Origin of the sequence: Nonomuraea sp. NPDC049784 (genome assembly GCF_040659615.1) — a bacterium.
Taxonomy (GTDB): Bacteria; Actinomycetota; Actinomycetes; order Streptosporangiales; family Streptosporangiaceae; genus Nonomuraea.
In genome coordinates, this window is record NZ_JBFAMX010000007.1 from 1 (window position 1) to 57,516 (window position 57,516).

57 protein-coding genes (1 of these 57 only partly in view) are annotated in these 57,516 nt (G+C 68.3%); 31 read left to right on the forward strand and 26 right to left on the reverse strand.

Annotation, left to right across the window (positions count from 1 at the left end; genetic code table 11):
* Positions 1-386, forward strand: a 386-nt coding sequence (locus AB0J09_RS03395; protein WP_360684375.1) for an MFS transporter, incomplete at its 5' end; no start/stop codon positions are given.
* Positions 387-398: 12 nt separating this feature from the next.
* The gene (locus AB0J09_RS03400; RefSeq protein ID WP_360684378.1) at positions 399-1,046 is read left to right on the forward strand and encodes a nitroreductase family protein; all 648 of its coding nucleotides are present in this window, start codon (positions 399-401) and stop codon (positions 1,044-1,046) included.
* Between the two features lie 75 nt (positions 1,047-1,121).
* On the opposite strand, the gene AB0J09_RS03405 is transcribed toward AB0J09_RS03400, so the two are convergent.
* A complete protein-coding gene (locus AB0J09_RS03405) occupies positions 1,122-1,994 on the reverse strand; it encodes a LysR family transcriptional regulator (protein ID WP_360684381.1) in 873 nt (290 codons plus the stop codon).
* Between the two features lie 167 nt (positions 1,995-2,161).
* On the opposite strand from AB0J09_RS03405, the gene AB0J09_RS03410 reads away from it, so the two are divergent.
* From AB0J09_RS03410 to AB0J09_RS03430, 5 genes are read left to right on the forward strand one after another with little or no spacing between them, the layout of a single operon-like run.
* Entirely contained in the window at positions 2,162-3,013 is an 852-nt protein-coding gene (locus AB0J09_RS03410) for a sugar phosphate isomerase/epimerase family protein (protein WP_360684384.1), read from the forward strand.
* A complete protein-coding gene (locus AB0J09_RS03415) occupies positions 3,010-3,768 on the forward strand; it encodes an SDR family NAD(P)-dependent oxidoreductase (protein ID WP_360684387.1) in 759 nt (252 codons plus the stop codon). Before AB0J09_RS03410 ends, AB0J09_RS03415 begins: the two co-directional genes overlap by 4 nt.
* Complete coding sequence (locus AB0J09_RS03420) at positions 3,735-4,610, forward strand: alpha/beta hydrolase (protein WP_360684390.1); 876 nt, start codon at positions 3,735-3,737, stop codon at positions 4,608-4,610. The genes AB0J09_RS03415 and AB0J09_RS03420 overlap by 34 nt, the downstream gene beginning before the upstream one ends.
* 34 nt (positions 4,611-4,644) lie before the next feature.
* Positions 4,645-5,970: an MFS transporter gene (locus AB0J09_RS03425; RefSeq protein WP_360684393.1), complete on the forward strand. Its 1,326-nt coding sequence runs from the start codon at positions 4,645-4,647 to the stop codon at positions 5,968-5,970.
* Entirely contained in the window at positions 5,957-6,634 is a 678-nt protein-coding gene (locus AB0J09_RS03430; protein WP_360684396.1) for a nitroreductase family protein, read from the forward strand. Before AB0J09_RS03425 ends, AB0J09_RS03430 begins: the two co-directional genes overlap by 14 nt.
* Positions 6,635-7,120: 486 nt before the next feature.
* On the opposite strand, the gene dnaB is transcribed toward AB0J09_RS03430, so the two are convergent.
* The gene (gene dnaB / locus AB0J09_RS03435) at positions 7,121-8,476 is read right to left on the reverse strand and encodes a replicative DNA helicase (RefSeq protein ID WP_360684399.1); all 1,356 of its coding nucleotides are present in this window, start codon (positions 8,474-8,476) and stop codon (positions 7,121-7,123) included.
* A gap of 283 nt (positions 8,477-8,759) precedes the next feature.
* On the opposite strand from dnaB, the gene AB0J09_RS03440 reads away from it, so the two are divergent.
* Positions 8,760-10,061, forward strand: coding sequence for an MATE family efflux transporter (locus tag AB0J09_RS03440; protein WP_360684402.1), 1,302 nt, complete (start codon positions 8,760-8,762; stop codon positions 10,059-10,061).
* A 109-nt stretch (positions 10,062-10,170) separates the two neighbouring features.
* On the forward strand, positions 10,171-11,643 hold the full coding sequence (locus AB0J09_RS03445) for an amino acid permease (protein WP_360684405.1): 1,473 nt from the start codon (positions 10,171-10,173) through the stop codon (positions 11,641-11,643).
* Positions 11,644-11,651: 8 nt separating this feature from the next.
* On the opposite strand, the gene AB0J09_RS03450 is transcribed toward AB0J09_RS03445, so the two are convergent.
* From AB0J09_RS03450 to rpsF, 7 genes are all read right to left on the reverse strand, one after another.
* On the reverse strand, positions 11,652-12,416 hold the full coding sequence (locus AB0J09_RS03450) for an amino acid ABC transporter ATP-binding protein (RefSeq protein ID WP_360684408.1): 765 nt from the start codon (positions 12,414-12,416) through the stop codon (positions 11,652-11,654).
* The gene (locus tag AB0J09_RS03455; protein ID WP_360684411.1) at positions 12,413-13,276 is read right to left on the reverse strand and encodes an amino acid ABC transporter permease; all 864 of its coding nucleotides are present in this window, start codon (positions 13,274-13,276) and stop codon (positions 12,413-12,415) included. Before AB0J09_RS03455 ends, AB0J09_RS03450 begins: the two co-directional genes overlap by 4 nt.
* Positions 13,277-13,286: 10 nt before the next feature.
* A complete protein-coding gene (locus AB0J09_RS03460; RefSeq protein WP_360684414.1) occupies positions 13,287-14,138 on the reverse strand; it encodes an ABC transporter substrate-binding protein in 852 nt (283 codons plus the stop codon).
* A 296-nt stretch (positions 14,139-14,434) separates the two neighbouring features.
* Complete coding sequence (rplI, locus tag AB0J09_RS03465) at positions 14,435-14,881, reverse strand: 50S ribosomal protein L9 (protein ID WP_360684417.1); 447 nt, start codon at positions 14,879-14,881, stop codon at positions 14,435-14,437.
* Positions 14,882-14,896: 15 nt separating this feature from the next.
* A complete protein-coding gene (rpsR, locus tag AB0J09_RS03470; protein WP_020543048.1) occupies positions 14,897-15,133 on the reverse strand; it encodes a 30S ribosomal protein S18 in 237 nt (78 codons plus the stop codon).
* A 63-nt stretch (positions 15,134-15,196) separates the two neighbouring features.
* Positions 15,197-15,757: a single-stranded DNA-binding protein gene (locus AB0J09_RS03475; protein WP_360684421.1), complete on the reverse strand. Its 561-nt coding sequence runs from the start codon at positions 15,755-15,757 to the stop codon at positions 15,197-15,199.
* Positions 15,758-15,836: 79 nt separating this feature from the next.
* On the reverse strand, positions 15,837-16,127 hold the full coding sequence (gene rpsF / locus AB0J09_RS03480; RefSeq protein ID WP_026214314.1) for a 30S ribosomal protein S6: 291 nt from the start codon (positions 16,125-16,127) through the stop codon (positions 15,837-15,839).
* Between the two features lie 283 nt (positions 16,128-16,410).
* Between rpsF and AB0J09_RS03485 the strand changes: the two genes are divergently transcribed.
* Complete coding sequence (locus tag AB0J09_RS03485) at positions 16,411-16,635, forward strand: hypothetical protein (RefSeq protein WP_360684424.1); 225 nt, start codon at positions 16,411-16,413, stop codon at positions 16,633-16,635.
* Positions 16,636-16,679: 44 nt separating this feature from the next.
* On the opposite strand, the gene AB0J09_RS03490 is transcribed toward AB0J09_RS03485, so the two are convergent.
* Positions 16,680-16,859, reverse strand: coding sequence for a hypothetical protein (locus AB0J09_RS03490; protein WP_360684427.1), 180 nt, complete (start codon positions 16,857-16,859; stop codon positions 16,680-16,682).
* A gap of 97 nt (positions 16,860-16,956) precedes the next feature.
* On the opposite strand from AB0J09_RS03490, the gene AB0J09_RS03495 reads away from it, so the two are divergent.
* Positions 16,957-17,703 carry a deoxyribonuclease IV gene (locus AB0J09_RS03495; protein ID WP_360684430.1) on the forward strand — a complete coding sequence of 249 codons (747 nt, stop codon included), beginning with the start codon at positions 16,957-16,959 and terminating at the stop codon, positions 17,701-17,703.
* A 60-nt stretch (positions 17,704-17,763) separates the two neighbouring features.
* Here AB0J09_RS03495 and AB0J09_RS03500 read toward each other — a convergent pair whose 3' ends face one another.
* From AB0J09_RS03500 to AB0J09_RS03515, 4 genes are all read right to left on the reverse strand, one after another.
* Entirely contained in the window at positions 17,764-18,828 is a 1,065-nt protein-coding gene (locus AB0J09_RS03500; RefSeq protein WP_360684433.1) for a mannosyltransferase family protein, read from the reverse strand.
* The gene (locus AB0J09_RS03505) at positions 18,825-20,147 is read right to left on the reverse strand and encodes a glycosyltransferase 87 family protein (protein ID WP_360684436.1); all 1,323 of its coding nucleotides are present in this window, start codon (positions 20,145-20,147) and stop codon (positions 18,825-18,827) included. The genes AB0J09_RS03500 and AB0J09_RS03505 overlap by 4 nt, the downstream gene beginning before the upstream one ends.
* Positions 20,144-22,717 (reverse strand): transglycosylase domain-containing protein, encoded by a 2,574-nt coding sequence (locus tag AB0J09_RS03510; protein ID WP_360684439.1) that lies wholly within the window; start codon positions 22,715-22,717, stop codon positions 20,144-20,146. The genes AB0J09_RS03505 and AB0J09_RS03510 overlap by 4 nt, the downstream gene beginning before the upstream one ends.
* Before the next feature lie 135 nt (positions 22,718-22,852).
* Positions 22,853-23,293, reverse strand: a complete 441-nt coding sequence (locus tag AB0J09_RS03515) for a DUF5318 family protein (RefSeq protein WP_360684442.1) — start codon at positions 23,291-23,293, stop codon at positions 22,853-22,855.
* Between the two features lie 80 nt (positions 23,294-23,373).
* Between AB0J09_RS03515 and AB0J09_RS03520 the strand changes: the two genes are divergently transcribed.
* Complete coding sequence (locus tag AB0J09_RS03520) at positions 23,374-23,964, forward strand: PadR family transcriptional regulator (protein WP_360684445.1); 591 nt, start codon at positions 23,374-23,376, stop codon at positions 23,962-23,964.
* Between the two features lie 13 nt (positions 23,965-23,977).
* Complete coding sequence (locus AB0J09_RS03525; protein ID WP_360684448.1) at positions 23,978-25,057, forward strand: inositol-3-phosphate synthase; 1,080 nt, start codon at positions 23,978-23,980, stop codon at positions 25,055-25,057.
* Between the two features lie 60 nt (positions 25,058-25,117).
* On the opposite strand, the gene idi is transcribed toward AB0J09_RS03525, so the two are convergent.
* Complete coding sequence (gene idi / locus AB0J09_RS03530; RefSeq protein ID WP_360684451.1) at positions 25,118-25,702, reverse strand: isopentenyl-diphosphate Delta-isomerase; 585 nt, start codon at positions 25,700-25,702, stop codon at positions 25,118-25,120.
* A gap of 105 nt (positions 25,703-25,807) precedes the next feature.
* Between idi and AB0J09_RS03535 the strand changes: the two genes are divergently transcribed.
* A complete protein-coding gene (locus AB0J09_RS03535) occupies positions 25,808-27,112 on the forward strand; it encodes an MFS transporter (protein WP_360684453.1) in 1,305 nt (434 codons plus the stop codon).
* Here AB0J09_RS03535 and AB0J09_RS03540 read toward each other — a convergent pair.
* Positions 27,063-28,463 carry a CCA tRNA nucleotidyltransferase gene (locus AB0J09_RS03540; RefSeq protein WP_360684619.1) on the reverse strand — a complete coding sequence of 467 codons (1,401 nt, stop codon included), beginning with the start codon at positions 28,461-28,463 and terminating at the stop codon, positions 27,063-27,065. The two genes, AB0J09_RS03535 and AB0J09_RS03540, sit on opposite strands and share 50 nt — an antisense overlap.
* A gap of 151 nt (positions 28,464-28,614) precedes the next feature.
* Here AB0J09_RS03540 and AB0J09_RS03545 point away from each other — a divergent pair, with 151 nt between their 5' ends.
* From AB0J09_RS03545 to trxA, 8 genes are all read left to right on the forward strand, one after another.
* Positions 28,615-29,130, forward strand: a complete 516-nt coding sequence (locus AB0J09_RS03545; RefSeq protein ID WP_360684457.1) for a YbaK/EbsC family protein — start codon at positions 28,615-28,617, stop codon at positions 29,128-29,130.
* Positions 29,131-29,180: 50 nt separating this feature from the next.
* Positions 29,181-31,289: a DUF6049 family protein gene (locus tag AB0J09_RS03550; RefSeq protein ID WP_360684460.1), complete on the forward strand. Its 2,109-nt coding sequence runs from the start codon at positions 29,181-29,183 to the stop codon at positions 31,287-31,289.
* Positions 31,286-32,890, forward strand: a complete 1,605-nt coding sequence (murJ, locus tag AB0J09_RS03555) for a murein biosynthesis integral membrane protein MurJ (RefSeq protein WP_360684463.1) — start codon at positions 31,286-31,288, stop codon at positions 32,888-32,890. The genes AB0J09_RS03550 and murJ overlap by 4 nt, the downstream gene beginning before the upstream one ends.
* Before the next feature lie 166 nt (positions 32,891-33,056).
* Complete coding sequence (locus AB0J09_RS03560) at positions 33,057-34,568, forward strand: protein kinase family protein (protein ID WP_360684466.1); 1,512 nt, start codon at positions 33,057-33,059, stop codon at positions 34,566-34,568.
* 15 nt (positions 34,569-34,583) lie between these two features.
* Positions 34,584-35,219: an RNA polymerase sigma factor SigM gene (gene sigM / locus AB0J09_RS03565; protein ID WP_360684469.1), complete on the forward strand. Its 636-nt coding sequence runs from the start codon at positions 34,584-34,586 to the stop codon at positions 35,217-35,219.
* Complete coding sequence (locus tag AB0J09_RS03570; protein WP_360684472.1) at positions 35,209-36,114, forward strand: zf-HC2 domain-containing protein; 906 nt, start codon at positions 35,209-35,211, stop codon at positions 36,112-36,114. Before sigM ends, AB0J09_RS03570 begins: the two co-directional genes overlap by 11 nt.
* Before the next feature lie 133 nt (positions 36,115-36,247).
* Positions 36,248-37,180, forward strand: coding sequence for a thioredoxin-disulfide reductase (gene trxB, locus AB0J09_RS03575; RefSeq protein ID WP_360684475.1), 933 nt, complete (start codon positions 36,248-36,250; stop codon positions 37,178-37,180).
* A gap of 10 nt (positions 37,181-37,190) precedes the next feature.
* Complete coding sequence (gene trxA, locus AB0J09_RS03580; protein ID WP_360684478.1) at positions 37,191-37,505, forward strand: thioredoxin; 315 nt, start codon at positions 37,191-37,193, stop codon at positions 37,503-37,505.
* A gap of 75 nt (positions 37,506-37,580) precedes the next feature.
* Here the strand turns inward: trxA and AB0J09_RS03585 are convergent, their stop codons facing one another.
* Entirely contained in the window at positions 37,581-38,198 is a 618-nt protein-coding gene (locus AB0J09_RS03585) for a GNAT family N-acetyltransferase (protein WP_360684481.1), read from the reverse strand.
* A 269-nt stretch (positions 38,199-38,467) separates the two neighbouring features.
* Between AB0J09_RS03585 and AB0J09_RS03590 the strand changes: the two genes are divergently transcribed.
* From AB0J09_RS03590 to AB0J09_RS03600, 3 genes are all read left to right on the forward strand, one after another.
* Complete coding sequence (locus AB0J09_RS03590; RefSeq protein WP_360684622.1) at positions 38,468-39,700, forward strand: PLP-dependent aminotransferase family protein; 1,233 nt, start codon at positions 38,468-38,470, stop codon at positions 39,698-39,700.
* 173 nt (positions 39,701-39,873) lie between these two features.
* Entirely contained in the window at positions 39,874-40,830 is a 957-nt protein-coding gene (locus AB0J09_RS03595) for a D-alanine--D-alanine ligase (RefSeq protein WP_360684484.1), read from the forward strand.
* Between the two features lie 719 nt (positions 40,831-41,549).
* Complete coding sequence (locus AB0J09_RS03600; protein WP_360684487.1) at positions 41,550-42,596, forward strand: beta-eliminating lyase-related protein; 1,047 nt, start codon at positions 41,550-41,552, stop codon at positions 42,594-42,596.
* Here AB0J09_RS03600 and AB0J09_RS03605 read toward each other — a convergent pair.
* The 9 genes from AB0J09_RS03605 to rpmH form a co-directional block, all read right to left on the reverse strand.
* Positions 42,589-42,819 carry a hypothetical protein gene (locus tag AB0J09_RS03605; protein WP_360684490.1) on the reverse strand — a complete coding sequence of 77 codons (231 nt, stop codon included), beginning with the start codon at positions 42,817-42,819 and terminating at the stop codon, positions 42,589-42,591. The two genes, AB0J09_RS03600 and AB0J09_RS03605, sit on opposite strands and share 8 nt — an antisense overlap.
* Before the next feature lie 492 nt (positions 42,820-43,311).
* Positions 43,312-44,274 (reverse strand): ParB/RepB/Spo0J family partition protein, encoded by a 963-nt coding sequence (locus tag AB0J09_RS03610; RefSeq protein WP_360684493.1) that lies wholly within the window; start codon positions 44,272-44,274, stop codon positions 43,312-43,314.
* A gap of 1,040 nt (positions 44,275-45,314) precedes the next feature.
* Entirely contained in the window at positions 45,315-46,232 is a 918-nt protein-coding gene (locus AB0J09_RS03615) for a ParA family protein (RefSeq protein WP_360684496.1), read from the reverse strand.
* Between the two features lie 146 nt (positions 46,233-46,378).
* Positions 46,379-47,050, reverse strand: a complete 672-nt coding sequence (gene rsmG, locus AB0J09_RS03620; protein WP_360684499.1) for a 16S rRNA (guanine(527)-N(7))-methyltransferase RsmG — start codon at positions 47,048-47,050, stop codon at positions 46,379-46,381.
* Between the two features lie 315 nt (positions 47,051-47,365).
* Positions 47,366-47,854, reverse strand: coding sequence for a R3H domain-containing nucleic acid-binding protein (locus tag AB0J09_RS03625; protein ID WP_344999698.1), 489 nt, complete (start codon positions 47,852-47,854; stop codon positions 47,366-47,368).
* Between the two features lie 20 nt (positions 47,855-47,874).
* The gene (gene yidC / locus AB0J09_RS03630; RefSeq protein WP_360684502.1) at positions 47,875-48,801 is read right to left on the reverse strand and encodes a membrane protein insertase YidC; all 927 of its coding nucleotides are present in this window, start codon (positions 48,799-48,801) and stop codon (positions 47,875-47,877) included.
* Positions 48,802-48,805: 4 nt separating this feature from the next.
* Entirely contained in the window at positions 48,806-49,087 is a 282-nt protein-coding gene (gene yidD, locus AB0J09_RS03635; RefSeq protein ID WP_360684505.1) for a membrane protein insertion efficiency factor YidD, read from the reverse strand.
* Complete coding sequence (rnpA, locus tag AB0J09_RS03640; protein WP_360684508.1) at positions 49,084-49,446, reverse strand: ribonuclease P protein component; 363 nt, start codon at positions 49,444-49,446, stop codon at positions 49,084-49,086. Before rnpA ends, yidD begins: the two co-directional genes overlap by 4 nt.
* A 60-nt stretch (positions 49,447-49,506) precedes the next feature.
* Positions 49,507-49,644, reverse strand: a complete 138-nt coding sequence (rpmH, locus tag AB0J09_RS03645; protein WP_360652485.1) for a 50S ribosomal protein L34 — start codon at positions 49,642-49,644, stop codon at positions 49,507-49,509.
* Positions 49,645-50,090: 446 nt separating this feature from the next.
* Between rpmH and dnaA the strand changes: the two genes are divergently transcribed.
* From dnaA to gyrB, 6 genes are all read left to right on the forward strand, one after another.
* A complete protein-coding gene (gene dnaA, locus AB0J09_RS03650) occupies positions 50,091-51,668 on the forward strand; it encodes a chromosomal replication initiator protein DnaA (protein WP_360684511.1) in 1,578 nt (525 codons plus the stop codon).
* Between the two features lie 522 nt (positions 51,669-52,190).
* Positions 52,191-53,330 (forward strand): DNA polymerase III subunit beta, encoded by a 1,140-nt coding sequence (dnaN, locus tag AB0J09_RS03655; RefSeq protein ID WP_360684514.1) that lies wholly within the window; start codon positions 52,191-52,193, stop codon positions 53,328-53,330.
* A gap of 44 nt (positions 53,331-53,374) precedes the next feature.
* Positions 53,375-54,322 (forward strand): phosphogluconate dehydrogenase (NAD(+)-dependent, decarboxylating), encoded by a 948-nt coding sequence (gene gnd, locus AB0J09_RS03660; RefSeq protein ID WP_360684517.1) that lies wholly within the window; start codon positions 53,375-53,377, stop codon positions 54,320-54,322.
* 35 nt (positions 54,323-54,357) lie between these two features.
* Positions 54,358-55,602, forward strand: a complete 1,245-nt coding sequence (gene recF / locus AB0J09_RS03665) for a DNA replication/repair protein RecF (RefSeq protein WP_360684520.1) — start codon at positions 54,358-54,360, stop codon at positions 55,600-55,602.
* On the forward strand, positions 55,592-56,089 hold the full coding sequence (locus tag AB0J09_RS03670; protein WP_360684522.1) for a DciA family protein: 498 nt from the start codon (positions 55,592-55,594) through the stop codon (positions 56,087-56,089). The genes recF and AB0J09_RS03670 overlap by 11 nt, the downstream gene beginning before the upstream one ends.
* A 345-nt stretch (positions 56,090-56,434) precedes the next feature.
* On the forward strand, positions 56,435-57,516 hold the 5' portion of the coding sequence (gene gyrB / locus AB0J09_RS03675) for a DNA topoisomerase (ATP-hydrolyzing) subunit B (RefSeq protein WP_360684626.1). 841 nt of this gene lie beyond the right edge of the window; the window shows 1,082 of its 1,923 coding nt (coding positions 1-1,082); the start codon lies at positions 56,435-56,437; its stop codon lies off the right edge, out of view.

Here is a 57,516-nt window from a genome sequence, read left to right on the forward strand (position 1 = left end):
CCGCCGCCGGAATGCTGGTCCAAGGCGCGGGCATCCTGCTGTTCCTGCGGGCCGGGGCCACCGGCGACTACCTCACAGTGCTGCTGCCCGCGCTGGTCGTCCACGGCATCGGCAACGGGCTGTCCTTCCCCAGCCTCAACATCGCCGCCGTCGCCGGCCTGTCGGATGAGCGGCAGGGCCTGGCCTCGGGGCTGGTCACCTCCGCCGTCCAGATCGGCGCCGGGATCGGCGTGGCGGTGCTGGCCGCGGTGATGACGCTGGGTGGCTCCACGCTGGGCGGATACCGAATCGCGTTCTTCACGGCGGGCGCCTTCTCCCTGTTGGGTGCCCTCATCGCCGCTTACGGCCTGCGCTCGCGCCGCCTCGCACCCCTACCCACCGCCTGAAGGAGACCCATCGTGACGCTGGACCTCACCCCCGACGAGTTGCTGAGCACCACCCGCGCCGTCCGCAAGCGCCTGGACTTCACCCGCCCGGTGCCCCGCGAGCTGATCGAGGAGTGCGTGGACCTGGCCGTGCAGGCGCCCACCGGGCGCAACCGGCAGCGCTGGCACTTCCTCGTCGTCACCGAGCCCCAGCAGCGCCGGGCCGTGGCCGACATCTTCCTGCGCGCCCTGGCCGTAGCCGGCGGCCAGCCGCTGACCGAACGCGACGTTTGGCGCATGAACTACCACTCCGGCTCCACCGAACGGGTCTTCGACGGCCTGCGCCACCTGGCCGCCAACATCCACCAGGTGCCCGCCTTCGTCATCCCCGGCGTCGAGGGACGCACCGACCATGCGCCGGTGGCCGTGCAGGCGGGAGCGTGGGGATCGATCCTGCCCGCCGTATGGAGCTTCATGCTGGCCGCCCGGGCGCGCGGTCTGGGCACGGTGTGGACCACCGCGCAGGGACCGCTCGAACGCGAGCTGGCCCAGGTGCTCGGCGTGCCGTACAACGAGATCATGCTGGCGGCCTTCATCCCGCTGGCCTTCACCATCGGCACCGACTTCAAACCCGCTCCCCGTATCCCACGGGAGGAGGTCCTGCACTGGGACCGTTGGTGAGCGGGCCGCCCAGGCCGCCCTGACCCAGGTGCGGCCTGGTAAGCCTCACCGAAGCACAGGCACGATCACGTCTGGTCAGGCCGGCACGGACCGCACGACGCCGGCCACCTCGTCCACCACAGCCCGCGTGGGCCGCTGGCACACCAGCCACGTCGTCATCACGGCCTGGGGCAGCTCCTGGACGGGCCGCCAGCGCCAGCCGGGCAGCCTCAGCGCGGCGACGTGCGAGGCGACCAGCGCGGCATCGGACCGCGTCGCCTGCGCGCAGGCCAGGACGTGCTCGGTGAACTGAGCGAACTGCCAGTACGGCCGGACGCCGGCGGCCAGCACGGTCGCCGTGACACTCTCACGGGCGGGCTCGCGTTCACGGGCGTGCACGAGCACCCGCAGAGCGTGCAGATCGCCGATCCGATAGCCAGGTTCGCCGACCAGAGGATGACCGGGCCGCACCGCCAGCCCGAGGATCTCCCGGCGCAACAACCATGAGGCGTAGTGGCCGGGCGGCTGCTGATGGACCAGGCACAGATCAAGCCTGCCCTCGTGGAGCAGGCGCAGTTGGTCGAAGCTTGTGGCCTCCACGTAGTTCAGCTCGGCGTGGGGCAGCGCCGTGTCCACCGCCTCGACGACGGAGGACAACCAGGGTCCGGGCGTGGCGGGAGGCACGCCGATGGAGACGACCTGCCGTGCCCGGGCCGCTTCCGAGACGATCTCCTGAGTGGTCGCGGCGAGGCCGAGGATCTGCCGGGCGTGCTGCAGCAGCGCCTCTCCGCTCGGCGTCAGCCGCACCCCCCGGGATGTGCGCTCGAACAGCCGCTGGCCGAGCCGCCGTTCCAGATCCATGATCTGCCGGCTCAGCGATGGTTGCGAGACCAGCAAACGCTGAGCGGCCTGATAGAACGAGCCCTCCTCCGCCACCGCGGCGAAGTATCGCAGGTGCCGAAGTTCCACGGTCCCTCCTACCCGGCGGCTGGGCTATGCCTGCGGAACATAATAGGCGTGCCTAGAAGGACTTGGACTGCGAGGTGTGTCCGGCCCTGTACTGATGTCGACGGCCATCACCGATGGTGACGCGGATCGGTGAGCAGCTCTCCATACTGCGTTCTTCGAGGAGCAAGATGAGGCTTGGCGTGTGTTCGGCCTGCCTGCCGGAGCTGACGCCGCACCAGGCGACCGAGGCGGCGGCCGCGGCCGGGTATGCCGGAATCGAATGGCGCGTTGCCACCGAGGCCGGCTCGCCAGGACCGGCGCACTTCCTGCGCAACAACCGCTGCACCCTGCGCCCGGAACGAGACGACATCCGCCACGTGCGCAAGCTCTGTGACCGGGAGGGCCTGGCCGTCATCGGGCTGAGCGGCTACGTCCAGGCCGGCGACCTGCGGGGAGTCGAGCAGTTGATGAGCCTGGCGGCCGAGGCAGGCGCGCCGCGCATACGCCTGTGGGCGCCGTCCACGACTGACGGCGGGTTCCACCAGGCACTCGGCCAGGGCATCGAGTTCTTCGGCGAGGTCGCGGCGCTGGCCGGCCGCTTCGGCGTGCAGGCGCTGCTGGAGATGCACCAGCGGACGATCTGCCCCAGTGCCGCGCTGGCCAAACAGGTCGTGGGACAACTACCCCCGCACCTGGTAGGAGTGATCTACGACCCCGGCAACACCGTGGTGGAGGGCTCGGAGGATCCCCGGCTGGCCCTGCAGATCCTCGGCGAGCACCTGGCTCACGTACACCTCAAGAACGCCGCCTACGAACGTGCCGAGGACGGCGGCCCGTGGCGGCACCGATGGACAACGATGGACGACGGCGTGCTCGACGTGCCCGCGATCCTGCGGCTGCTCGAAAGCTCCGGTTACCGCGGATGGGTGTCGGTGGAGGACTTCAGCACCGATCGGCCACCGCGCGAGGCCCTCGCCTTCAACGCCGCCTATCTGCGCGGCCACGCCACGTTCGAGTCGGCGGCGGGAGGGCGAGCGTGAGCGCGAAAGGGGCGATCGTCACCGGAGGGGCGGGCGTCCTCGGCCAGGCCATCGCCGCCCAACTGGCCGCTGACGGATTCGAGGTGATGCTCTTCGACGTCGACGAAGCCGCCGTAGCGCAGGCGGCGAACCGCCTGTCGGCATCCAGCGGCGGAAACGTCGCCGGGTACCGGGTGGACGTGAGCGACCCCGATGCGGTCCGCGAGCAGATCGCCCGGCTGGAACACGCGGGCCGGCGTCTGGACTGCCTGGTGAACAACGCCGCCATCAACCTGCGCCTGCCCCTGTCCGGGCAGACCCCTGACGCCTGGGACACGACGATGGCGGTCAACGTGCGCGGGCCGATGCTGCTCTGCCAGGCGATGCGGCCCTGGTGGCAGCGCCATGGCGGAGGCCGGGTGGTCAACGTGAGCTCCCGCACCTGGCTCGGCGGCGGCCCCACGGCGTACGTCACCTCCAAGGCGGCTATCGTGGGCCTGACCCGGACCCTCGCCGTCGAGCTGGGCCCCATCGGCGTCACCGTCAACGCCGTGGCCCCCAGCGTTGTGGAGACCCCCTTGACCCGGGCGGGACGTACCGACGAGGAGTTCGAGCAGTTCACGACCCGCCACCTGGCGATGACACCGCTCGGCCGACTGGCCCGCCCTCAGGACGTGGCCGACGCCGTCGCCTTCCTCGCCGGCGACCGGGCCGCCTTCATCACCGGCGAGATCCTGCACGTATGCGGCGGAGCCCAGCTCGCACCACCGGCCTGACGATCGACGTACCGAGAGAGCATCCCGTGCCCTACTTCGAACGCCCCGGCGTGCGCCTGTTCTACGCCGAATACCCGCCCGCCACCGGCCCGCGGCCGCCGCTCAACCTGCTCCTCGTGCACGGCCTGTGGGGCGCGGCCGAAGGATGGATCCACCAGATCCCCTCCCTGCGAACGCACTACCGTACCGTGGCCGTGGACCTGCGCGGACACGGACGCTCCAGCGCCCCGCCATCGGGCTACGACCTCGGCGACCACGCCGAAGACCTGGCGGCCCTGATCCGGCACGCCGATCTGGCACCGGTCGTCCTGCTCGCCCATTCGATGGGCTGCTCGGTGTCAACCGTCCTGGCCGCCCGCCACCCCGATCTGGTCCACGCCCTGGCGATGATCGACCCCGACTACGCCGGGGATCCCAGCGAGCGGGAGTCGATGGCCCGCCTGGCCGATGACCTGGAGGGACCGGACGCCGACCAGATCGCGCAGGACTTCATCAGCGAACGTTTCCACACCCCCGCCACCCCTGGGCATCTGCGCACCTGGCACCTGCTGGAAGTCCTGGCCCGACCGGCGTGGCTGCGGGCCCAGACCTTCCGCCACAGCGCCTTCGGCCCCAGCAGCCTGCGTTTCCGTCCCCAGGCCGAGCCCGTCCTGCGGCAACGCCGCCAGCCGGTCCTGGCCTTCCACCGCCACACGGCACGGGCGGAGGTGGAGCAACTGTGCCTGCCGCGCGACCACAGCCAGATCGTGCGGCACCCCCACGCGGGCCACTTCATCCACCAGGAACAGCCCGACGAGGTCAACGACACCCTCATGCAGTGGCTGGCCGCCCTTCCCCGATAGCCCCCCCCCCGCGCAGAAAGGCAAGCGAACAGCCGTGGCAGTCAACGACAGCCTGGTGCCACACGGCGCCGCACTCCCCCCGTCATCACCCCGCTTCAAGGCCCGCGCCTGGGGCGTCACTGCCGTCCTGGTGCTCTCCTCGGTCGTGGTGTTCCTCGACAAGGCCCTGCTGGGCCTGGTCGCCAAGCCGATGAGCGCCGAACTGGGCATGTCGGCCGCCGGTTTCGGCACCCTGGGCAGCGCCTCCTACGTGTTGTTCGGCGCCACCTGCATCGCCGTCAGTTTCGCCGCACAGCGCATCTCCCCGCGGTGGGTCCTGCTGGTCTGCGGCCTGCTATGGGCCGTCGGCCAGGTGCCCGCCGTCGTCGCCGCCACCGGCGGCATGTTGTACGCGAGCAGGATCCTCGTCGGAGCCGCGGAAGGACCGGCCAACCCGCTGTCCATGACCGTGCTGTACTCATGGTTCCCCAACGAGCGGCGCGGCCTGCCGCAGGCGCTCTACACCGCGGGCGCCGCCGTCGCCAAGATCGTCCTCGCGCCCCTGCTCACCTTGATCATCATTGGGTTCGGATGGCGTGCCGGATTCCTCACAGTCGGAGCCCTCGCGCTGGGCTGGTCGCTGCTGTGGCTGGCCACCGGGCGACAAGGACCGTACGGCGCCGCCCCCGCCCGCGGCGACCACCCGCAGCCCAGGCACACGACCCGCGTCCCCTGGCGCCGCGCGCTGCTCAACCGCACCTTCATCGGCTGCCTCATCGCCTACTTCGCCCAGAACGCGCTCGCCGCCATCGTCTTCACCTGGCTGCCCTCCTACTTCGAAAACGCCCTGGGATTCTCCGCGGGGGTGGCAGGGTCGTTGTTCGGGCTGCCCAGCGCGCTCGGCATCGTGGCGCTGGTCGCCTCCGGAGCGGTCACCGACCGGCTGCTCCGCACCGGCGTCACCTCAAGACGGGCCCGCGGCCTGCTCGGAGGCGCCTGCCTCACCGGCGCCGGCATCCTGCTGACCTTCCTGCCACTGATCCACGCGCCGCTCCCGGCCATCGCCCTCCTGATGCTCGGCTACGGCATATCGGTCACCGTCAACACCTTCGCCAACCCGGCCGTGGCCGAGCTCGTGCCGCCCGCCCAGCGTGCCGGAATCCTCGGCGTCTTCTCCGGGCTGAGCGTCACCGCCGGCATCGCCAGCCCCATCATCACCGGATGGCTGCTGGATCGATCCGCCACCCCCGAGGCCGGCTACACCACCGCCTTCCTCCTCAGCGGCATCCTGCTCGCCGTCGCCGGCGTGCTGTTCGCCCTGCTCGTCCACCCCGAACGCGACCGCCACCATCCCACCAGGAGTGACCATGTCCCAGCCTGAAACACACCGCCCCCCGCTGGACCTCACCCCGAACGAACTGCTCTCCACCACCCGCGCGGTACGACGCAGGCTGGATGTGACCAAGCCGGTCCCGCGCGAGGTGCTCCTCGACTGCACCCGCCTGGCCCAGCAGGCGCCCAGCGGACGCAACCGCCAACGCTGGGACTTCGTCTTCGTCACCGACCCGGACCGGCGACGCGCCCTGGCCGACTTGTGGCGACGCGGCCTGGCCAGCCCCGCCTCCCCGCGCTCCCACGACGGCCCCAGCCGCCACGACTTCACCGCCGAGGCGGGCTGGCAAGCGATCGCCGACAGCCTGCACCACCTCGTCGACATCCTGGACCAGGTACCCGTCCTGCTGGTGCCCTGCATCCAGGTCGGATCGCGGGCGGAGCTCGACGATCCGGCGACACAGGCCGGAACCTGGGGATCGGTGCTGCCCGCCGTGTGGAGCTTCATGCTGGCCGCACGCAGCCGAGGGCTCGGCACCGTATGGACCACCCCGCACCTCAACTACGAACGCCAGGCGGCCACGCTCCTCGACCTGCCGTACGAGACGACCGTCCAATGCGCGCTGATCCCCGTCGCCTGGACGATCGGCACACAGTTCAAGCCCGCCCGCCGCGTCCCGGTCACCGAGGTCGTGCACTGGAATCACTGGTAGATCTCACAAACGTGGGCCGAAAATCCACATGCAAGATCCCCCTGGTCGGCGGCGCGGCCCGCGACTCTCGTGGTCCCGCCGCCCCGATGAAAGAGCCCAGCCTCGGCTCCGCGTGCTGGGACCGAGCCCGCGGCGCAGGTCTACGCCGCAATCTCCTCGCCAAGGTGCAAGTGGACTTCCATGTCCTCCAGCGGTGGCTCCCTGGGTTCTCCTCGACGAGGACGCCAGTGCACCGCTGGCCCAATGGACCGGGCGAGCCTGGCGGCTCGTGCAGGTGCCCGGTGTCAAGGGGAAGTGGGTTTACCTGAGCGCCGTGGTGCCCACGCGGCCGGTGACGGCCGTTACTCAGGATGAAAAGGCTCACTGCATGGTGCGCGGTAGGGACATCACTCAGCGCTATCAATGCTCATGATCGCTCGGATTTGCTCGGACGGTGCTCATGATTCACCGGCACTGCTCACGGAAACGCGGACCCTACATGTTTGGTCAGTGCTGCGCCATGTCTACGAAGCGGCTGTAGTGTCCCTGGAACGCCACCGTCACCGTGGCCGTGGGACCGTTACGATGCTTGGCCACGATCAGGTCGGCCTCACCCGCCCGTGGCGACTCGCGTTCGTAGGCGTCCTCCCTGTGCAGCAGGATGACCATGTCGGCGTCCTGCTCGATAGATCCGGATTCGCGTAGGTCGCTAACTGCGGGGCGCTTGTCCGTACGCTGCTCCGGGCCACGGTTGAGCTGGGAGATCGCGATGACCGGGACCTCGAGCTCCTTGGCGAGCAGCTTGATCGCACGGGAGATCTCCGAGACCTCGTTCTGCCGGCTCTCGGTCTTCTTCGGCGAGCTCATCAGCTGGAGGTAGTCGATGACCACGAATCTCAGGTCGTTACGCTGCTTGAGCCGCCGGCACTTGGCCCTGATCTCCATCATCGACATGTTGGGCGAGTCGTCGATGAACAGCGGCGCCTCCGCCACCTCGCTCATCCGCCGGGCCAGTCGCGTCCAGTCGTCGTCGCCCATCATGCCCGAGCGCATGGTGTGCAGCGCGACCCGGGCCTCGGCGGAGAGCAGGCGCATGGTGATCTCGTTGCGGGACATCTCCAGCGAGAAGATGACCGTGGTCATCCCATGCTTGATGGCAGCAGAACGGGCGAAATCCAGACCTAGTGTGCTTTTCCCGATAGCGGGCCGTGCGGCCACGACGATCATCTGGCCCGGGTGGAGGCCGTTGGTGAGCTGGTCGAGGTCCTGGAAGCCGGTCGGCACGCCGACCATCTGGCCGCCGCGGCTGCCGATGGCCTCCAGCTCGTCGAGGGCGCCGGGCATGATGTCCGCCAGCGGCGCGTAGTCCTCAGAGGTGCGGCGCTCGGTGACCTTGTAGATCTCGGCCTGGGCGCGGTCCACGAGGTCGTCGACCTCTTCGTTCTGTCCGCCGTAGCCGTAGGAGACGATGCGGGTGCCGGCCTCGATGAGGCGGCGGAGGATGGCCTGCTCTCTGACGATCTTGGCGTAGTAGCCGGCGTTGGCCGCCGTGGGGACGACGGCCGTGAGGGTGTGGAGGTAGGCGGCGCCGCCCACCCTGGCCATCTCGCCGCGCTTCTGCAGCTCGTCGAAGACGGTGACCGCGTCGGCGGGCTCGCCCCGGCCATAAAGGTCGGTGATGACGTCGTAGACCATCTGGTGGGCAGGACGGTAGAAGTCGTCGGAGCGCAGGATCTCGACGACGTCGGCGATGGCGTCCTTCGACAGCAGCATGCCGCCGAGCACCGACTGCTCCGCATCGATGTTGTGCGGCGGAGTGCGCTCGAATCCAGGGCCGGCGCCAGTCTCTTCGTCAATGCTCACCGCGCCCCCTAGAACCTTGCAGGCGGTCGCACCACCCCCACTTGTAGCCGACCGGTCTGACAGTTTCCCGGACTTGCGCGTCGAGTGGCAACGCGGCCTGTGGACAACCCTGTGGTCAAGCTGTGCACTACCGCGCCCAGGGTGTGAAAGGCCTGTGGACACAGGCTGTGGATAACTCTCCGGGATATCCACCGAATGGCCTCTGACCTGGTGGAACGCTATCCACCGGCTGTGGAGGAAAGAAAGTTTCCCCGACAAGCCACGTAATGGCCATAATGGACAAATGCCCATTACAACCAGGGATCGGGAGATACTCCGGCTGGCCGTGCCCGCGTTCGGCGCGCTGGTGGCGGAGCCGCTCTTCCTGCTCGCCGACTACGCCATCGTGGGGCACGGCCTGGGCACCACGGCGGTGGGCGCGCTGGGCGTGGCGGGCACCGTCCTGTCCACATTGGTGAACCTGTGCGTCTTCCTCGCGTACGGCACCACGGCCTCCGTGGCGCGCCAGACGGGCGCGGGGAACCACGCGCGGGCCCTGCGCAGCGGTGTGGACGGGATCTGGCTGGCGTTGGCCATCGGCGCCGTCCTCATAGCCGTGTGCTGGCCACTGGCCCCTGGGATCGTGGAGCTGTTCGGGGCGGGCGGGAACCAGACGGCGCAGGCCGTGACGTACCTGCGGATCAGCCTGCTCGGCGCGCCCGGCATGCTGGTCGTGCTGGCCGGGACGGGGGTGCTGCGCGGGCTGCAGGACACGGTCACGCCGCTGGTGGTGGCCATCGGCTCGTTCATGCTGAACGCCGCGCTGAACGCCTGGTTCGTGCTGGGGTTACAGTGGGGCATCGCCGGGTCGGCCTGGGGGACGGTGATCGCCCAGACGCTGGGCGCGGCCGTCTACCTCGCCGTGGTGGCCAGGGGCGCGATCAAACTGGGCACACCGCTCACTCCAGGGCTCGCAGGGGTCAAGCAGGCGGGCACGGCCGGGTTCGCGCTGCTGGTCCGTACGGTCTGCCTGCGGGTGGTGCTGCTCGCGGCCACCGTGATCGCCACCAGGATGGGTGAGGCCGAGCTGGCCGCGTACGCGATCGCCACCCAGGTGTGGACGCTGCTCGCCTTCGCGCTGGACGCCATCGCCATCGCCGGGCAGGCCATCACGGGACGCTCGCTCGGCGCGGGAGACGTGGAGGCCACCAGGGCCGCCACCAAGAGGATGGTGCAGTGGGGCCTCTGGTCTGGCACGCTGCTCGGAGTGCTGGTCGTCGCCGCCAGGCCGGTGCTGCCCGGGCTGTTCGACGCGGATCCGCTGGTCACCGAGCTGCTGCTGGCCCTGCTGTGGCCGGTTGCGGCGTTCCAGCCGGTGTGCGGGGTCGTGTTCGTGCTCGACGGCGTGCTGATCGGCGCGGGCGATCAGCGTTATCTGGCGTGGGCGGGGGTGTGGACGACTCTGGCGTACCTTCCCGCCGCCTTCCTCGCCTCCGGGATGGGGGTCGTTGCTCTTTGGTGCGCGCTCGGGGTGTGGATGCTCGCACGTTTGATCACGCTCGTACGCCGAGCCGCCGGCACTGACTGGCTGGTAACCGGCGCGTAGGCTGCGCAGCCCGCCTATCTGCAGTGGACCGCTAAACGCGGCCCCGCTGTAATCACTTTGTGCTTGGTGTTGTCCAGGATTATGGGGAGTTCCCTGAGCGGGGTGTTCCTTGACCACTATTCTGCGACGGCTGTCGCCCTCTGAGGCGACCGGGTTACGCACGGGAGCCCGACACAGTCTGTCCGAGCTCTATCGCCCGGCCGACCTGGTGGTGCTCGGGCTCGGCGTGATGATCGGCGCCGGCATCTTCTCCATCGCCGGGAAGCAGGCGGCCACCGCGGCCGGGCCCGGCGTCATACTCTCCTTCATGATCGCGGGCATCGCCTGCCTGCTCGCGTGCATGTGTTACGCCGAGCTGTCGTCCATGATGCCGACCTCCGGCAGCGCCTACACGTTCACGTACGTCATCTTCGGCGAGGTCTGGGCCTGGATCATCGGCTGGGCGCTGATCCTCGAGCTGCAGTTCGCCGCCGCCGTGGTGGCCAGGGCGTGGGGCGCGATCACGGTCAGGGCGATCTCCAACTTCGGGGTACGCGTGCCGGACGAGCGGCTCTTCGGCGACGTCCTCGTGTTCGTGATCCTGGTGCTGCTCACCGGCGTCGTGGCGCTGAGCGCGCGGGTCGGGTTGCGCGCTCTGTGGATCATGGTGTCGGCCAAGCTGCTGGCCATCGGCGCGGTCATCGTCGTCGGCCTGCCGCACATCCACGTGGCGAACTTCGGCGACTTCTACGCCCAGCCCAAGAGGCTCTCGACGCCGCCCGCGACCGTGCTGGAGATCCTCTCCGGGCAGAGCCAGGCGTTCGGCTGGTTCGGGATCTTCGCCGCGGCCTCGGCCATCGCGTTCGCGTACATCGGGTTCGACGTGGTCGCGACCGCTGCCGAGGAGACCGTGAACGCGCCCAAGGCCATGCCCAAGGGCATGATCCGCAGCCTGATCATCGCCACGATCATCTACATCGCCGTGGCCTTGGTCATGGTGGGCATGGTCTCATACACGAAGATCTCAGTGGACGAGCCGCTGTCCAGCGCGTTCCGTGCGATCGGCGTGGACTGGATGGTGCACGTCATCGACGTGGGCGCCGTGCTCGGCCTGACGACCGTGATCCTGGTGCTGATCGTGGGGCAGACGCGGGTGCTGTTCTCGATGGCCCGCGACGGGCTGATCCCGCGCGGCCTGGCCTCGGTCAGCCGCAGGAATCACACGCCGTCCCGGGTGACGCTGGTGATCGGGTTCGTCGCCATCGTGCTGGCCGAGTTCGTTCCGGTGCTCACGATGCAGGAGCTCGTGGTGATCGGGACGCTGTTCGCGTTCGCGTTCGTGGCGGCCGGAGTGATCGTGATGCGGCGGCGCATGCCGTACCTGGAGCGCGGGTTCACGGTGCCGCTCTCGCCCCTGCTGCCGGGGCTGTCGCTGGTGGCCACCCTCTGGCTGATGGTCAACCTGCGGGTGCTGACCTGGGCGTGGTTCGCCCTGTGGATGGCCTTCGGCCTGCTCGTCTATCTCGTGTACGGCCGGCGCCACAGCCTCCTGGCCCGGCCCCGCGACCCGGTCGAGCCGGCACGCGGCCGCCACCGGCGCTAGAACCGGCGCTAGAACCGGCGCGTCGCCAGCACGCTACGCAGGAACTCCCTGGTTCTGAGGTTCTCCGGGTCAGTGAAGAGCTTCTCGGCGGGGCCCTTCTCTAGGAGCACACCGCCGTCGAGAAAGCACACCGTGTCCGAAATTTCGCGGCAAAAGCCCATCTCATGGGTCGTGAGGATCATCGTCATGCCCGACTCCTTGAGTTCTCGGATGATCCCCAGCACCTCCATCACCAGCTCGGGGTCGAGGGCCGAGGTGACCTCGTCCAGCAGCATCAGCCTGGGCTGAGTGGCCAGCGCCCTGATGATGGCCACCCGCTGCTGCTGCCCGCCCGACAGCTGGTCGGGGTATGCCCCCGCCTTGTCCGCCAGCCCGAACCTGGCCAGCAGGTCGCGTGCCTGCTCCTCGGCCTGCGCCCTGCTCACCTTGTGCACCTGACGCGGCGCGAGCGTGATGTTGTCCAGCACGGTCATGTGCGGGAACAGGTTGAACGCCTGGAAGACGATGCCCAGCCGCTTACGCACGTCGTCCACGTCCACGCGCGGATCGGTGATCTCCTCCCCGTCCAGGAGGATCGCGCCGTCGTCCACAGTCTCCAGCAGGTTGACGCAGCGCAGCAGCGTGGACTTGCCCGACCCGGAGGCGCCGATCAGGCTCACCACCTCGTGCGGGCGCACCTCCAGGTCGATCCCGCGCAGCACGCTGTGGCCATGGAAGTTCTTCCACACCCCGTCGATCGTCAGCAGGCTGGGGGTGATGGTGCCCTCGCTCATGCTCCGCGCCTCCTGCGTGTACGGGCGGCCAGATGGTCAGTGAGCCTGGCCATGGGGATGGTGAGCAGGATGAACAGCAGCGCGGCCGCCAGGTAGGGCGTGTAGTTGAACGTGCTGGCCGCGTGGATCTGCGCCTGCCTGAGCGCCTCGAGCGGCCCGATGGTGGCCACGAGCGCGGTGTCCTTCTGCAGCGAGACGAAGTCGTTCAGCAGCGGCGGCACCACCCTGCGGGTGGCCTGCGGCAGCACCACGAACCGCATGGTCTTGCCGTGGCTCAGCCCCAGCGAGCGGGCCGCGGCGACCTGGCTCGGGTGGATGGACTCGATGCCCGAGCGGAACACCTCGGCCACATAGCCGCCGTACGAGAGCGTCAGCGCGATGATGCCCAGCGTGGCCAGGTCGGACGGGATGCCCTGCAACCGGAGCGCGGGCAGCCCGAACCCGATCAGGTAGATCACCAGGATCGTCGGCACGCCGCGGAAGACGTCGGTGTAGAGCGTGGCCAGCGCCCGGATCGGGAAGAACGCGGGCGTCCTGATCCCCCTGGCCAGGGCGACCAGCAGCCCGACGACGAGGATCAGCGGCTCGGCGATCAAGAAGATCTTGATGTTGAGCAGGAAGCCGCTCAGCACGTCAGGCAGCGCCGCGGCGAACTGCCCGGGATCGAAGAACGTCTCCCGCACGCGTGGCCAGCCGGGCGAGTTGGTGACGACCCATACGACCAGCACGATAAAGACGATCGTCGAACCCGTCGCGATCGAGGCGGAGCGGCGGGCGCGCGACCTGCGCACCTGCTCCCGCTGGAGCTGCCGCTCCGACTTAACCCATTCGCCCGATATAGCCTGGGCGCGCTCGCTCACCACAGCTCGCTCACTGCAGCTCAGGCGCGCCGGCGGCGGAGCCGAGCCACTGCTGCTCGATCTTGGCCAGCTCGCCCTTCGACTTCAGCGCGTCCACGGCCTTGTCTACGCACGGCTTGAGGGCGCTGCCCTTCCCCATGACCAGCCCGAACTCCTCGGGCGTGCCACCCGTGGAGCTGAACTGTCCCACGATCTTGGACTTCTCGACCTGCGCGGCCGTTACGTAGAACGCCGTCGGCAGGTCCACGACCAGCGCGTCCACCTGCTTGTTCTTCAGCGCGTTCACGGCGTCGATCTGCTCGTTGTAGACGTTGGGGTCGGCGGTCGGCTTGATCACGTTCTTGACCGCGTCGAACGAGGTCGTGCCCACCTGCACGCCGATCTTCGCGTCCTTGAGCTCGGCCAGGGTCTTCGCCCCCGCGAACTTGCTCCCGTCGATGGCGACGATGGCCTGCTTGACCGTGTAGTACCCCTTGCTGAAGTCCACGGCGTTCGCCCTCTCAGGCGTGATGGACACCTGGTTGACGTCGAAGTCGAACTGCTTCTCGCCCGGCGCGAACGCCGAGTCGAACTTGACCGTGCTCCACTGCACCTCGGTACGGTCGAAGCCCAGCTCCCCCGCCACGGCGAAGGCCACCGCACTCTCGAACCCCTGCCCGTTGCCGGGGTCGTCGTCCTTGAACCAAGGCTCGTATGCAGGCTTGTCGGTCCCGATGGTCAGCTTGCCGGGGGTGACGAGCTTGAGCTGCTCCTTGGTGCACGCAGTGGACGGGGCCGTGCTGGCCGTGGTGGCCGTGGTGTCAGCGGGCGCACAACCAACGAGTGCCACGGCCAGCGCGAGCAGCATGAGGGGACGGGCCATGGCCAAAGCCTCCAGGGGGAAAGCGCGAAAGAACGAACGCATTCTACGATGCCCGGATAGGAAATTACGCCCGCAGGTAACCCTGGCCACGGTAATCGTCCAAGGTGGGCTCGCGTAACGGCGGACGGTCGGTGAAGGGTCAGAGGCCGTTTCCTGGAGGGCCCTCAGCCGAAGTGCGGCGGGTGGCCTGACCAGGCGCAGCCGTAACGTATGGGCTTCTCGCCGTGTCTGGGCTTCTCAATGGGGCGGGCACGCAAAAGCCCCCTCCAATTCGGAGGGGGCTTTCACAAAGGCGGTCAGCCGGCGACGACCTCAATGTCCACAGAGGCAGACACCTCGGGGTGGAGCTTGACGGTGACGCGGTGCGAGCCGACGCTCTTGATCGGGTTGACGATCTCGATGCGGCGGCGGTCGAGGATCGGGCCGCCGGCGGCCTTGACGGCGTCGGCGATGTCGCCCGTGGTGATCGAGCCGAACAGGCGGCCCGACTCGCCGGCGCGCGTGGTCAGGCGCACGCGCAGGGCGCCGATCTGGCCCGCGACCTCCTTGGCGGTGCCGAGGTCGCGGATCTCGCGGGCGTCGCGAGCCTTCCTGATGGTCTCGATCTGCTTCTCGGCGCCGCGCGTCCAGCGCATGGCGTAGCCGCGCGGGATGAGGTAGTTACGGCCGTAGCCGTCCTTGACCTCGACGACGTCGCCAGGGGTGCCGAGGCCGGAGACCTCGTTGGTGAGGATGAGCTTCATATCGACAGGCCTCCTTTAGCGCGCGGTGCTCGTGTAAGGCAGCAGGGCCACCTCACGCGCGTTCTTGATCGCGGTCGCCACGTCGCGCTGGTGCTGGGTGCAGTTGCCCGTCACCCGGCGCGCACGGATCTTGCCGCGGTCGGAGATGAACTTCCGCAGCAGGGCCGTGTCCTTGTAGTCGACGTAGGAGATCTTGTCGTGGCAGAACAGGCAAACCTTCTTCTTGGGCTTGCGCAGTGCCGGCTTTGCCATCGTGGTGCTCCTTTCAGAGCCCCGCCTTCCGGGCGGGAATGGACTCGGGCTTGTGGACAGGTTTTAGAAAGGCGGTTCGTCGCTGAAATCGCCGCCGCCGCCGCTGAAGCCGCCGCCGCTCTGCTGGCCGCCGCCGAAGCCGCCACCTCCGCCGCCGCCATAACCGCCGCCGCCCTGGGGCGCGGCGGGCGTCGCGGAGGCCCACGGGTCGTCGGCCGGACCGCCGCCGAAGCCGCCGCCACCGCCACCACCCTGGCGGGAGGTGCGGTTGACCTTGGCGGTGGCGTTACGCAGAGACGGGCCGACCTCGTCGACCTCGACCTCGTAAACGGTGCGCTTCTCGCCTTCCTTGGTCTCGTAAGACCGCTGCTTGAGCCGCCCCTGCACGATGACCCGCATGCCGCGCTGCAGGCTCTCGGCGGCGTTCTCCGCCGCCTGCCGCCACACGTTGCAGGTCAGAAAGAGGCTCTCGCCATCCTTCCACTCGTTGGTCTGTCGATCCATGAACCGCGGAGTGGATGCGATGCGGAATCGAGCCACCGCTTGCCCCGTCGGGGTGAAGCGCAGCTCCGGGTCGTCGACGAGGTTGCCGACGATGGTGATTACGGTGTCGCCTGCTGCCATGGCTAGCGCTCGCCTTCCTGCACGCCTTCGCTTGGGTTACGGCTCAGAGTACGGGGCTTCCCCGACAAAAAGCCGGGAGTTAGTGCACGTCCGGACGCAGGACCTTGGTGCGCAGGATGCCCTCGTTGAGGTTCATCTGCCGGTCGAGCTCCTTGACCGTCGCGGGCTCCGCGGACAGGTCGATGACGGCGTAGATGCCTTCCGACTTCTTGTCGATGTCGTAGGCGAGACGGCGACGGCCCCAGACGTCGACCTTCTCCACGGTGCCGCCGTCGTTGCGGACCACGGTGAGGAACTGGTCGAGGGACGGCGCGACAGTGCGCTCATCGAGCGAAGGGTCCAGGATGACCATTACTTCGTAACGACGCATGCGGGACTCCAACCTCCTCTGGACTCTTGCGGTCACGACACTCTGCCGTGACAGGAGGACGCTGACGTCTGTGCCCGGGCGCCCCTTTCGGCACCTCGGGGCGATGGTTCACCCATCACAACGCAGCGTGCCTAGGTTACCAGCCGCGAGTACGTGGGAAGGCCTTTAGGAAACCTAGGGGGTGGTGGCAGTGCCACACGTGCTTCAGCCCTCCGAGAGGGAGCGGTTCAGGCTCACGCTCAACACCGACGGACAGTCTCACCCTGTGGAAAACGCCCTATCCGTGGCCGCGCTGGTGTGCGGTGTGGTGGCTTTCGTCTCGACGTTCTGGGTATCCGCGCATGTGATCTCGTCGTGGTTCGGCACGCTCGGTTTCGGCGTGGGTCTCTATTCCCAGTACCTATCGGCAACCACGCCACAGCGCACGCTCAACATCATCGGCCTCGTGGGGTCGTTCGTGGGGGCCGCCCTCGGCATCGCCCACGGCGGTTTCCTTCCCCATCCATGAGGAACGGCCCCGGCGTCCGTCTCCGGGGCCGTTCGATATGTGGCTCACCTGCCGATGTGCAGGTCTATCCCGAGCAGGACCAGGAACCAGAGGAACACCGCCAGCAACGCCTCGGCGACGTCCCTGAGCAGTCCGGGGGTGATGTAGTGGTACACCCAGGCCACGTAGAGCCCGATCACGACGTAAATCAATAAGATCAGCGCTCGCCAGCGCCAGCGTGCCATGTCGCTTCTCCTCGCGTAGGGGGCGCCAGCCGACTGCCCTGACGCGCTCTCGGCAAACCGCGCTTCGCCGCTCATGCAGGCCGTAAGCTCGGGGACTATGGTGCGCATCGGAGCTCATGTCGGACAGGACGACCCCGCCGCTCACGCCGCGGAGGTAGGGGCCGAGGTGGTGCAGTTCTTCCTCGGCGATCCCCAGGGTTACGACAAGCCGGTGCTGCCCGCCAAGCCGGTCGAGGGCGTCGACATCTACATCCACGCTCCTTACCTGGTCAACGTGGCCACCACCAACAACCGCATCAGGATCCCCAGCCGCAAGCTGCTCGAGCAGCACCTCAAGGCGGCCGCGGGCCTCGGCGCCAAGGGCCTGATCGTGCACGGCGGCCACGTCAACAAGAGCGACGACCCGCAGGTGGGGTTCGACAACTGGCGCAAGGTGTTCGAGCGGATGGAGTGCCCGATCCCCGTGCTGATCGAGAACACCGCGGGCGGCGGCAACGCGATGGCGCGCAAGCTGGAGCGCATCGCCCGGCTCTGGGACGCGCTCGACGGGTTCGACGTGGGCTTCTGCCTCGACACCTGCCACGCCCACGCGGGTGGCGAGGAGCTGGTCGACCTGGTCGAGCGGGTCAAGGCCATCACCGGACGGATCGACCTGGTCCACTGCAACGACTCGCGCGACGACTTCGACTCCGGCGCCGACCGCCACGCCAACCTGGGCAAGGGGAAGATCGATCCCGAGCTGATCCTGGCGGTCTGCCGGGCGGCCGGCGCGCCGATCGTGGTGGAGACGCCCGCCGAGGGCCAGGCGAACGACATCGCGTTCCTGCGGAAGAACCTCCAGTAAATACACACAGCCTGTGGATAACTTCCCTGGATTACCCAGACGAAGAAGCGGGTATAGAAATCAGCCCGCCCACGCGCTGCTCAGGAAACGTCCCGCGTTGAGCAGCATCAGCGGCCCGCAGATCAGCGCGTACCCGGCGATCGCCCACGGCTTCCTGGTCCCGACCTTCGCGACCAGCACCCAGAGCGGAAACCACAGCAGCAGCGAGCGCGGGATCGACAGGTAGTACGCCGACGTCATCAGCGCCGCCGCCTGCAGCCCCGTATAGACGAGCTCGCTCCACCTGCGCAGCAGGAGCAGCCAGGCCAGCACCGCGAACGCCACCACTGCACCGGCGATCTCCATGCGGAAGGCCACGGCGAAGTCGTCGGAGCCCATGGCCGAGCGCCAGGTGGTCTTCCACGCATCCCACGGCCACGCGAAGTCGCGCCCCCACCCGGCCTCCTGCGCGTGCTTCCAGGCCAGCCAGTCGCCCGACCGGCTGTAGTGGTAGTACGAGTACGCCACCAGCGGCACGAAGGGCACGGCCAGCCACCCGGCCCGTCGGACGGGCTCCCTGCTGGCGAAGAACTCCACGACGAGCGCGACCGCGAGAAACAGCCCCGTGATCCGCACGCACGAGGCCCCAGCCGCGAGCAGCGCGGCAGCGGACCAGAGCCCCTGCCTGGCGGCCAGCCACGCCGGGATCGCGAAGGCCAGGAAGAGCGACTCGCTGTAGCCCGCCGCCAGGAACACCGCCATCGGGAAGAGCAGCAGCGCCAGCACCGCCATCCAGCCGGACGCGCCTTCCATCTCGGCCAGCCGGGCCAGCGCCACCATGGCCACCGCCCCGGCGACCAGCGAGATCAGCAGCCCGGCCGCCGACCAGTCCGGCACGAGGACGTGCACAGCCCGCAGCACCACCGGGAACCCGGGAAAGAACGCGGGCAACCCATCGTCCACCGGCTTGCCGGGCTCGCCGTCGTAGCCGTACTGCGCGATCGTGATGAACAGCCCGGCGTCCCACTGGCGCCACTTGGCGGCGTACGTGCCCAGCGCCGTCCCGAGCAGCGTCGCCACGAGCAGCCCGGCCCGCGAGCCGAACCAGAGCAGCAGCGCGTCCCGGCCGGCCGAGCGGGTGATCATCGGACGACGGACGCCAGCGTGAACCGGTCAGGAGCGTCGTCGAAGACGCCGCCCGCCTGGTCGTCGATGTCGGCTTGGCGCACCACGTCCTTGTCGGGCCGGAGAATGTCCCGCACGACGAACGCCATCATGATCCCGATCGTGATGATCCGTCCCCAGACGGCGGTGTAGTACGTGTCGTCACCGATGCCCAGGTCGCTCCTGCTGAGCGGCGGCTGGGCGAGCAGGTAGAGCCAGATGGCGGCGAAGTACCAGACCTCGGCGAGCTGCCACAGCGCGAGCGGCTTCCAGTTGGGCCTGGCCAGCACGGCGAACGGCACCAGCCAGAGCACGAACTGCGGTGACCATACCTTGTTCGTCATCATGAACGCGGCCAACGCCAGGAAGCAGACCTGCACCAGCCTGGGCCGGCGCGGCGCGGCCAGGGTGAGCACGGCGATGCCCAGGCACAGGATGGCCAGCGCGGCCATGCCGAGCGTGCTCACGTCGCCCTCGCCGAGGATGGGCCACCCTTTGTTCTGGAAGAACAGCCACGGCGAACCCCAGTCGACCCCACGCTCCTGGGAGAAGACGTAGAACCTGCGCCAGCCCTCCCACGCGAAGACCATGAACGGCACGTTGACCACGAGCCACGTGCCCGCCGTCGAGGCCAGCGTGACCAGGAACGGCCGCCATCGCCCGGTACGCCACGTGAGCAGGAACAACGCGCCGACGAACATCAGGGGGTAGAACTTGGTCGCGATGGCGAGCCCCAGCAGCACCCCGGCCAGCACCTGCCTGCGCCGCCCCCAGGCCAGCAGCATGCCCATCGACAGCGCGCCCGCGACCAGGTCCCAGTTGATGTAGGCGGCCAGCACCACGGCGGGCGAGATGGCGTACCAGAGCGCGTCCCAGCGCCGCGTCGGCCCGGCCACCGCGGCCATCAGCAGGACGCCGACGACCAGGCACAGGCCGAGCAGGATGACCGTCAGGTCGTAGAACCTGACGGCCTGCACGACCTTGTCCGGCGAGAGCGCCCTGGCGATCCAGCTGATCACCTGCATGACCTCGCCCAGCACGACCGGATACTCGACCTGCTTGTCGAACGGCACGTGAGCGAAGTAGGGGTTCTGCGTCGCCAGCTCCCTGTCGAAGTACAGGGGGTAGATGTCGGTGTAGCAGAAGTTCGTGTACGTCGAGACCTGGTCGTTCCAGCCGCCGCTCCGGCACGGCAGGCGCACCACGTACGCGAGGATCGCCCCCATGGTCGCGATCACTACCAAGGGGAGGTACGGCACGGCGCGCGCCACCAACGGGACGCGCACCTCCGTGCTCGTCACTGGTCCTCGGGTCGTGCCAACGAGGTCCACCCCGTGGACCTCGGCTCAGGCAGCCGGCCGCCACCGTTGCCGTGACCGTTGCCGTTGCCGATGCCGTTGTTGCCGCCGGCCACGTCGCCATTGGGGGTCTGCGGGAACCCGGGATCGCCGCCGCCGTCGTCGGCGGTGGGCTCTTCGGTGGGGGTCGCGTTGTCGTCGCACGGGCCCACGAGGCAGTCCTGGTTGCCCTGGTCGTTCAGCGGGTCGTCCCCCGTGTCGAACGGGTTGTCCGCACTCGGCTTCGGTGTGGGCGTCGGGCTCGGCACGATGTTCTCGGGCAGCCCGACCTCGGCCTTCTTCGGGAACTGCTCGATCGGCAGGCCCTCGTGGGCGAGCAGCATGAACTTCTGCCAGGTGGCCGTGGGCGGACCGGCGCCCTCGAAGCCAAGGGACACCTCGTATGCCCTCGAGTAGGGCTTCGCCGCGCTGTACTTCGTGCTCGGCTTGCCGAGGGGGGTGCTCGGGCAGCTGGCGTTGATGGGCTGAACGACCTTGCCCGTCTTAGTCCTGCACTCCTCGCGGTAGAACCCGACCGCGGCCGAGATCTGCGGCGTGTAACCGACGAACCAGGCTTCCTTCTCGTCGTTGTTGGTGCCGGTCTTGCCGGCGGCCGGGCGGTTGCCCAGACCCTTGCCCGCCGCGGTGCCGCTCCGCAGCACCTCCTGCATGGCGACCGTGGAGTCGGCGGCCACCCCGGGATCGATGACCTGCTTGGAGGCCCGCTGCTCACCGTAGACGACCTGGGTGCCCTGCTTGACTTCCTGCACCACGTGGTACTTGGTGTACTTGCCGCCGTTGGCGAAGATGGAGTAGCCGGCGGCCTGCTCGACCGGCGTCACCAGGGCGCTGCCGATGGCGAACTGGAAGCTGTGCTCATCGACGTCGGCTTCCATGCGCTGCTGGTTGAACCCGGCCGACTCGACGAGGTTCTTCACGTCACCGAGTTGCCCCGGCAGCTTGTAGGCCATCGATACGAACGCGGTGTTGACCGACTGGGCGGTGGCCTTGATCACATCGATGGACCTGCCGACGTTGTGGCTGTTCCTGATGCCTTCCTTCTGGATGCCGGGGATCTCCTTCGGCACCGTCTCGTTGCCAGGCACGTAGCTCTTGAGCGAGTAGCCGGCCTGCAGCCAGGCCGCCAGCACGTACGGCTTGAACGCGGACGCGGCCTGCTTCTTGGCGTCGAAGGGCTCGTTGAACGAATCCTTGACGTAGTTGCTGCCGCCGTAGAACGCCAGGATCCGGCCGTTCTTCGGGTTAACGGCGGCCAGCCCCGCGTGGTACTCCTTGCTCATGCTGGACGTCGTGCTGGTCACCGCGGTCTTCGCGGCCTGCATGAGCTTCCTGTCGAAGGTGGAGACGATGTGGTAGCCGCCGCTCCTGACCGCGTCGGGGGTGAGGCCGCGCTGCTTCAGCTCCTCGAGCACTTGGACCACCATGTAGCCCTTGAGGCCGCCGAGCTCGTTGGCGTTGTCGCCCTTGTAGATCTTGGGGAACTTGGCGGTCTTCGGGAGGTTGCCGTACCTGTCGGGCCACTGCTGGGCCATGTACTGAATGACAGTGCTCCAGCGGCTCTTGAGCGCAGGATCGTCGGGCGCCCAGCTAGGCCGCTGGATGCGCGCGGCGAGGTAGGCGCCCTGCTCGGCCGTGAGCTTCGCGGCGCTCGCGTTGGGGCCGAAGTACGCCTTCGCGGCGGCCTCGACACCGTACGCACTGCCGAAGGGGATGGTGTTCAGGTAGTTTTCCAGGATCTGGTCCTTGGTCAGCGTCTCGTCGAGCTTGACCGCGACGAAGATCTCCATGACCTTGCGCTTGATGGACACTTCCTGGCTGAGGCCGTCGTAGTAATTACGGGCCATCTGCTGGGTGATCGTCGAGGCGCCCTGCCGCTGCTGCCCGGTCGCGGTCATCCAGACCGCGCGGAACATGCCGGAGATCGAGATGCCGGAGTCCTCGTAGAACGTATTGTTCTCGATGGCCACCGCGGCGTCCCTGACCGTCTGGGACATCTTCGAGATCGGGACGATCTCGCGCTTCGTGCCGAGATTGGCGATTACGTTCTTGCCGTCCCTGAAATAGATGGTGCTCTGCTGGGCGAGCGCGTCGGACTTGGCCTGGTTGGCGGTCGGCACCGGCGTGTTGGCGTACGCCACCATGATCATGCCGAAGAGGCCGGCCGCGAGCACCACGAACCCGGCCACGACGATCTTCCAGCTCGGCACGAACCTGCGCCAGCCGCCCTTGCCGCCCTTCTTGGTCGGCGGTCCCGGCGGCTCCGGCGGCTCGCCGTCGCCCCGCCTGCGCGAGCGCCGCGGCGCGTCGCTGACGAGCGTCTCCTGGTTACTCACCGTGCGCGCGTCCTGCCGGGCGCGCGAGCGCGGCGGCGGCTGGTCGCCGCGCCTGGGAGGTTCGTCGTACGGCTGCGCGGCCATGGCGCCGGTCTGCTCGTAGGCGGCTTCCGGACGACGCCCAGGCTGCGCCGCTCCCCAGCCCGACTCGCCGGTTTGCGGTGCGGAATCCTGGGGCACAGAACGGGATGAGCTGGAGCGACGGCGCCTTCCCGGGCGGCCGGTCCCCTCGTTCATGCTGTTACTCACACGTCCTCGCATCGTCGTCGGAACATAAACGGCGGTTGGGCGTGAAGTTCTCGCCGCCCTCGGTCATCACGCTTGGCCAGCGGGTTCAGGCGGTCCGTTGCCAAGGATGTACGAAACCGTCAGGTGGTTCCAGGAACAACCTTGGCAGACCTCGACCACGTACACCCGGAACTCATCGTAATCATGGGCCATTGCGGCGAGTTCTGACGCGACCTTTGCCTGACCGGCATGCCGTCCGAGCGAATCGCCGTAGACATACGTCACGTTGGTGACGTTCTCCTTCTCGCAGACCGGGCAGAGGCGTTCGGTCGGCTCGCCGAAATAGCGCGCCGCGCGAAGGAGGTAGGGCTGTGCGTCACAGACGTCGCCGCGGGCGGCTCGCCCCGCGCGCAGGGATCGGACCACCGCCCGTTTCGCCAGGCCGTAATCCACCACCCTTCTCTGTGACCACATGAGCGCCAGACTACGGCGTTTTGCGACTCCATCCCAACGGGTTGGCAGATTCATAGATTGCAGCCATATAGCGGTGCGACGTATCCTCGGGATGTATCGGCTCGATACATCCATGCGAGAGGAGGCGGTTTCCGGTGGCCGGCGGACAGGGCAGGGTCTTGGAACTGGCCGTGCTCGGGTCGCTGCACGAGACTCCGCTACACGGCTATGAGCTGCGCAAACGGCTCAACGCCCTGCTGGGGATGTTCCGCGCTTTCTCCTACGGTTCGCTGTATCCCTGTCTGCGGTCGCTTCTGACTCAAGGCCTCATCGCGGAGGAGCAGCCCGCTCCCGCCACGATCGTCGGCGGCAGATCGAAGATCGTTTACAAGCTGACCGCGGAGGGCAAGGAACGGCTGCAGGAGCTGCTGACACAGGCCGGTCCTTCCGCCTGGGAGGACGAGAGCTTCGGTGTGCACTTCGCGTTCTTCCGCCACACCGAGGCCGAGGTGCGCCTGCGCATTCTCGAAGGACGCCGTAGCCGGTTGGAGGAGCGGCTCGACGCGGTGCGCACGGCGCTGGCGCGCACCAGGGAGCGCCTCGACAGTTACACGCTCGAGCTGCAGCGCCATGGGCTCGAGTCGGTCGAGCGCGAGGTGCGCTGGCTGAACGAGCTGATCGCAACTGAGCGTCGGGCCTCGTCAGAGGAGGGGCCCGAAAGAGATACCACGTCAACTGATGAGTAAGGGAGCGAGTGCGATGGGTTCGGTTCGCGTGGCCATTGTCGGTGTCGGCAACTGCGCGTCGTCGCTGGTCCAGGGCGTTCACTACTACAAGGACGCCGACCCGGACACACGGGTCCCGGGCCTGATGCACGTGAAGTTCGGCGACTACCACGTCGGCGACGTCGAGGTCGTCGCGGCGTTCGACGTGGATGCGAAGAAGGTCGGCCGCGACCTGTCGGAGGCGATCGTCGCCAGCGAGAACAACACGATCAAGATCTGCGACGTGCCGCCCACCGGGGTGACCGTCCAGCGCGGCCATACCTTCGACGGCCTGGGCGAGTACTACCAGGAGATCATCGAGGAGTCCGACGAGGCTCCCGTCGACGTGGTCCAGGTGCTCCGCGACAACCAGGTCGACGTCCTGGTCTCCTATCTGCCGGTGGGCTCGGAGGAGGCGGACCGCTTCTACGCGCAGTGCGCCATCGACGCCCGCGTGGCGTTCGTGAACGCGCTGCCGGTCTTCATCGCCTCGGACCCCGTGTGGGCGGAGAAGTTCACCGAGGCCGGGGTGCCGATCGTCGGTGACGACATCAAGTCACAGGTCGGGGCCACGATCACGCACCGCGTGCTGGCCAAGCTGTTCGAGGACCGCGGGGTGGAGCTGCTGCGCACGTACCAGCTCAACTTCGGCGGCAACATGGACTTCATGAACATGCTGGAGCGGAAGCGGCTCCAGTCCAAGAAGATCTCCAAGACGCAGTCGGTCACCTCGCAGATCCCACACGAGATGGGCAAGGCCGACGTGCACATCGGGCCGTCGGACCACGTGCCGTGGCTGGACGACCGTAAGTGGGCGTACGTGCGGCTCGAGGGGCGGTCGTTCGGCGACACGCCGCTGAACCTGGAGTACAAGCTGGAGGTCTGGGACTCGCCCAACTCGGCGGGGATCATCATCGACGCGGTCCGGGCCGCCAAGATCGCCCTCGACCGGGGGATCGGAGGGCCCATCCTGTCGGCTTCCTCGTACTTCATGAAGTCGCCGCCGCGGCAGTACTCGGACGACGAGGCTCGGGACTACGTCGAGAAGTTCATCCGGGGCGAAGTCGACCGCTGACCCCCCTGATACGGCGCCGCGCCCTCGGTCTGGGGTGCGGCGCCGTCCCTTTTGCCCGGCCTACGGGCGTGCCGCAGGGGGCAGCTCGGACGGCGAGGCAGGGTGCCACGCCATCGGGTCGGACCCCAGCTCGTCCAGCAGCGGCACCTGCTCCCGGCACCAGGGCGAGATCGCCAGCAGCCCGTTCATGACCCCCTCGGCGAACTCCTTCCACGGCATCCACCGCGTCTCCCCCACCTCCTCGGGGTTGGGCACGACGGGCGAGGACACCGTGGCGCGGTAGACCGGGCAGAGCTCGTGCTCGACGATCCCGTTGGCCATGACGGCGCGGTAGGCGAAGGTCGGCAGCATCAGGTCGACGCTCTCCACAGTGAGCCCCAGCTCGTAGGAGAGCCGGCGCGCGACCGCCCGGTCCACCGGCTCGCCCGGCAGCGGGTGGCCGCAGCAGCTGTTGGTCCAGATCCCCGGCCACGTGACTTTGTGGTCCGCCCGCCTGGTGAGCAGCACGCGGCTGTCGTGATCGAAGACGTAGCTGGAGAACGCCAGATGCAGGGGCGTCTCACGACCGTGCACCTCGGACTTGGGCGCGGTGCCGAGTGCGTTGCCGTCACCGTCAACCAGCACAACGTGTTCCTCAATCGTCACGCTATGAAGCGTACGAGATCATGGGGACCGCTCGGAACCCATGGACCGCATGCGGCGCCAACATCTCCCGCATTCAGGCGACGTGCGGAGGACTAGGCTTGCGGCGTGTCGTTTGTCGCCGACCTACGCGTCGTCCTGCGGGGCAATGATTTCCGGCGGTTGTTCGCCACCCGGTTGATCTCCCAGTTCTCCGACGGGATCTTCCAGTTCGGCGTGGCCGGGTTCGCCTTCTTCAGCCCCGAGAGCCAGACGACGGCGCTCCAGGTGGCCGCCGGGCTGGCCGTGCTGCTGCTGCCGTACAGCCTGCTCGGGCCCTTCGTGGGCGTGTTCATCGACCGCTGGTCGCGGCGGCAGATCCTGGTGGTGGCGCCCATCGTGCGCGGCGCGCTCCTGCTGGTCGCGGCGGCGCTGGTCGCCGCCGACGTGCCCGATCCGGTGTTCTACGCGGCGGCGCTCGCCGTGCTCGGGGTCAACAGGTTCTTCCTGTCAGCGCTCGGCGCGTCGCTGCCGCACGTGGTGCCGCCGGACCGGCTGATGGCGGCCAACGCGGTCACGCCCACCTCCGGCACCGTGGCGACGTTCGTGGGCGTGGGCCTCGGGTTCCTGCTGCGCGAGGTGTTCGGCGGCAACGACCCGGGCGTCGCGCTGCTGCTGGTGACCTCCGGCGTGGTGTTCGGGCTGAGCTCGCTGATGGCGCGGACGATGGGCCGCGACCTGCTCGGCCCGGAGTACGACACCAACAGGCCGCAGGCCCGCGAGGCCATGCGCAACGTGGTGGTCGGCCTGGTGGACGGCGCCAGACACCTGGTCCAGCGCCGCGTGGCCGTCGCCACCATGGGTGCGATGGCCGCGCACCGCTTCTTCTACGGCATGGCGACCGCGCTCGGCATCATCCTCTACCGCTACTACTTCACCGACGGCGACCCCGACGCCGCGCTGCGCGGGGTCGGGGTGGTGGTGGCCACGTCCGGCGTCGGCTACTTCCTCGCAGTGATCATCACCCCGTACGCGACCGAACGCTTCACGATCGAGCGCTGGGTGCCGATCGCGTTGTCGGCCTCCGGGGTGCTGACGGCCGCGCTGGTGCTGCCGTTCCAGGAGTGGGGGCTGCCGGTGGCCGGGTTCGTGCTGGGCGTGGCCGGGCAGAGCGTCAAGATCTGCGCCGACACCACAGTCCAGCGCGACGTCGAGGACATCTACCTGGGCCGCGCGTTCTCGATCTACGACATGCTCTTCAACGGCATGTACGTGCTCGCCGCGGCCCTGTCGGCGGCGATCCTGCCCGCAAACGGGAAGTCCTACCTCGCCGTCGTGATCATGTCGGTCGGCTACCCCCTGGCGGCGTTCGCGTACCGGATGATCATCCGGCAACGTCGTTCGACCGCGCCCACTCCGACAACGCCTCGGTAGCCGCCTCCTTGCCGATCAAGCCCTTGTCGAGCCTGAGCTCGAGCAGGAACTTGTAGGCCCGCCCCACCACCGGCCCGGGCCCGATGCCCAGGACGCGCTGGATCTCGTTGCCGTCGAGCTCGGGGCGGATCTTGGCCAGCTCCTCCTCCTCGGCGAGCTTGGCGATGCGCTCTTCGAGGTGATCGTAGGTGCGCGACAGCGCCGCCGCCTTGCGCTTGTTGCGCGTGGTGCAGTCGGCCCTGGTCAGCTTGTGCAGCCGGTCCAGCAGATGACCGGCGTCGCGCACGTAGCGGCGCACGGCGCTGTCGGTCCACTCCCCCGTGCCATAGCCGTGGAAGCGCAGGTGCAGCTCGACCAGCCGGGCGACGTCCCCCACCACGTCCTTGGGGAACTTCAGCTCGGTGAGCCGCTTCTTGGTCATCTGCGCGCCGACCACCTCGTGGTGGTGGAACGACACCCGTCCGCCCGTCTCGTGACGGCGCGTCTTCGGCTTGCCGATGTCGTGCAGAAGCGCCGCCCAGCGCAGGATCCGGTCGGGCTTGCCGTCCTCCTCCTGCGCGATGGCCTGGTCGAGCACGGTCAGCGTGTGCTCGTAGACGTCCTTGTGCCGGTGGTGCTCGTCGATCTCCAGGCGCAGCTTGGGCAGCTCGGGCACCACGTGGGCGGCCAGGCCGGTCTCGACGAGCAGCCGCAACCCCTCGCGCGGGTTGGCGCCGCAGATGAGCTTGTCGAGCTCGTCGCGGATGCGCTCGGCCGAGACGATCTCGATGCGCTCGGCCATCGCGGTCATCGCCGCCACGGCCTGCTCGTCCACGCGGAACCCGAGCTGCGAGGCGAACCTGGCGGCCCGCAGCATGCGCAGCGGGTCGTCGCCGAAGGACTGCTCGGGGGTGCCCGGCGTGCGCAGCACCTTGGCGCGCAGGTCGTCGAGCCCGCCGTAGGGGTCGACGAACTCGTGACCCGGCAACCGCACCGCCATCGCGTTGACCGCGAAGTCGCGCCGCTCCAGATCCTCCTCGAGCGTCTCGCCGTACATAACCTCGGGCTTGCGGGACTTCGGGTCGTACGACTCGCTCCGGTATGTCGTGATCTCGATCAGCCAGCTGCCCTTGCGCAGCCCCACGGTGCCGAAGTCGATCCCGATCGTCCAAACGGAGTCGGCCCAGTCCCTGACGATCTCCAGGACCCGCTCGGGGCGGGCGTCGGTGGTCAGGTCGAGGTCGTTGCCGATGCGGCCGAGCAGCAGGTCGCGTACGGGGCCGCCGACGAGGGCAAGCTCGTGCCCACGCGCGGCGAAGAGGCGGCCGAGCTCGTCGGCCACCGGCGCGATCTTGCGGAACAGGTCCGTCATGGCCCGCCGCTGGCTGTCAGTCAGAGTGATGTCGGACAAGCGGGTAGGTCCTTCTTGTGCTGCCGAAACATATCCCCCGAGCCACATCGGGTCGGGGTTACCGTCGGTCTTGGGACCGTCGGGGGCCATGGAACAAGGCAAGGAGGACTATATGAAGGACGCCCTCGCGATCCACCGCTGGCTCCTCGCACACCAGGTCCATCATGAGATCGTACGCCTTCCGCGTCCCATGACTTGCGCGGAAGATCTGCCCGAGGCGGTCTCCGCGGCGCCCGACAGGTGCCTGATGGTTACAGTGCTCGAAGTCGCCACGAGGGTCGGCCGCGAGGTCGTCATCGGATTCACCTCCCCCGTGTCGGCGCCGCCACCGCTGGGAGCCGTCGGCGGAGTACTGGGCGTGCGCCGGGTGCGATCGGCCCCGGCCCACGTGGTCAACGCGGCCACCGACTACGCGAGCGGGCTGGTGTGCCCGCTGCTCCTGCCGGAGTCGCTGCCCATGTTCATCGACGACCGGCTGCTGGACGACGACGATCCGGTCTACACGGCCACCGGCGAACGGCACACCGCACTCACCCTGCGCGCGCTCGACCTGTTGGCGCTCCTGCCAGGCAAGATGGTCGACCTCCGCGCGAAAGGATCACGTGAGGCGGTCGCGCGGCGGCACTGAACCCGTACCATTGCGGGCGTGCGTCGTCGTACTCCAGCTCGGGCATCCGCGTGATCCGTAAGGTCACGCTGCTCTCCGCGTTGCTCGCCTTCATCGTGGTGGCCACCGCGCCGGGCGCGGCTGCCACGAACACCGTGAAGGCGAGCAGGCAGACTCTGGCCCTGTCGATCTCGTCGATCTCGCCGGAGGCGCCGACCGCGCAGACCGATGTGATCAAGTTCACGGGCACGATCCGCAACGACACCGGGGTGCCGCAGTCCGCCCTGCGCGTACGACTGCGCTACACGGCGCAGAAGTTCACCGATCGCGTCACCATGGCCGCCTACCAGAACGACCAGAACCCCGCGACACTCCCGGGCAACGTCTCCGGCACCTCGGGTCTGGACATCCCGGCGCTGGCCGCCGGCGCCCAGGCGCGCTGGGAGTTCACCGCGACGCCCGTGCAGCTCGGCTACCGCTCGTTCGGGGTCTACCCGGTGGCCGTCGACGTGGCGCAGTACGGCGTGCCGATCACCACGTCGCAGCGCACGTACGTCACCTACGCGCCGCCCACGGTGCCGAAGCTGCCGCGCAACAAGCTCGCCATCGCCCTGCCCGTCATCGACCAGCCGCACCGGGCGACCGACGGCTCCCTGTTCGTGGACGACAAGCTGAGCCAGTCGGTCACCGGCAAGGGCCGGCTCGCCGATCTGGCTCGCATCGCCCAGTCGGCGCCCAAGAGCGTCACCTGGTTCGTCGAGCCGGGCCTGCTCGACGACCTGAATGCGATGAAGGGGAAGTACCAGGTCAAGACCAAGGACGACGTCCAGGACAAGCCGGCCAGCGCCGAGGCCGGGAGCTGGCTGACGACCATGCGCACCGCGCTGGCCGCCTCTCCGGTGTTCGCGGTCCCGTACGCCGATCCCGACGTGGCGGCGCTCGCGCACCAGGGGCTGGACGCGCAGCCCAGCAGGGCGATCGAGCTGGGCAAGCAGAAGGCCACGTCACTGCTCGGGCGAGAGGTCAAGACCAACGTCAACTGGCCGCCCGCGGGAGTGCTCGACGCCGACGCGCTGGACCTGCTCTCGGTCAGCAAGGACAAGGTCGACAAGGTCCTGCTCAACCCCACCAACCTGCCGCCGCAGCCGCCCGTGCCGTTCACGCCCGACGCCGCCACCACGCTCGAGTCGGTGAACGGGCCCGTCACCGCATTGGTCGCCGACACCGAGCTGAGCAAGCTGTTCGAGCCGGCGACCAGCACGTCGGTGCTGCTCAGCACGCAACGCTTCATCGCCGAGACCGCGATGATCGCCGCGGAGGCCGGCCAGACCTCGCCCAGGTCACTCGTCATCGCCCCGTCGCGCCGCTGGGACCCCAACCCGACGCTCGTCAGCGCGCTGATGAGGACCGCGGGCAGGCTGCCCTGGCTGCAACTGACCCCGCTGGAGTCGCTCAAGCCGACCAAGCTGGCCGTCCCGCGCGCCGGGCTGACCTACACCGAGCAGGACCGCAAGCAAGAGCTGACCTCGAAATACCTGACCCCGGTCAAGAACGTCAGCTCGCAGGCGCAGCTCACCTCTCTGATCACCGCCGACAAGACGCCGTCGAGCTTCGACGCGGCGGTGCTCAGGCTGACCTCGTCGGCCTGGCGCAACAACACCCGCGTGGGCCGCTCGGTGTACAAGCTGGTCAGCGCGGCGGTGAATGAGCGGATCGACAAGATCCAGATCACGGGAGCCGGTCCCGACCGGCCGCGCACGCTGGCGGGCAGCAACGGCGTGGTGCCGATCAGCGTGAAGAACTCGCTGACCGTGCCCATCGTCCTCTACATCGACGTCACCTCCAACAACCCCGAGCTGTTGCAGGTCAACTTCCCGCCGACGGAGCCGCTGTCGATCGGCGGCGGGCAGAGCGGCACGGTCCAGGTGCCGATGAGCGCCGCCACCGGCGGCAGCGGCGACGCGACGGTTACCGTGCAGCTCAAGACCGCCGACGGCCAGCCGTACGGCAAGCCGCAGCGGCTGACCATCCGCACGACCGGCTACACCGGGATCGCCTCGGTGATCGTGGGCGCCGCGCTGACCGTGATGCTCGCCGCCGTGGTGACGCGGGTGCTGCGGCGCAGGTCGGAACGGAAGGCCGCGCGCGCAGCCAAGACCCGGGAGAGTGAGACCGTATGAGCCGCATGCTTCGGGCCAGCGCCATCATGGCAGCGGGCACGATGGTGTCCAGGGTCACGGGGTTCGTGCGGACCATGGTGCTGGCCTACGCCATCGGCACGGCCGCGCTGGGCGACTCCTACAACGCGGCGTACGCGATCCCGTACAGCATCCTCGACCTGCTGCTCCTCGGTGTGCTGAGCAGCGTCGTGGTGCCGATGATCGTGCGCGCGCAGCAGCAGGACGCCGACGGCGGCCGGGCGTACGAGCAGCGGCTGCTGACGATCTCCGCGGTGGCGCTGATCGTGGTCGCGGTGGTGGCGGTGTTCGCCGCGCCGCTGCTCATCGACCTCTACACCGACTGGGCTCCGGACAGCCCCAAATACGAGGCCGCGGTCACGCTGGCCCGCTTCATCCTGCCGCAGCTCGCCTTCTTCGGCGTGGGCGCGGTCGCGGGCGCCATCCTCAACACCCGTGACCGCTACGGCGCCCCCATGTGGGCTCCGGTGGTCAACAACCTGGTCGTCATCTGCGTGTTCCTGGTCTACGCCATGACGGGCGGGGGCAACGACGTCGCGAACACCGACACCGGCGATCTGGCGCTGCTCGGCCTGGGCACCACAGCGGGCATCGTGGCCCAGGCGGCCATCCTGATCGTCGCGCTCAAGCGGGTCGGGTTCTCCTTCATGCCCCGCTTCGACGTGCGCAATGCCCGGCTGGGCGAGATGGGCAGGGCCGGCGTCTGGACGATCGGCTACGTGATCGTCACCCAGCTCGGCTTCATGCTGACCACCAACCTCGCCAGCGCGGCGGGAGACGCGGTGCCGGGCCACGGCATCAGCCCGTACACGCTGGCGTTCCAGCTCTTCCAGCTCCCGTACGGAGTCATCGGCGTCTCGGTGATCACCGCCATGCTGCCCAGGATGAGCCGGGCCGTCGGCGAAGGCCGCTTCGACGACGTGCGCAGCGAGTTCGGGTCGAGCGTGCGGCTGATCTGCTCTCTCATGGTGCCGGTGTCGCTGCTGCTCATGGTGCTCGGTCCGGCGATCACCGTGCCCATCTACGGCCATGGCGCCAACAGCGTGGCCGACGCTGTCTACATCGGCAACGTGTTGCAGGTGTACGGCCTCGCGCTGGTGCCGTTCGCGCTGTTCCAGCTGCTGCTGCGGGTCTTCTACAGCTTCGGCGACACCCGCACGCCGGTGTTCATCGGCGCGGGCACGACCGCGGTCAACGCGGTGCTCATGGTGGTGTTCAACGTGCTGCTGCCGGCCCGTTACGTTGTGATGGGGCTGGCGCTCGCGTACGCCGTCGCGTACGCGCTGGGCGCGCTCGGGGCGTGGTGGCTGGCCAGCCGCCGGGTCCGAGGGCTGGGCGGCTGGTCCATCGGCATGGCACTGACCAGGATGTACCTCGCGGCCATGCCCACCGCCGTGTTGGCTCTGGCGGCGGTCTGGGTAGTCACGGGGGTGTTCACCGGGCTAGGGTTCGTCAACTCCCTGATCGTGCTGGCCGTCGGCGGAGGCCTGGGATTGCTGCTCTATCTCGGCGTCGCCCACAGAATGCGCATCCCGGAGGTCAATTCCATCGTTGGGATGGTCGCGGGGCGGGTAGGCCGGTAAAGAACGCGGGCCGAATCCACTCGGCACTACCATGGAGCCCGACACGCGCGAATGGAAGCAGGAGGGGCGTGGGCGGATCCACCCGGCATAGCGTGCCTTCGTGGGACACCACCACGCAGGTGATTCGAGTCATGAGCACGCCCGATCGGCCAAGCGGAGTGAGCCAGTGAGCACGTCGGCCGTCGAACCCGGCACCCGTCTGGCCGAGCGCTTCCGGCTCGAGGACCGCGTCAGCGAGTCCGACGGCGCCACGCTGTGGAAGGCCATCGACGAGATTCTCGCGCGGCCCGTGGCCGTCCACACTTTCTCTCCCGACTTCCCCCGCGTCCACGAGGTCGTCACGGCCGCGCGCGCCGCGAGCAGGCTGACCGACCCACGCCTGACGCAGGTGTTCGACGCCGCGGAGGACGACAAGGCCGCGTACGTCGTCAGCGAGTGGGTCACCGGCGAGTCGCTGACCGACCTGCTCGCCTCCGGCCCGCTGGAGCCCGAGCGGGCGGCCGGGTTGGTGGCCGAGGCCGCGGAGGCGCTCGCCCACGCCCACGAGGCGCGGCTCTACCACCTGTGCCTGCGCCCCTCCCACCTGGTGTGGACGACCGGCAACACGGTCAAGGTGCTCGGTGTGGCCGTCGACGCGGCGCTGGCCGGGCTCACCACCGACCAGCCGGCGCTCGACGACGCCGAGGGCCTCGGCCGGCTGCTGTACGCCGGGCTGACCGGGCATTGGCCGGGCGACGAGGAAGAGGGCGGGCTGCCCGCGGCCCCCATGACCGACGGCCACTTCTGCTCGCCCCGCCAGGTCACCGCCGGTGTGCCGAGCTACCTCGACACGGTCACCGTGCGCGCGTGCCTGCCCGAGTCCCGTAGGGGCCAGGGCGCGCTGGCCAGCCCGTCCGACGTGGCCGAGGCGCTGGCCGGCGTGGCCAGGCCCATGCCGATCCCGATCTCCTACCCCTCGACCCCCGCGGTGGCCTCCGCCTCCCACACCGAGGGCCTGGACATCGCACACCGCCAGCAGCTCACGGTTCCGCCGCTGCCGCCCGCGCCCCACCGCTCGCAGAACGGCGGCGGCAGCGCGCTCAACCGGGTGCTCATGACGGTGGTCGTGCTGCTCGTCATCGCGGCCGTCGGCGTCGGCGCCTGGACGATCGGCCGCAGCCTGGGCAGCCCGACCACGCCCGAGGCGAAGGGCACCGGCCCCAGCACCTCCACGTCGGCCTCGGCCGAGGCCCAGGTCGTCAAGCCGAAGAAGGCACAGGGGTTCGACCCGCTCGGCGACAAGGATGAGAAGTCCGATATCGCCAATCTGGCCATCGACGGCAAGCCGGGCACCCTGTGGAAGACGGAGAGCTACACCAGCGCTGACCTGGGCAACCTCAAGGAGGGCGTCGGCCTGCTGCTCGACATGGGCAAGTCCATGCAGATCAGTGATGTGGCCGCTACGCTGTCCGATGCTCCGGGTGCGACCGTCGAACTCAAGGTGGGCGACTCGCCCGACCTGGGCTCGCTGAAGACGGTGGCGACCGAGAAGAACGCGGCAGGCAAGACCACGCTGACCCCTGATCAACCGGCAACCGGTCAGTACGTTTTGATCTGGTTTACTCGTGTTCCGGCAGATGCGGGCAACTTTCATGGCACCATCTATGAAGTAGTGGTGCACTCTCCCGGATCGGCATAACCAGGAATCCCTCTTGTGAACTCCCCACCCGAGACACCCTCAGCAGCGGAGCGGCCGGCGGTCACAGACGCCGAGCTGCTGACCGCGCATATCAACGGGGATCCACACGCCTTCAGCGAAATCGTCAAGAGGCACCGCGATCGCATGTGGGCGGTCGCCCTGCGTACGCTCGGTGACCCCGACGAGGCCGCCGACGCCGTGCAGGACGCCTTCGTCTCCGCCTACCGCAAGGCCGCCACGTTTCGCGGCGAGGCTGCCGTCACGACGTGGCTCCACCGGATCGTGGTCAACGCCTGCCTCGACAGAATGCGCCGTAAATCGGTCAGGCCCGTCGCGGACGACGAGCTGATCGAGGCCGCCGAGCGCGAGTCCCCGCTGCCTGACCAGACCCTCGAGCGCGAGGTCTCGATGGAGGTTTCGGCCGCACTCAAACTGCTGCCCAGCGACCAGCGGGCGGCGCTGGTGCTCGTCGACATGATGGGCTATTCGGTCGAAGACGCAGCTCAGGTGCTCCAAGTGCCGAGCGGAACGGTGAAGAGCAGGTGCGCGCGGGGGCGCGCGAAACTTGCCCCAATTCTTTCGCATCTGCGGAACCGAACGGACCTCAATCGCGTCTCATCCGCGAAGGGAGCAGAACTTCGTGACGGGTGATACGCACTACGATCTGGAAATCCTGGCCGAACTGGCCGAGGGTCTCCTAGACGTCGGCACGGCGCGCCAGGTCCGCGAGCATCTCGCGGTCTGCGACCCCTGTGGGGAGCTACTGGCAGACCTGGCGGCGGTTCGCGAGGTGCTCGCGGCGACCCCCACACCGGCCATGCCGATGGGCGTCGCACTGCGCATCGACAAGGCCCTGGCCGCCGAGGCGGAGTCCAGGCGAGGAGGTGTCGGCCTCGCGGAAGCACCTGACTGGGATGAGCTCATGCGGGACGCCCCATGGGAGCGGCCGGTCGAGGTGGCCACTGAAGAAGCCCCCGAACCGGTACGTCTCGGCGTCGTCTCCGACGCCGGCACGATCGTCCCGGCCAAGCGCAGAGCTTCGCGGCGGCGCCGGTGGGCGATGCCCGCGATCGCGGCCGCGGCGGCCGCCGCCGTGGTGGGCGGAGTCGTGGCCTCGAGCAGCCTGCTCTTGGGCGCCGGCGGTGGCACCAGGGCTCCGAGCGGTGGCGTAGAGGCGCATTCCGCGCCCCCGACCACGCCCGCGACCCCCTCCAGGGTCGGCCAGCGGGCCAAGTCCTACGCGCTCACCGACAGCGGCCACAACTACAGCGACCAGGACCTGCGCCAGCCGCTCGAAGGCATGTTCGGCTTCCAGCGCATGGTGCTCGACGGCTCCGACGACGCCGGCAAGGTCGACAAGTGCGTGGGCCGGGTGGCGAGCCGGTCGAAGCTGCCGACGTACGCGGTCGACCAGGGCCAGTACAACGGTCAGGAAGCCCTGATCGTGGCCTCTTGGAAGGACAAGGCCACCCAGAGGTTGCGCATCGACATCGTCGACCCGTTCAACTGCAAGAACCTCCGTAGGCCCGCCCTGGGCCACTGGTAGGCAAAGCACGCGTTCAGAGCCCGCCTAGGCGGGCTCTTTCGCTGTGTACAGGCGTTGTGTGTAGGGCAGGGAATCACGGCGGCCTAGGATCTGTTGTCGCCGGTGCAACAGCAGACGAGGAAGGCGTGGAGCGTTGAGCGACGTTCGTAACGTGATCATCATAGGATCCGGCCCAGCTGGCTACACCGCGGCCGTCTACTCCGCGCGCGCCGAGCTCAAGCCGCTGATCTTCGAAGGCTCCGTCACGGCGGGGGGTGCGCTCATGAACACCACCGACGTGGAGAACTTCCCGGGTTTCCCCGACGGCATCATGGGCCCCGACCTCATGGACAACCTGCGCAAGCAGGCGGAGCGGTTCGGTGCCGAGCTGGTGGCCGACGACGTGGTCGAGGTGGACCTGGAGGCGAACCCCAAGGTCGTCAAGACCCACACCGACACCTACTACGCCAAGTCCGTCATCCTGGCGATGGGCTCCGGCTATCGGGAGCTCGGCCTTCAGAACGAGAAGCGCCTGTCGGGGCACGGCGTGTCCTGGTGCGCGACCTGTGACGGCTTCTTCTTCCGCAACAAGGACATCGTGGTGGTCGGCGGTGGCGACACGGCGATGGAGGAGGCCACGTTCCTCACCAGGTTCGGCCGCATGGTGACGGTGGTGCACCGCCGCGACTCGCTGCGGGCCAGCAAGATCATGCAGGAGCGGGCGTACGCGAACGAGAAGATCCGCTTCGTCTGGGACTCCGAGGTCGTCGACGTACTCGGCGACACCCATGTCGAGGCCGTGAAGCTGCGCAACGTCAAGACCGGCGAGGAATGCGAGCTGGCCACTGACGCGTTGTTCCTGGCCATCGGGCACGATCCGCGTACCGAGCTGGTCAAGGGGCAGATCGATCTCGACGATGACGGCTACGTCAAGGTGGCCTCGCCGTCCACGGCGACCAACATCGACGGCGTGTTCGCCGCGGGAGACGTCGTCGACCACACCTACCGCCAGGCCATCACCGCGGCCGGCACCGGCTGCGCGGCCTCGCTCGACTCCGAGCGCTGGCTGGCCAACACCGAGAAGTAAGGAGCGCACCGTGAAGGCTGTCACCGACGCCTCTTTCGAAGCTGACGTCCTCAAGAACGACAAGCCCGTGCTGGTCGATTTCTGGGCGGAGTGGTGCGGCCCGTGCCGTCAGGTCGCGCCCATCCTCCAGGAGATCGCCAACGAGCACGGCGACAAGCTGGAGATCGTCAAGCTCAACATCGACGAGAACCCGGAAGTGCCGCGCCAGTACGGTGTGCTCCAGATCCCGACGATGAACGTCTACAAGAACGGAGAGGTCGTGAAGCAGATCATCGGCGCCAAGCCGAAGGCCATGCTGCTGCGCGAGCTCGACGGCATCATCTAGTCCGCTCTCCCGCGGCGCGCGCCTGGCCCCCGCCCTTGGCGGGGGGCTTTCGCGTTGTACGGCCCTGAGCGGTCGTCAGACGGGACGTAGCGCGCGTTCTGGACTCATGGAGCCTAGGAGGCGCTCCAAAGCCACCTCGACGTCCTCACGCCACGAGACGGCGGTCTTGAGTTCCAGCCGGAGCCGCGGAAACCGCAAATGGGGACGAACAGTCTTAAAACCAACAGAAAGCAAGTATTCCGCCGGAACTACGCAACTAGGCTCTTCCCACTTGAGGTCGCCAAAAGCTTCAATGGCTTTCACTCCGCGCCTGGTCAGGTCTTTGGCCACGCCCTGAATGAGCATTCGCCCCAGCCCGCCACCCGAGAACTCCGGAATGATGTGCGCCGTCATGAGCAGCACCGCGTCGGCGCTGACCGGCGAAGTGGGGAAGGCCACGGAACGAGGGCTGTAGAGCGGCGGGCTGTAGAGCACGAACCCCGCAGGGACCCCGTCGACATACAGGATTTTCCCGCAGCTGCCCCACTCGAGCAGTGTGCCGGAGATCCAGGCCTCCTTCTCCAGCCCGGGATCGCCTGACTCGACCGCCCGCTCCCCGCTGACCGGATCGAGCTCCCAGAACACGCACCGACGGCAGCGCCGCGGCAGATCTTCGAGATTGTCCAGGGTTATGTTGACCAGCCGGCGCGACAACTACGGCCCCCTGTCGTTGACCCGGAAAAGCGCGCGAAAACCGCGTCCACAGGTGGCATCGTAGCCCAGTGGAGATGTGGCCAGCGGACACCACGACGGTCGAGCCCGTCACGGGCGACATGTCCGGTTAGCGTAATCTGGTATTTCAGTCCGATATGACACCTAGGAGGTGGGCCGTGACAGGAGAGCTGGATCACGGTCAGACACCCGCGACTCAAGGGTCGCGCATCGACGCATACGTCGATCGGTACGCCGCGCGAGCTACCGGGATGGTCGCCTCCGAGATCCGAGCTCTTTTCGCCGTCGCGTCGAGGCCCGAGGTGGTCTCGCTCGCCGGCGGCATGCCGTACGTCACGGCTCTTCCCCTCGACATGGTCGGCGAGCTGGTCTCCGACCTCGTCACCAGGCGCGGCACCGTCGCGCTGCAGTACGGTTCCGGCCAGGGCGACCTTCATCTGCGCGAGCAGATCTGCGAGGTCATGCGGCTGGAGGGGATTCATGCCGGGGCGAACGACGTGGTCGTCACCGTCGGTTCGCAGCAGGCCCTCGACCTGATCACACGCATCTTCATCGACCCGGGCGACGTGGTGCTCGCCGAGGGTCCCTCGTACGTGGGCGCGCTGGGCACTTTCTCCGCCTACCAGGCCAAAGTCGTTCATATCGCCATGGACGATCAGGGCATCGTGCCCGAGTCGCTGGCCCAGACCATCTACGCGCTGGAGACGGCCGGGGCGCCCATCAAGTTCCTCTACACGATCCCGACCTTCCACAACCCGGGCGGCGTCACCCTGAACATCGCCCGCCGGCAGCAGGTGCTCGACATCTGCCAGCGGGCCGGGGTCCTGATCATCGAGGACAACCCGTACGGACTGCTGGGGTTCGACGGGGAGCCCATGCGGGCCCTTCGGGCCGACAATCCGGACGGCGTGGTCTACCTGGGGTCGTTCTCCAAGACGCTCGCCCCCGGATTCCGCGTCGGCTGGGCGCTGGCCCCGCACGCCGTCCGCGACAAGCTCGTGCTGGCCATGGAGTCGGCCGTGCTCTCACACTCCTCGTTCACCCAGCTCGCCGTGGGCCAGTACCTCGCCACGCAGCCATGGCAGGAGCAGATCAAGTCGTTCAGGGAGCTCTACCGCGAGCGCCGCGACGCGCTCCTGGACGCGCTCGGTTCCCTGATGCCCCCCGAGGTCACCTGGACCCGCCCCGCCGGGGGCTTCTTCGTCTGGGCGACCCTGCCCGAGGGGCTCGACTCGAAGGCCATCCTGCCGCGGGCGGTGGCCGAGCGGGTCGCGTTCGTGCCCGGGACCGGGTTCTACTCGGACGGGAGCGGCGCCCGGCATATGCGGCTGTCGTACTGCTACCCCGAACCTGACCGGATCCGGGAAGGAGTGCGGCGGCTGGCCGGGGTGATCGAGCAGGAGATGCAGCTGAGGGACACCTTCGGCACCAGCTCGATCCGCGACCACCTGGGCGTCGACACTCCCGGCCCGGACTTGGCCTAGCGCGTTCTCGGGCGGCGTGATCGCGCCGCCCCCTCCGGGCATCGCAGACGCCTGGCGCTCTGAATCCTCCGCACGCCACCGAGCGGACGCGCCAGGCGTCGCCACCGTGCCGGGCGACGACCCCATGGCGGTACGGTTGGACAGCGGCGCGTGCGATCAGCGGAGGAGAAGTGATGAGCGATCTGGGCCACGTGCTCGTGCTGGCCGGAGGCCTCTCCTACGAGCGAGAGGTGTCCCTTCGCTCCGGTCGCCGAGTCAGCGAGGTGCTGCGTGCGGCGGGCGTCGATGTGGAGACTCGCGACACCGACGCCTCCCTCGTGCCGTCCATCCTCGCGGACCCGCCGGACGCGGTGTTCGTGACCCTCCATGGTGGCGCGGGTGAGGACGGCGCGATCCGTTCCGTCCTGGAGCTGCTCACCGTCCCGTACGTGGGCGCCGACCCTGACGCGTGCCGGGTGGCCTTCGACAAGCCCACCGCCAAGGCCGTCGTACGCTCCGTCGGCCTGCAGACGCCGGAGTCGGTCACGCTGCCGAAGGAGACGTTCCACGACCTCGGCGCCACGGTGGTGCTGGGCCGCATCGTGGAGCGACTCGGCCTCCCCCTGTTCGTCAAGCCCGCCCGGGGCGGGTCGGCGCTGGGCGCCTCGATCGTCCGCACGGCGGAGGAGCTCCCCGCCGCGATGGTCGGCTGCTTCGCGTACGGCGACACTGCGCTGATCGAGCGTTACGTGGAGGGCGTGGAGGTGGCGGTCTCCGTCGTGGACCTGGGCAACGGCCCGGTGGCCCTGCCGGCCGTTGAGATCGTCCCGGACGAGGGCGTCTATGACTACGCGGCCCGCTACACGGCCGGGCACACGGAGTTCTTCGCTCCCGCCCGCCTTTCCGCCCAGGCGGCCGCGGCCTGCGCGGAGACGGCGGTAACCGCCCACACGGCGCTCGGTCTCCGCGACATCTCCCGTACGGATCTGATCGTCGACGCGGCGGGCAACCCGCACTTCCTTGAGGTCAACGTGGCGCCGGGGATGACGGAGACGTCGCTCCTGCCGATGGCCGCCGAAGCCGCCGGCCAGGACCTGGGCGACCTCTGCCGCACCCTCCTCCAGAACGCGGCAGCCCGCTCCCACGCCTAGCCCTCTCTCCGCCTCCTGGGGACCTCTTCGCTCACCGCACTGCCTGGTGGGCCCGCCGATGGCGCCGTCCAGCGGCGCGACCCTGCTCGCCGGTCCCTACCGCGAGACGGGGTCACAGTCTGAGGGGCGCCTCGACGCGGCACGCCGTCGCCAAGCGGATGCACGCCACGACGCCACCCGGCGCACGCCCTGCACAGCACCGCCACGTGACAGGCACAGCACCACGCGGCACACGCCGGGCACGACATCGCCCCGCAGACGCGCCCACGGCGGCACCGCCATGTGGACGCCCGTCACGGCACCGTCGGATAAGCGCCCAACGCGACACCGTCAGGCACGCGCCCCAACGCGGCATCAGCGCGGCACACGCCCGACACGGCACCACGGGACAGCGGCCGAGACGACACCACCGCACAGCGGCCGACACGGCACCACCAGACAGCGACCGGCACGGCACCGCATGGAAGACAGCCTGCAGCACCGTAGCGGCGCCTCGCCCCGGAAGCGCCACCGGAGACGCAAAGTGCCCTCCCCCCTCAGGCGCTCAGCCATCGCATCCGCTGGCGTGTCGTCCATCGGCGGGACCGCCGCCACGCCGCCCAATTTGGCATCGAGCGCGGCACCGGTGTGGCACGCCCAATCCATCCCCCTCGACCCCTCGGCCCATACCAAACGATGGGGCAGGACGCCGGTCGAAGGTGAGTAAGTAGCCTTACCGTGTGCTGATCGATTCGATGTACCCCAAGAGCTTTGCCAGCGACAACCACGCAGGCGTGCACCCGACCGTCCTGGAAGCCATAGCCGCCGCCAACCACGGAGACGCGCCCGCGTACGGTGACGACAGGTGGACCTCGGTGTTCGAGGACAAGATCAAGGAGGTGTTCGGCCCGGGCGCCGAAGGATTCGCGGTGCTCAACGGGGCGGGCGCCAATATGGTCGGGCTGGCCTTGATGCTCGGCCGTTACGACTCCATTCTCTGTGCCGACAGCGCCCACATCGCCACCCATGAAACGGGAGCGGCGGAGCGTCTGCTCGGCGTCAAGCTGATGACGATTCCCACCGAGGACGGCAAGCTCCGCCCGGACGACATCAAGTACCGCCTGGGTGTGATCGGCAACCCACACGAATCCCAGCCATCAGTCGTCTCCATCTCCCAAGCCACGGAGTTCGGCACCTGCTACTCCCCCGACGAGATCGCCGCCCTCGCTGAGACCGCGCACGAGGCCGGCCTACGGCTCCACGTGGACGGCGCCAGGCTCGCCAACGCGGCCGCCTATCTCAACTGCGACCTGAGGGCCATCACGACGGACGCCGGGGTGGACGTGTTCAGCTTCGGCGGCACCAAGAACGGCGCCCTGGCCGCGGAGGCGGTGGTCATCCTCGACCCTTCACTCACCCCCGGCCTCCCGTACCTCCGCCGCCAGTCGCTCCAGCTCGCCTCGAAGATGCGTTTCGTCTCGGCTCAGCTCTCGGCGCTACTGACAGACGACCTGTGGCAGGAGAACGCGGCGCACGCCAACGAGATGGCCGCGCGCCTGGCGAACGGCATAGCCGACGTGCCTGGCGTCTCCCTGACCTACCCGGTCGAGTCCAACGCCGTCTTCGCCACCCTCCCGCCCGCCGTCGCGGAGACCCTCCAGAGCCGCTACCTCTTCCACTACTGGGACGAGCCCACGGGCGTCGTCCGGTGGATGGCCGCCTTCGACACGACCCCGGAACACGTAGACGACTTCCTGGCCGACATCCACAAGGCTGCCGTCAGGTAGCCCCGCGCCACAACGGTCGCGGTTTCACGTGAAACACGCCGCCCGAGAACCGCCATGGCGCCACCCTCGGGCTCCGCCCCGAGTCGCATGTTTCACGTGAAACCGCGACCGAGGGCAGACGCCTTGCGCTCATCGCCATCGCCATCGCCATCGCCATCGCCATCGCCATCGCCATCGCCATCGCCATCGCCATCGCCATCGCCATCGCCATCGCCATCGCCATCGTCAGAAGAGACGCTAGACGGAGAGCGAGCGCCGCGTTTCACGTGAAACATCACCCCCGACAAAAGCGCCACGTCGGGGCGCGCACGCGGCGAGCAGCAGCCCCCGTCGGCCGAGCGCCATGCGGCACATCGCCCGGAGGTGCGGGCCCTCAGCCGGAAGGTGCGGGCCTCCAGGTCGAAAGGTGCGGACCCTCAGCCGGAAGGTGCGGGCCTCCCTCGAGAGGTCATCAGCCCCTAGAAAGTGGGGACTTCGGTGTCGCGTCTTCGGGGCGGAAGTCACCGAAGACCACCGGGCGTTCGGCGGGTGCATTTCGCAAGGGACAAGCGCCCTCCCGCGCCATCCCCGACCCGCAGGAGCCGCCGCCACCACCACGCCGCCGCCAACCTCCAGAGTGCGGCCCATCAGCCCCGACAGCGGGCCTCGTTTCACGTGAAACATCAGCTCCGAGGCTGGGCGGCGTTGGTTCGTGTTTCACGTGAAACAGAGAGATCTAGTCTTCGGCTTCTCGCATCGCGCGGACGGCTTCCGGTGCCATGGTGCCGATGATGCGCTCAAGGTCGTCGATCGTGGCGAACTCGACGACGATGCGCCCCTTGCGCCGCCCCAAGTCCACCTTCACCTTGGTCTCGAAGTGATCCGAGAGACGGTCGGCAAGATGGGTCAGGCCGGGAGCCGTGGGCTTGGCCACCTGGCGCTCGCGGGTGGGCTTCTTCGCGGCCTTGGCGCTCCCCATGGCCACGATCTCCTCCACCGCGCGGACCGAGAGCAGCTCTGCCACGATGCGCTTGGCCAGCTGCATCTGCTCCTCGGGGCTGTTGAGTCCGAGGAGGGCCCGCGCGTGACCCGCGCTGATGACGCCGGCGGCCACCGTGCGCTGGACTTCGGGCGGGAGGTTGAGGAGGCGGAGAGTGTTGGTGATGTGAGAGCGGGAGCGGCCGACTTTCTGGGCCAGCTGCTCGTGCGTCGCCTGGAAGTCATCGAGGAGTTGCTGATAGGCCGCGGCCTCTTCGAGGGCGTTCAGTTGCTCACGCTGAAGGTTCTCAATGAGCGCGTCCCGGAGGAGATCGGTGTCCTGGGTGTTGCGGACGATCGCCGGAACCGGGTCCAATCCGACCTGCTGGCACGCTCGCCAGCGCCGCTCCCCCATGATCAACTCGTACTGGCCGCCTCCAACCGACCGGACCACGATCGGCTGCAGGAGCCCGACCTCCCGGATGGACGCCGCCAGCTCTTCAAGGCGCTCCTCGTCAAAGACCTCACGCGGCTGGCGCGGATTGGGGACGATCGCGTCTAGCGCGACCTCCTTGAAGTACGCTCCGGCGATCGGCCTTGGGCCTGTCTCCCCCGTTGAACCGTTCGACGGAGCCGGCACCGTCCCCGAACCGTCAACGATGGGACCGGTCGGGATGAGTGCCCCGAGCCCCTTGCCCAATCCCCGCCGCTGCTGACTCACTGCGTCTCCTCATCCACCCGGTCGATTCCGGTCACTCCAGGAGAGGTTACCGTTGCACGCCCCGCACGGTGCCCCCTCGCCACACACCAGCCCGCGGTATTTACACCGACACGGCCACAAACCAACCCAACGACCGCCTACCCCCAGTCATGTCCGCCTGCGCCGGGCCCTCCATCCCGCCGCCGACCCAATGCCACGGCCGCCCCGGACTACCTCACGGCTGCCTGCGCCCGGCCGAATCGCTTGGTGCCGCCCTGCCGGCTCGCCGCCTAGCCGCCTGGCCGCCCAGCCGAATCGCCCAATCGCCGCCTGGCCGAATCGCTTGCCCGCCACTCGGCCGAACCGCTTGGTGCCGCCCCCGCCACCCAGCCGCCCCGTCACCTGGCCAGCTCGGTACCCCGCCGCCTGGTCGCGTTGCCTACGCTCGGCCGGCTTGCTCACTCGCCCACCCAGCGGGATCGCTATCGGGAGTGGCGCTGTTCCGCCTCCTGCCCCGTCCCGCCGCCCGGCCTTCTCGCCGCGCTCATATCTCACGGGCTAGCCATCTCACCGCCTGGCCGACTCCGCCCGCCACCTCACAGGCCCGCCGCCGAGCCGCGCCGTCGTCTCGCCGCCCGCCATTTCACGGGCGCGCCATACCGCCGCTGCCTCGCCGCCCCGCCGCCCGGCCTTCTCGCCCCGCCGCCTCACGGACCCGGCGTCTCACGTCTCACCGTCCAGCCGCTCGGCCATCCCATCGTCTCGCCCGCCTCAGCTTGCGGGACTGCCGTCTCACGGCCCCTCAGGCTCGCTGGGTCGTGCTCTCAGTCCGGGGGCCGGCGCTAGTGGGACATAGCGAGGCAAATCAGCGCACGTCTCCGCAGCAGCGGTCCAGTCGTTGGCGGGGCGGGGCTCATTGGGCGCGCTGCGGGACTCTTTGAGCGCACGCGGGCAGGCTGAATATCCGTACGGCATGCAGGCGGCACTGCCGAGCGGACCCGAGCGGACCTGGATGGGCGTGGCCCGGGTTCAGAGGTAGAAAGGGCGGCGGCGAGGGGCGGTCAGGACACGGCGGCGCGGTGGGCGATCTCGCGGGCCGCGTCCATGTACGCCATCGCCCCGCTCGACCCCGGGTCGTACGTCATCACCGACTGACCGTAGCTGGGCGCCTCGGACAGGCGCACGCTGCGCGGGATCACGGTGTTGAGCACCGTGTCGCCGAAGTGCGCCCGCACTTCGTCCGCCACCTGTGAGGCCAGACGGGTGCGCCCGTCGTACATCGTCAGGACGATGGTCGAGAGCTTCAGCGTCGGGTTCAGGTGGGCCCGGATCAGGTCCACGTTCCTGAGGAGCTGCCCGAGCCCCTCCAGGGCGTAGTACTCGCACTGGATGGGGATCATGACCTCTTCCGCCGCCACCAACGCGTTCACCGTCAGCAGGCCCAGCGACGGCGGGCAATCGATCACGATGTAGTCCAGATCGACCCCTTCGTACGCCGCCAGCGCGCGCCGGAGGCGGGCTTCCCTGGCCACCAAGGAGACCAGTTCGATCTCCGCGCCCGCGAGGTCGATGGTGGCCGGTGCGCAATAGAGGTTCGGCATGTCGGGGACCTGCTTGACGATGTCCGCCATCGGAAGGTCGTCGACGAGGACCTGATAGACGTCCGGCACGTCGCCTCGGTGCTCCGTGGCTAGTGCCGTGGAGGCGTTGCCCTGGGGGTCGAGGTCCACCACGAGGACCCGCTGGCCGTGCATGGACAGGGCGGCGGCGATGTTCACCGACGTGGTGGTCTTGCCCACGCCGCCCTTCTGGTTGGCCACCGCGATCACCCTGGTCTTGGGCGGCCGCGGCCAGGTGCCGTCCCCGTCGCTGGGGGTCTGGGCGGCGGTCGGGGTTGCAGATGTTTCACGTGAAACCACTGAGCTGAGCGCCTCTCGTACCAACGGCGAATCACCGGGGTTCAGGGGGGTCTGGGTCACGATGGCCATCCTTTCAACCAGTGGTGTGCCGGTGTCGGGATTTGACTGTCGCGACACGCCCTTTTCGGGCCAGCCAACCCCGCTTGGACTCTCAGACGGACGGCTGCCCGGCCAGCCAAGACCGCTTGACGCGACTGGCACAACCGTCACCTCCTTCGTCGCCGCCCGACTTGCTCTGGCGCGCGACCCGCTACCACCCGAACCAATGTTGCAGGCGGCTCGACCTTACCGCGCCCGACAGTCACGAGCTCGGCCGATCGGACTCCGCTGGCCCGCAATTGGGTCTCCGCCTCGGCAAGCTCCGCCTCGGCGCGCTCCCCCTTCATGGCGATCAGTTCGCCGCCCTCGCGGAGCAGCGGCATGGCCCACTTCAGGAGGCGGTCGAGCGGCGCCACCGCGCGGGCACTGGCGACGTCGAACTCGCGCTTGCCCGCCAGCTCCTCCGCCCGCGCGCGCAGCACCTCGACGTTGTCGAGCTTGAGCGCCTCGACACACTCCTCCAGGAACACGGTACGGCGGAGCAGCGGCTCCAGGAGCGTGACAGTGATGTCCTGGCGGACGATCGCCAGCACGAGCCCGGGCAGCCCGGCGCCGGACCCGATGTCCACCAGGCGCACCTCCGGCGGCACGACCTCAGCCACGACCGCGCAGTTGAGCAGGTGGCGATCCCAGATCCTGGGCACCTCACGCGGGCCCAGGAGCCCGCGGACCACGCCGGGCCCTGCCAGCAGCTCGGCGAACGCGTTCGCGCGATCCCAAGCCTCCCCGGCGAAGACGTCCCGCGCTATGTCCGGCGGCGCCGGAAGCTCATCGCTCACTGGTCGGTGGCCCTTTCTGAGACTGATCCGTCCTGGCTCGGCGGGGAACAGCCCGGCGTTGATCTGTTGCGAGTGGTCTCTACCCCAAGGCTAGAGGTGAGATCACAGTGGAAGACTAGCGGGCCGCTCTGAAAGCGACCTTTGAGCACGCCGCCGTCGGTATGGCTCGTCCGAGCGGGAGAACGCTAACAAGGGGCGTGCGCGCACATACGCACGTTCAGATGGACGTACAGGGATGAAAGAGCACAAATGAGAAACGGCCGTCCGCCTCGCGTGCGAGCGGGCAGACGGCCGGATCGGATGGCGTAACACTCCTCAGGCGGGCAGGACCACCACGTAGCGATGCGGCTCCTCACCCTCGGACTCGCTACGGAGCCCGGCGGCCGCCACCGCGTCGTGGACGATCTTGCGCTCGAAGGGCGTCATCGGCTGCAGCGACTTCGGCTCGCCCCGGTCCTTGACCTGGTTGGCGACCTCAGTGCCCAGCTTGGTCAGCTCGGCCCTGCGACGCTCGCGGTAGCCGCCGACGTCGAGCATCAGCCTGGAGCGCTCGCCGGTCTGCCGGTGCACGGCCAGGCGGGTCAGCTCCTGCAGCGCCTCCAGGACCTCTCCCCCGGGGCCTACGAGTTCGTTGCCCTTGAGACCCACGACGGAGACCATGGCGCGGTCCCCCTCGACGTCCATGTCGATGTCTCCGTCGATGTCGGCGATGTCGAGAAGGCCCTCGACGTAGTCGGCAGCGATCTCGCCTTCCTGCTCCAGCGCGTTGAGATCAGGAGCCTTCTCCTGCTCGGCCTCGGTCATGGCCGGCCTCTCCTTCATGTTCAAGACTTCTTGCTGCCGGTGCGCTTGCTGCGGGACTGGCGGCTTGGCTGCTGCCTGACGATCTTAGGCTCCGGCGAGGGCGGAGGCGCCTGCTCTTCTTCCGGCGTGGTCTTGCGAAGCTTGGCGATCAGGCTCGGCTTGGGCTGCACGATGACCGGGTTGCCCTTGGCGTCGAACTGCGGCATCGGGTGCCGGCTGTAGAACCAGTGCTGCTGGCCGAGCGTCCACAGGTTGGTGGTGACCCAGTACATGATCAGACCGAGCGGGAAGTTCAGGCTGAAGAAGGCGAACAGCGGCGAGATGTACATCAGGATCTTCTGCTGCTGCGCCATCGGGTTGTCCGGCATCTGGGCCATGGAGCGGGTGACGCTCTGCCGGACCGTGAGGAACGTGGTGCACGAGCTGATCGCGACGAAGAAACCGATGACGATCTTCTCGCCGACGTGGGAGGCCTCGAAGAACGTGGTGGGAAGCGGGGCTCCCAGGATGAGGGCCTGCTTGGCGCTGTCGACCAGCTCCTGCGTCATCCCGAACTTCGGCTGGTCCGCGGCGATCGCCCGCAACACGGTGAACATCGAGATGAAGATCGGGAACTGCGCCACGACAGGGAGGCAGCCGCCGAGGGGGTTGGCGCCCGCTCCTTGGTAGAGCGCCATGACCTCCTGGTTCATGCGCTGCTTGTCGTTCTTGTAGCGCTTGCGGAGCTCCTGGACCTTCGGCGCCAGCTCCTGCATCTTTCGCGACGAGCGCATCTGCTTGAGGAACAGCGGGAAGATCAGGATCCGCATGCAGATGGTCAGCGTGATGATGGTGAGCGCCCAGGTCAAGCCGCTGTTCGGGTCGAGCACCGTGCTGTATGCCTGGTGGATCCAGGTGATGACTTGGGCGACGGCTGTGTACAGCCAGTTGAGCCAGGACAGCTCCACCGAGCTATCTCCCTTGCGTTTCGTGGGACCGGACCGGGCGTGGGGGCACCGGGTCTATACCTCCGGGATGGAATGGATGGCACCGCCCGATGCGCCGGACAGTCAGCCAAGTGCCGCGCAGTGCTCCGTGCGTAGCAATCGCCTCGAGTCCATATGCACTGCACGACGGGTAGAAACGGCAGCGTGGACCGAGCATCGGGCCGATGAAGGCCCGGTAGAACCGGATCGGGATGATCAGCGCTCGAGCTGCGAGGCTCGGCGTCACCCCTTGCGGCTGCTCCGTCATTTTTGTCCACCCGTCGAGGACTCGCGCCGCCTGAGCAAACGTTCCAGCGCGGAGTCGAGCTCGGCGGCCAAGTGCTCGAATCGCGCGGACGCGGCCGGTGGATTGGCGCGTACCACCAGCAGGCTACCTCGCGGCAGCCGGTCGAGACGGTCCCGCATCAGGTGTCGGAGCCGTCGCTTGACCGTATTCCTGGTCACGGCGTCACCAACGGCCTTGCTCACTACGAAACCCACCCGAGGGGACTCTTCCCCCGAAATGGCAAAATGCACCACCAGAGTAGGGCGACCAGCGCGTTTGCCGCGCCTGACCGCCGCATCGAACTCCATCCCGCGCCGCATGCGGGATTGACTAGACAGCACCGTATACGCCTATCGCCCGCCGGTGAGATCCACCGGCGGGCGCAGAAACGCGCGGGACGGTCAGGCCGACAGCTTCTCGCGGCCCTTGCTGCGACGGGCGGCGAGAATGGCGCGACCGGCCCGGGTGCGCATCCGCAGCCGGAAGCCGTGGGTCTTCGCGCGGCGACGGTTGTTCGGCTGGAAAGTACGCTTGCTCACGGGTGGGCTCCAGGCTTGATGGTGCGCCGCTAGGGCGCCTAACACACATGGATGGCCTGCCAAGGAAGCGAGGGCACGCGAAATAGCCGTCGCGTGACAAGCCGACCGTCGTACGTTACGGGGGAACCACCGTCCAGGTCAAACTGGACGGGTTATCCACCTTTCCACAGGCGACTTTTCCACTGCCAGACCGGTGTCCACAGTATGTGCACCCAGGTACCACTAGGCTGTGGACAACGCTTGAACACAGCTGTGCACATGGATACTGTCGGCCCTTCCGGACCCGCCCCAAGGCTGTGCACAACTTGTGGATCTCCTGTGGAGGACCTGGGCGGGAAGCCCGGGCTCCACGCTGTGGACGAAGGGGCCGCCGATCACAGCGGGCGGCCGCGCATGTGGATAAACGATCGCGGGGGGCCGCGAGAGGGAGGAGGGGGGACCGCACCATGAACGGTGTCGACCTCGGCACGGTATGGGCGAGGGCCCTGGGTAACTTCCTCAACGAGAACGTGCCGATCCAGCAGCGCACGTGGCTGGCCATGGTCCGCCCGATCGCGCTGGCCAACGACACCATCGTGCTCGGCGTCCCCAACGACTTCCTCAAGGACCTCATCGAGGGCAAGTTGCGCCCGCTCGTGGCGCACGCGCTGTCACAGGAGCTCGGCCAGAACATGCGGCTGGCCGTGATGATCGACACCACGGCGCCGGAGCAGCCGCCGCGCGACGCTCATCAACAGCCTGTGACTCAGAGTTATCCCCAGAATGTGGAGAGCCAGCCGCGTTACGCACAGCCCTCGCAATCGCAGCACCAGCAGGCCTCCGAGCCGCCTCAGTTCTATTCTCCACAGCCTGAGCAGCCCCAGATATCCACCGAATATCCACAGCCCGGCTTCTCTTTTGAACAGGCGCAGCCGTACACACCGCCTGTGGAGAAAGAGCCCGAGCCGGCGCCGAACCGGTGGGAAGCGAAGAGCACCAAGCCCAGCGAACCGGCCAGGCTCAACCAGAAGTACACATTCGAGACATTCGTCATCGGGGCCAGCAACAGGTTCGCTCATGCTGCCGCCGTGGCGGTGGCCGAATCCCCCGCGAAGGCGTACAACCCGCTCTTCATTTACGGCGACTCGGGGCTGGGGAAGACGCACCTGCTGCACGCGATCGGGCACTATGCACAGAGCCTGTACGACGGCGCGCGGGTCAGATACGTGAGCTCCGAAGAGTTCACCAACGACTTCATCAACAGCATCCGCGACCACAAGGCCGACGGCTTCCGCGGGCGCTACCGGGCGATCGACATCCTGCTTGTGGACGACATCCAGTTCCTGGAGGGCAAGGAGCAGACGCAGGAGGAGTTCTTCCACACGTTCAACACCCTCCACAACGCCAACAAGCAGATCGTCATCTCCAGCGACCGCGCGCCCAAGCAGCTGACCACGCTGGAGGACCGGCTGCGTAACCGGTTCGAGTGGGGCCTGATCACGGACGTGCAGCCGCCCGAGCTGGAGACCCGGATCGCGATCCTCAGGAAGAAGGCCATCCAGGAGGGCCTGGCCGCGCCGCCCGAGGTGCTGGAGTACATCGCCAGCCGCATCTCCACCAACATCCGCGAGCTCGAGGGCGCCCTGATCAGGGTCACCGCCTTCGCCAGCCTCAACAGGCAGGGCGTGGATCTGCAGCTCGCCGAGGTGGTGCTCAAGGACCTGATCACCACGGAGTCCGACACCGAGATCACCATTGCGGCGATCATGACCGAGACCGCTCAATACTTCGGCATCAGCATCGATGACCTGTGCGGCACCTCGCGCAGCCGGGCGCTCGTCACCGCCCGGCAGATCGCCATGTATCTGGCGCGCGAGCTGACCGAGTTGTCGCTGCCCAAAATAGGCCAGCAGTTCGGTCGCGACCACACCACTGTCATGCACGCGGAGCGGAAGATCCGCTCGCTCATCGCCGAGCGCAGGTCGATGTACAACCAGGTCAACGAGCTGACATTGCGTATCAAGCGGACATCCCGCGGGGCCTGAACGTCATGCACAGCCTGTGGAAAACACTGTGGATCTGCGAAAACACCAAAACCCACCGGCTCTTCGCCACACAATGCCCGAAAAAATCCCCCACAGGCCCTGGGGACAAGGTTGGGGACACCCTGGGGAGAACCTGGGGACTACTCGTGGATAACGTGTGGACGGCCTGTGAACAGGCGATCTGGGACTCCAGGAGTGTCCTTTTTACCCCGTGGACAACTTGTGGAAACCTCGTGGATAACCAGTGGATGAAGGCACCAAGATCTGGGGACGGCCTGTGTGTGAAGACTCTCCATCCCCAGGAGCGCGAGTTCTCCCCAGGCGTCACGCACATCCCCAGTGGATGAAAACAGGGCCACTGACCAGCCAGAACACCGGTTGTCCCCAGTATCCACAGCCCCTAGTGTGATGACCTCTTATCTCTCTTACAAGGAAACTCAAGACCCATAGAGGGTTCTCCCGGATCTCAGGTGCGGGAGAGTGAACACTTGAATCAACGACGAACCCAGGAGGCTGATCACCGTGATGTTCCGAATCGAGCGAGACGTCCTCGCTGAGGCGGTGGCATGGACGGCACGCAGCCTCCCGGCGCGCCCGTCGGTGCCCGTACTCGCAGGCATGCGTCTGGAGGTCACCGAAGAGCAGCAGCTGAAGCTGTCGGGATTCGACTACGAGGTCTCCGCCGAGGTGACGCTCGAGCTCCACACCGGTGAGCCCGGCGTCGTGCTGGTCTCCGGCAAGCTGCTCGCCGAGATCACCCGCGCTCTTCCTGCACAGCCTGTGGACTTCGTGGTGGATGGCGCGAAGGCGGTCGTCACCTGTGGCAGCGCTCGATTCACACTTCTCACCATGCCTGTGGAGGACTACCCGTCCCTCCCGGCCATGCCGCCGGCCGCCGGCCGGGTGGGCAGCGACGTGTTCGCCTCCGCCGTCGCCCAGGTCGCCGTCGCCGCGGGCAGGGACGACACGCTGCCGATGCTCACCGGCGTGCGGATGGAGATCGAGGGCGACACGGTGACCCTCGCCGCGACCGACCGCTACCGCCTCGCCGTACGCGAGCTGAAGTGGCAGCCGGGCCAGCCCGACTTCTCCGCCATCGCGATGATCCCCGGCAAGACCCTCGCCGACACCGCCAAGGCACTCGGCACGACCGGCGCGGAGGTCGAGATCGCGCTCAGCTCCGCCGGCGGCACCGGCGAGGGCATGATCGGCTTCTCCAGCGCCGGGCGGCGGACCACGACGCGGCTGCTGGACCCCGAGTTCCCCAAGTACCGCTCGCTGCTGCCGACGGAGTTCTCCGCCCGCGCGGACTTGTCCACAGGGCCGTTCGTCGAGGCGGTCAAGCGCGTGGCCCTGGTCGCCGAGCGCAACACCCCGGTGCGGCTGGCGTTCAAGAGCGGCGAGGTCGTGCTGGAGGCGGGCAGCGGCGACGAGGCGCAGGCCGTCGAGGCGCTCCCGGTCGACTACGAGGGCGAAGAGATGAACATCGCCTTCAACCACCAGTTCTTGCTGGAGGGGTTGGGGGCCATCGACTCCGACATCGCGAGGCTCCAGATGACCACATCGACGAAGCCCGCTATCCTCACCGGTGGCAAGCCTGTGGAGGACGGAGCCGCTACGGACTACCGTTACCTGATCATGCCCATCCGCCTGTCAGGCTGATCCTGTCATCGGGGATGATGGAAGTCTGACAAGGGGGTAGCAACATGCAGATCGGCATGGTCGGACTGGGCAAGATGGGCGGCAACATGGCCGAGCGCCTGCGCCGCGGCGGTCACGACGTCGTCGGCTACGACCGCGATCCGGCGATCAGCGACGTGTCCAGCCTGAAGGAGCTGGTCGAGCGTCTGCAGGCGCCGCGTGCGGTCTGGGTCATGGTCCCCGCGGGCAAACCCACCCAGTCCACGGTCGACGATCTCGGCGAGCTCCTCGACGCGGGCGACATCGTCGTCGACGGCGGCAACTCCCACTACGTGGACGACCAGAAACACGCCGCCGAGCTGGCCGAGAAGAGCATCGGCTTCGTCGACTGCGGCGTCAGCGGTGGCGTGTGGGGGCTCGAGAACGGCTACGCGCTCATGTGCGGCGGCGACAAGGCCAACGTCGAGCGGCTGATGCCGATCTTCGAGACACTCAAGCCCGAGGGCGAGGACGGCTTCGTCCACGCAGGCGACGTCGGCGCCGGGCACTTCGCGAAGATGGTCCACAACGGCATCGAATACGGCATGATGCAGGCGTTCGCGGAGGGCTGGGAGCTGCTGGAGGCCTCCGACATCGTCAAGGACGTCAAGGGCTCCTTCAAGAGCTGGCGCACTGGCACCGTGATCCGCTCCTGGCTGCTCGACCTGCTCGTGCGGGCGCTCGACGACGACGAGCACCTCGACCAGCTCCGCGGTTATGCACAGGACTCTGGAGAGGGCCGGTGGACGGTGCAGGCGGCTGTGGACCACGCGGTGCCGCTGCCGGTCATCACCGCCGCGCTGTACGCCCGGTTCGCCTCGCGGCAGGACGACTCCCCCGCGATGAAGGTGGTCGCGGCGCTGCGTAACCAGTTCGGCGGCCACGCGATCACCTCGACTGAAGGCAGCACCGGAAAGGGCGCCGATTCCCCAGGTGCCGACGTGGTGCCGCCGCGCGAGACCGAGCGTCGGTGACCACAGCGATCCCTGCGGCGCACTAACCTCGTGGGGTGCATGTCGCCCACCTCTCGCTGACCGACTTCAGGTCGTACGCGTCCGTGGAGCTCGGCCTGGAGCCGGGCGTCACGGCGTTCGTGGGGCCCAACGGCCAGGGCAAGACCAACCTGGTCGAGGCCCTCGGCTACGTCGCGACGCATTCCAGCCACCGGGTGGCGAGCGACGCGCCGCTCGTGCGCAGGGGCGCCGCGCGCGCGATCGTGCGCTCCGCCGTCCACAGGGACGACCGGCGGGCGCTGATCGAGCTGGAGATCAACCCGGGGCGGGCCAATCGCGCCAGGCTCAACCGCTCCCCCGTCTCGAGGGCGCGTGACGTCGTCGGCCTGCTGCGCACGGTGCTGTTCGCCCCGGAGGACCTGTCGCTGTCCAAGGGCGACCCGGCCGAGCGCCGCCGCTTCCTCGACGACCTGCTGGTGGCCAGGGCGCCCAGGTTCGCCGGTGTCCGCGCCGACTACGACCGCGTGCTCAAGCAGCGCGGCGCCCTGCTGCGTACGGCCGCACAGGCCCGCAGGGGCAGCAGGAGCGCCCGGCGGGCCGAGAGCGACAGCGCGTTCTCCGCGGCGGGCGCGGGCGACGTGCTGAGCACGCTGGAGGTGTGGGACGCCCACCTCGCCAGGCACGGCGCGGAGCTGCTGCGGGCGCGGCTGGAGCTCATCGAGGCGCTGCGCCCGCTGGTGGCCGGCTCGTACGCTGGGCTCGCTCCGGGGAGCGCCCCCGCGACCCTGGCCTACCGCAGCACGTTGTCCACAGGTGGGGACACAGATGAGGGTGGCCAGGAGGGCGAAGTCCCCGGTGAGCGGGGATCTTTCGATACACAGACGTTATCCACAGACTTGGGGAAAACCCTTGAAGAACGGCTGCGGGAGCGGCTAGTGGAGGTCCGCTCCGCGGAGCTGGAGCGAGGCGTCACACTCGTCGGCCCGCACCGCGACGACCTGATACTCGGCATCGGCGACCTGCCCGCCCGCGGCTATGCCAGCCACGGCGAGTCCTGGTCGTTCGCGCTGGCTCTGCGGCTGGCGGCGTACGATCTGCTGCGGGCCGACGGCGGGGACCCTGTGCTGATCCTCGACGACGTGTTCGCCGAGCTCGACAGCCAGCGCAGGCGCCGGCTCGCCGAGATCGTCGCCCCCGCCGAGCAGGTGCTCATCACCGCCGCCGTCCCGGCCGACGTCCCTCCGGAGCTGGTGGGTGCCAGGTTCGACGTGGCAGAAGGGAGCGTGACCCGTGTCCGTTGACGACAATCCCGCGGCCAAGGGGGCCGCGATGGCCAGGGAGAAGCTCGCCCAGGCCAAGGCCGACGCGGCCAAGCGCGGCCAGCTCCCCCGGCGCGAGCCCAGGCGCAAGGCCGGGCCGCGCAGGGACAGCGGCGATCCGCAGCTTTTCGGACGCGCGATAGCCGACCTGCTGGCCGCTCGCGGCTGGGAGCAGCCGGTGGCCGTCGGCGGGGTGTTCGGGCGCTGGATCGACATCGTGGGCCCTGACCTGGCCGCCCACACCAAGCCCGAGTCGTTCGAGGACGGCGAGGTGCTGATCGCGGCTGATTCGACGGCGTGGGCGACACAGGTACGACTGCTCGCCCGCACCCTCGTACGCAGGCTGAACGAGGAGCTCGGCGACGGCACAGTCACGAAGGTCAAGGTCAGAGGGCCGCAAAACGCGCCAAGACCGTCGGGAGGGTTGAGGGTGACCGGAAGCCGGGGCCCGGGCGACACGTACGGATAGCCGCTTGCGCCGCTACGGTTAGGCGCCAGGGGCGATCAGAAAGCCGCAGACGCGATAAGCCCCCGTTCCGGAGGGGGGATGCTGGACTGGGGGCAAAACGAGCTAGAGGGCATCACAGGCGCGTTCCTTGCCACCTTCGGGCTCCGGACCCGGTAGACTGAAGACGGATTCCGGACACGTCCGCTTGCGTGTCACCCCGGCAGCAAACCGACTCCCCTGGGTGACCGCGCATCGGGGCACTCACGACGGTGACGGGCACGGCAGGGGCAGCTTTGAATTTGATGGCCTCCCCCGCCGCGTGTCCGCGGCAGGAGGATTTTGCAGTTGTCCTACGACGCTAGCTCTATCACCGTACTCGAGGGGCTTGAGGCGGTTCGAAAGCGCCCGGGTATGTATATCGGCTCCACCGGTGAGCGCGGCCTGCACCACCTCGTCCAAGAGATCGTGGACAACGCGGTGGACGAGGCCTTGGCCGGTTACGCCGACCGCATCGACATCACGCTCTTGGCCGACAACGGCGTACGCGTGATCGACAACGGCCGTGGCATCCCCACAGGCATCCACCCGGTGGAGAAGCGCTCCGCCGTCGAGGTCGTGCTGACCACGCTGCACGCGGGTGGCAAGTTCGACAGCCAGTCCTACGCGGTCTCCGGCGGCCTCCACGGCGTCGGCTCGGCCGTCGTCAACGCGCTGTCCACCGCCATGGACGTCGAGGTCAAGCAGAACGGCCACTACTGGCGCCAGCGCTACGAGCACTCCAAGCCCGTCGCGCCGCTGGCCAAGGGCGAGGGCACCGACGAGACCGGCACCACGATCACGTTCTGGCCCGACCCCGACGTCTTCGAGACCACGACGTGGAACTACGAGACGCTCTCGCGGCGCTTCCAGGAGATGGCCTTCCTCAACAAGGGCCTGACGATCACGCTGACCGACGAGCGTCCCGACCACGTCAACGGCCAGCCGAGCACCGTCACCTACTGCTACGAGGGCGGCCTCGCCGACTTCGTGCAGCACCTCAACGCCAAGAAGGAGCCGGCGCACGCGTCGATCATCTCCTTCGAGGAGGAGAGCGACGGGCTCGCGGTCGACATCGCCATGCAGTGGAACAACTCCTACTCGGAGTCCGTCTACAGCTTCGCCAACGTCATCAACACCGCGGAGGGCGGCACTCATGAGGAGGGCTTCCGCGCGGCGCTGACGTCGATCGTCAACCGCTACGCCCGCGAGCAGAAGTTCCTCAAGGAGGGCAAGGACGACAACCTGAGCGGTGAGGACGTCCGCGAGGGGCTGACCGCGATCATCTCGGTCAAGCTCTCCGACCCCCAGTTCGAGGGCCAGACCAAGACCAAGCTGGGCAACACCGAGGCCAAGTCGTTCGTGCAGAAGGCCTGCAACGACCACCTGCGCGACTGGTTCGAGCGAAACCC

Coding starts and splice junctions, on each gene's coding strand:
- AB0J09_RS03590 (WP_360684622.1), top strand. CDS start 38,468: ATGGTCGCCTCCGAGATCCGAGCTCTTTTCGCCGTCGCGTCGAGGCCC.
- gnd (WP_360684517.1), top strand. CDS start 53,375: ATGCAGATCGGCATGGTCGGACTGGGCAAGATGGGCGGCAACATGGCC.
- AB0J09_RS03605 (WP_360684490.1), bottom strand. CDS start 42,819: ATGGCGATGGCGATGGCGATGGCGATGGCGATGGCGATGGCGATGGCG.
- AB0J09_RS03625 (WP_344999698.1), bottom strand. CDS start 47,854: ATGACCGAGGCCGAGCAGGAGAAGGCTCCTGATCTCAACGCGCTGGAG.
- AB0J09_RS03490 (WP_360684427.1), bottom strand. CDS start 16,859: ATGGCACGCTGGCGCTGGCGAGCGCTGATCTTATTGATTTACGTCGTG.
- AB0J09_RS03525 (WP_360684448.1), top strand. CDS start 23,978: ATGGGTTCGGTTCGCGTGGCCATTGTCGGTGTCGGCAACTGCGCGTCG.
- murJ (WP_360684463.1), top strand. CDS start 31,286: ATGAGCCGCATGCTTCGGGCCAGCGCCATCATGGCAGCGGGCACGATG.
- AB0J09_RS03460 (WP_360684414.1), bottom strand. CDS start 14,138: ATGGCCCGTCCCCTCATGCTGCTCGCGCTGGCCGTGGCACTCGTTGGT.
- AB0J09_RS03545 (WP_360684457.1), top strand. CDS start 28,615: ATGAAGGACGCCCTCGCGATCCACCGCTGGCTCCTCGCACACCAGGTC.
- AB0J09_RS03540 (WP_360684619.1), bottom strand. CDS start 28,463: ATGACGGACCTGTTCCGCAAGATCGCGCCGGTGGCCGACGAGCTCGGC.
- AB0J09_RS03500 (WP_360684433.1), bottom strand. CDS start 18,828: ATGATCACCCGCTCGGCCGGCCGGGACGCGCTGCTGCTCTGGTTCGGC.
- AB0J09_RS03475 (WP_360684421.1), bottom strand. CDS start 15,757: ATGGCAGCAGGCGACACCGTAATCACCATCGTCGGCAACCTCGTCGAC.
- rpsR (WP_020543048.1), bottom strand. CDS start 15,133: ATGGCAAAGCCGGCACTGCGCAAGCCCAAGAAGAAGGTTTGCCTGTTC.
- AB0J09_RS03495 (WP_360684430.1), top strand. CDS start 16,957: ATGGTGCGCATCGGAGCTCATGTCGGACAGGACGACCCCGCCGCTCAC.
- AB0J09_RS03420 (WP_360684390.1), top strand. CDS start 3,735: ATGCGGCGGAGCCCAGCTCGCACCACCGGCCTGACGATCGACGTACCG.
- AB0J09_RS03410 (WP_360684384.1), top strand. CDS start 2,162: ATGAGGCTTGGCGTGTGTTCGGCCTGCCTGCCGGAGCTGACGCCGCAC.
- rplI (WP_360684417.1), bottom strand. CDS start 14,881: ATGAAGCTCATCCTCACCAACGAGGTCTCCGGCCTCGGCACCCCTGGC.
- AB0J09_RS03450 (WP_360684408.1), bottom strand. CDS start 12,416: ATGAGCGAGGGCACCATCACCCCCAGCCTGCTGACGATCGACGGGGTG.
- yidD (WP_360684505.1), bottom strand. CDS start 49,087: ATGACGGAGCAGCCGCAAGGGGTGACGCCGAGCCTCGCAGCTCGAGCG.
- AB0J09_RS03430 (WP_360684396.1), top strand. CDS start 5,957: ATGTCCCAGCCTGAAACACACCGCCCCCCGCTGGACCTCACCCCGAAC.
- rpsF (WP_026214314.1), bottom strand. CDS start 16,127: ATGCGTCGTTACGAAGTAATGGTCATCCTGGACCCTTCGCTCGATGAG.
- AB0J09_RS03595 (WP_360684484.1), top strand. CDS start 39,874: ATGAGCGATCTGGGCCACGTGCTCGTGCTGGCCGGAGGCCTCTCCTAC.
- AB0J09_RS03440 (WP_360684402.1), top strand. CDS start 8,760: ATGCCCATTACAACCAGGGATCGGGAGATACTCCGGCTGGCCGTGCCC.
- dnaA (WP_360684511.1), top strand. CDS start 50,091: ATGAACGGTGTCGACCTCGGCACGGTATGGGCGAGGGCCCTGGGTAAC.
- AB0J09_RS03515 (WP_360684442.1), bottom strand. CDS start 23,293: ATGAATCTGCCAACCCGTTGGGATGGAGTCGCAAAACGCCGTAGTCTG.